Source organism: Nakamurella sp. GG22, assembly GCF_052976845.2.
Genome location: NZ_JBRIIO020000020.1, coordinates 57,672 through 114,115, shown reverse-complemented (window position 1 = coordinate 114,115; position 56,444 = coordinate 57,672). Strand labels below are relative to the sequence as shown.

Below are 56,444 nucleotides of genomic sequence, written 5' to 3'. Positions count from 1 at the left end.
TGTCGGTTCGTCCGTCCACTGTCATCAGAAGGTCGGGCCGCCGGGCGTCGAGCGGGCACACTGACCGCCATGGCGGCACAGGACCCGGCAGCCGGGGTGAGCGGCACTGCGGACGGTGCCGGCGTACGCCCTGCGTTCGTGCTGCACGACCACCGGCGTCCACGGCCTCACTTCGATCTCCGGCTCGAGGAGAACGGGGTGCTGAGGTCGTGGGCGGTGCCCCGGGGACTGCCGACCGATCCGGCCGAGAACCGGCTCGCCGTCGAGGTTGCCGACCACGACCTCGACCACCTGACGTACACCGACGCCGACAAATCCATCGCCGACATCGGCTGGTGGCAGGAGCACGACCGCACGGAGCGCCGGTTCGTGTTCACCCTGCACGGCCGGCAGGGTGCGCGCCGTTACGCGCTGATCCGGACGTCCCGCGATTGGCTGCTGCACCTGGTCAAGGACCAGTAGAACCCGACCGATCAGCTGAGCAGGTTCTTCAGAAACCTTGCCAGGTCTTGGATCTCGTTCATCGACACGCTGTGCCCCATGCCCGGGTAGCTGTGTTCCTCCAGCGCGGTGTGCGTCCTCAGGTAGGTCAGCGCCCAGCGGTTCGCGACCGACGGGATGATCGGGTCGGCGGGGTCGTATCCGACGAACGCAGGCACACCGGTACCGGTGGCGGCGGAGACCGCCAGGTGAGGATCCCCGGGATGGTCGTCGTCGAACATGAACCCGCTCAGCCCGACCAGACCGGTCACCAGGTCGGGATGACGGCGCAGCACCGTGATCGCGGTGCACATCCCCTGCGAGAAGCCCAGCACGACAGCCTTTCCGGTGTAACGCCGGACGACGGCGGCCACCCGGTCCGCGGTGTCGCCGATGGCGGCCGTGGTCGGCTGCACCATGACGGATCCGGGGAACCAGGAGTAGCCGCGGGACCGGGCGGGCGCCGGATACGAACCGCGGACGGCGATGACGCGCGCGGTGACGCCGGGTAGGAACATCCGCATCGCCGGGACCAGGGAGATCAGGTCCTTTTCGTTGGAGCCGTAGCCGTGCAGCAGCACCAGCGTCGGAACGGCCCTGCCGTCGGAGGACGGGGGGCCCAACCAGGCGATCTCGTGGTGGGGCAGCGCATCTGTGCGGGTGTCGCTCGACATGCCCGCCACAGTAAGCGTCCCCGGGTGCGCACCTGCTCCGTTCCAGCAGCCGCGCGCTGTGCCCGCCGCTCTGGTTGGCCCGCCGGGACCGGGGAACCTGACCGGTCATGATGGCCGCCAGCACCGCCGAGCCGTACGTCCCTGCCGTTACCGATCTGCCCTCGCTCGCCGAGGCTGCACGCGGCTGCCGCGGCTGCGAGCTGTTCGAGAACGCGACGCAGACCGTCTTCGGGGCCGGCTCGGCCGGGGCGAGGGCCATGTTCGTCGGCGAGCAGCCGGGCGACCTGGAGGATCGGGCGGGTGCGCCGTTCGTCGGCCCCGCCGGGCAGTTGCTCGACCGCGCGCTGACCGAGGCCGGCATCGATCGATCGGCCGCGTACGTCACCAACGCGGTCAAACACTTCAGATTCAAGAGCACCGCGGGCGGGCAACGCCGGATCCACGAGAAACCCGCGGCGCGTCATGTTTCCGCCTGCGAGCCGTGGCTGACCGCGGAATTGACCGCCGTTCAACCGGAGATCGTGGTGGCCCTGGGAGCAACGGCGGCGCAGGCATTGTTCGGGTCCGCGTTCCGGGTCACGAAGCAACGCGGCGAGCTCCTGGACTGGCCGCCTGCGGCGGGCCCGTACTCGGCCAGTGCGGTGCCGGTGACCGCGGCGATCGCCACGATCCACCCGTCGGCGGTGCTCAGGTCCCGTACAGCGGAGGAGCGCGACACCGCCTTCGCCGGTCTCGTGCTCGATCTCCGAGTGGTGGCTGCCGCGCTGCGTTGACCAACAATGGTTCGGGTCACCGAACGACATCGCGGGACAGCGGTGCACGTCACGGCCTGCTCACGGCCGGCCCCGGGCGCGGAATGAGACCGCGACGGCGAGTCGATGGATGATGAACCCCGACAAGGGCGCGCACCCTCGGGTGTCGACGGCGGGCCGAACCGCCGGAAGTGGGCCCTGGGGGTGAGGGGCAGATGGAGCTGGACGAGGCACAGGCGGATCGGGTCGCAGGAGTGCTGGTCGGGACAGCGGCCGGCGACGCGCTCGGCGCCGGTTACGAGTTCACCACGCCCGGTCCGGCCACCGAGATCGACATGATCGGCGGCGGGCCGTTCGGCTTCGCGCCGGGGGAATGGACCGACGACACCTCGATGGCCGTGGCCGTCGCCAGGGTGACGGCGGAGGGCCGGGACCTGCGGACCGCCGACGGGCTGGACGCGGTGGCGGCCGGATTCCTCGAGTGGTTCAACGGTGGCCCGAAGGACGTCGGGTCACAAACCCGGATGGTGCTGTCGGCCCGCGACCGGACCGCTGCGGCGATGACCGCTTCAGCGGGATCGATCGTCGGCAGGACCGGCGGCAACGGTTCGCTGATGCGGACTGCCGCCGTCGGGATCGCGTATCTCGACGAGGCCGCTGCCTGCGTCGATGCGGCCCTGCGGGTCAGCGAGCTCACGCACGCCGACGAGCGCGCGGGGCAGGCCTGCCAGTTGTGGTCGTACGCGATCCGGCACGCGGCGCTCACCGGCTCCTTCGACGGTGTCCGCGGGTACCTGGACGTCGCGGCTCCGGAGGCTGCCGACTTCTGGGGGCAACGGCTGGACGAGGCCGAATCGGGGGAGCCCGCCCACTTCAGCAACAACGGCTGGGTGGTGCATGCCCTGCAGACCGCGTGGTGGGCCATCAGCAACACCGAGCAGAACCGTGACCAGTTCCCCCGGGCGGTGGAACTGGCCGTCCGGGCCGGCAACGACACCGACACCACGGCGGCCATCGCGGGAGGGTTGCTCGGGGCGCGCTGGGGACTGTCGGCGGTGCCGCAGCGCTGGGTGGGCATGCTGCACGGCTGGCCCGGTCTGCGGGCGGGCGACCTCGTCGCCCTGGCGCAGCGGACCGCGGGGCTCGCGACCAGCTGAGGCTGGCCGGTACCGCGGCGCCGCTACCAGCTGAGCGCGGCGGGCACGAGCTGAACACCCGCCCGTGCGTGACGGAGCGGCCACCGATCCTGCCGTGCTGCTCGATGCGCCCGATCAGGGAACGTCTAGCCGGTCGGTCTCCCGGTAGTGGATCAGCTCCCCGGCCTCGCCAGGGGCGGCGCCTTCCACCGGGACGAACAGGGTCACCGCCAGTGCCGGCACCCCGGACGGCGACATGATGGCCGTGACCTTCGGGTTGGCGAAGGCGGTGGAGCCGCCGTGGGTGCTGACCGGGACCGGCGAGACGGCGCCCCTGTCGTCTTCGAGGTAGATCCGCCAACTGCTGAAATCGTTCTTGCGGTGCTGCACCTCGTAGACCGTCTGCACGGCGCCGTCCACCCGCACAGCGTCGCGACCGCCGATGTTGCCGCGAACCCGGCGGTATGCGGCGGTCGCGGCCGCTGCGATCCGCTGATCCCGTGCCGTGTCGGCGACCGCGTTCCAGCGATCGAACCCGGACAGCACGCCGCCGGCCTGACGGTCGACATCGCAGCGGCGCTGGTAGTGGAAACCCACCTCGATGACCGAGTCGTCGATTCCTGATCCCCACTCGACGGAGCTGACGTGCGGCGTTCCCTCGTTGCAGGCCGACAACGTGCGCTGGACGGTGCGGTCGCGGTCGGACTCGCCGGCCAGAAGGGCGTCGAGGTCGGGGTAGTGCCGAAACCGGAGCATCCCGCCGGAGCCCCGCTGGGTGTTGAACTCCACCGCGGTGAGGTATCCGCCGGAGGGCAGTGCGCGGATCGTCGGCTGGGTGGCCTGTCCGTCGAGGCAGGTGACCAGCGTCCAGGTGAGCACGTCGTCGCTCACCGCCAGGTTGACCGTGTCGCCGGTGTGATAGACGCCCAGGTAACCGCCGGCGGGACCATCGATGATCTTCAGCGTGTCCATGCTGTTGCCGACGTTGTCCCGGGTGCCGTAACGACACCCGCTGGACTTGACGACGTCTCCGATGAGCTCGGCGGCAGTCAGCCCTCCACCTTCCAACCCGGGTAGGCATGCCGGATACGCCGGGCGAAGAACGCCCCGAGGCTGCTGGCCTTCATCAGCTCGCGGTAGATGCGTCGCGGAACCGCATACCGGTAAACCCCGCCCGCACGGAACTGGATCTCCAACTGGTTCGTCGCCGGATCGAAACCTATCGATTCCAGGCTGGTCGAATCCACGCGTTGTCGCCGCATGTGTTTCTCGTACTCCGCCTGCGCCGCCAACTCAACGACCACCGCGATCGGCGTGTCGTTCCACCCCGCCGATGTCCACGGTCGGCCACGGGTCGTCCGGCGGACGGGTCGCCGTCCTCTCCCGTGGGATCGGCGGCAAGAGAATGCGCTCGGTCCAGGAGGTGATCCGCCCGTCGTCGTAGGTCTCGGGCAAGGACAGCTCGACGTGGAAGAACTCCTCGTCGGTGGCGAACAGCAGCAGCCAGGTGCGAATACCGCCGATCGGCGAACCTGTCTCGGCCCGCGCCGCCTGGAGGAGCAAGCCGAAGTCGAAGGTCAGCTGATTGTTGGCGTTCACCGCCTGCTCTGTTGCGTATCCACGGGGATGCCGCGGCGCGGCGACCGCATCCGGTCGACCCGTCTGATCGTCACCGGTGGCGACAACGATGGCGAACTCGCCGGAGGGGTGGATCGTCCGGGCGAGGTTGCGCGGGTTGTCGAAGGACCATCCCGCAGGCACGAGCTCCTCGCGGAGATAGCGCGTGGTCCTCGCCCACCTCAGCAACCCGTGCAGGATCGGCGGGTCCAACGGGCTCCAGTCGTCGCCGGCGGCGTCGGCGCGCCGGAGCGAACGCGTGACGGCCTCGATCGAGATGCCCAACCGGGACAGCCGTTCCGGGCCGGACACACCTGGTGCACGCTTGCTCGATACTCCCGAAACCTGCTGGGTCGAAAGACGCTGGATCGATACATGCTGTGTCATCGAAAACCCTCCCTGGCCGGCCGCCCGAAGGATGGGCTCTGGCCGTCATCCGCAGCATGGCATCGGGGTACGACAGTCCTCGCTGCGTCGTGGATCGCCCGATCGTGGCGCAAGCGGGTGGCCGTCCGAGCTCGTCTGAGGGACTCGTCAACAAACCGGTGTTGCGGGCCGTGACAATCGACCCGATCAGGGGGGCGCTTCGACCCTGCGTTTTGGGTGATGTGCCGGTTATAGTCATTTCTGTTGGCAGGTCATCACCTTTGGGGGACCTGCCGACATCCTTTTTTTCGACATCGTTGTCGGAAAAAAACCGCGAGTTCTTGGTACGAGAACGAGGGTGATCCGCATGGACACGGCAACGTCGCCACGGTCCACCACGATGCGCCACACGCGCGTCCAACCCGCCTGGCCGTGGGACTGGGAGAACCGTCCCACAAAGGACCAGTGCGATCATCTCTGGGAAATCGTCGTCATGGAACGGCTGTTCAACCCGCACGAAAAAGTCGCCCGGTGTGTCGAATGCCACACGCCGCGGTGCGGTTACGCGGAGGACCCGCGGCCCTGCCAATTGCGGCGTCACCACGCCGGGGAGCACCAGCCCTCACTCGCGGGCTGAAGGATCTGGCCGATCGGGCCGGGCCAGGCTCGATCGGACCTACCGGCCCCAGCAGGGGGTCGGCTCCGAACCCCTGCTGGGTCAGCCGGTCGGGCCAGGTCAGCCGGTTGTCGGGCCGGCCAGCCGAGCGTCGACCGTCCTTTCGGCTCCATCCAGTTCGTTCGCACCATCGCCGTCCGCGGGCGACATCCGTCGCAGCGCAGGACCGATCGCCAGGGTGATGATCGCCGCGACGATGACGCCGCCGAACATCACCGACGTCATCGCGAGAGCCGACCCACCGGGGAACAGACCGGTCAGCGGCGCCACCGTGGCGCCCACCCCGAACTGGAACGCGCCGAGTAATGCGGCGGCGCTCCCGGCACGGTGCGCGTTGGCTTCCAGGGCGATCATCGGAACGGCGGGCAGCAGCAGGCCGGTCATCAGCAGTGTCACGATCAGCAGGGCGATGAGCGGCCAGATCCCGAGGCCGAGCAGGGACACCACCACCAGTGATCCGGTGGTGACAAGCGAGGCCAGCACGGCACTGCGCAGGATCTGCGCCGGGGTCAGCCGGCCGAGCAGGGCACCGTTCAGCTGGGTGCCCGCCGTGACGGCCAGCGCGCCGGTCGCGAAGATCACCGCGAATTGCTGGGCCGAGAGCCCGAAGCCTTCCTGGAACACGAAGGTCGCGGAGGAGACGTAGGTGAACAGCGCGGCCATCGAGAAGCCGCTCAGCAGAGCAAGTCCCATGAAAACCGGGTCACCCAGCAGGGACCAGTAGGACCGGCCGGCCGCCGTGACGCCGCCGGAGCGCCGCAGCTTCGCGGGGAGCGATTCCGACAGCAGGAAGAACGCCAGCACGAGCAGCACCACGCCGAAGACGGCCAGTGCGACGAACATCAGCCGCCAGGAGCCGAACCGCAGGAACTGCGCGCCGATCAGCGGAGCGACGCAGGGCGCGACGCCCACCACCAGCATCAGCCGGGCCAGTGCCCTGCCGACCTGGATGCCTTCGAAGCGATCCCGGACGATGGCCATTGAGAGCACCATCCCGGCAGATGCGGCCAGTCCCTGGACGAACCGCAGTGCGGCCAACGCCTCGACGGAGGTCACGAACACGATGCCGACGGACGCGACGATGTACAGCACCAGTCCGCCGAGCAGCGGCTTGCGCCGGCCGATCGCGTCGGAGATGGAGCCGAGCAGGAGCTGACCGACCGCGAGGCCGGCCAGCGTCGCGGTGATCGTCAGCTGAACGGCCGCCGGTTGGGTGCCCAGCTCGGTGGTGATCTCGGGGAAGGCCGCCAGGTACAGGTCGATCGTCAGCGGTCCGATCGCCGTCAATGCGCCCAGCATCAGGATGAGGCCGGCCCCAATGCGGGCGCGCCCGTTCGGCGGCGTGGCCGCGGGCGACGCCGCACGCGCTGTGTCGGCTCCGGTCGCGCCGCGGGTGCGCAGGGACAAACTCATGAAAGAACCTCTCGGGGACTGTGAATCACCGCTGGGACACAACGCTGCGGACGCAACGATGGGACGCAACGATTCGTCTGGCTGGCGGGCACCCGGGGCGCTCGCCGCCGGTACCCGAAGATCCTCGGCCGCACTGCCGCTTCTTGGGCCAACGCGCCTCGACGCACAGCTGATTCCCGAATCACCGAATCGATTCGATTTTTCTTCTGGGCCTATCGAGGCCGCAGTGCCAGATGCCAGGTCAGCGCTGGCGGGCGGGCTCCCGAGCGGGCCGGTTGCCCTTGACCCGGGCGTAGATCACCGTGCCGACCAGGAACAACCCGCTCAGGATCAACACGATCGCCGTCAGCATGTTGAGGAACGGCAGATCGACCCCGATCACGCCCAGCACCCCGACCGCGATCAGAGCCAGCGCGCAGCACAGTGCAAGGGCCGCACGCCACTTGCTGCGCGCCACCTCCTCGACACCCTGCTGAGCCTTGTCCTTGGCGTAGTCCAACGGCTTCTTCGCCCAGGAGAAGCGGGTGGCGAGGACCGCCAGGCCCGCGGCGACGAGCACGAAGCCCGGTCCGGGGAGCACGAGTAGCGCGATCCCGGCCAGCAGCAGAACAAACCCCAGCACCGCGGTGACGACCGTCTTCATCTCTGGTTCCCTCCGTGACGCGCCGGTGATCCGGTAGCGCCCAACCCTGTGAGTGCCCGAACGTTGTGATGCGCCCGGACTTGTGATTGAACTGTCGGGCCCCGGTTGCATCGGACGGGACGTCTCGTGTCCGGGGCCTGCCGATCAGTGCCCAGAGCGGTTGCGGCTCAACCAGTCAATGACCGGGCGCGGTCCAGGATGGCGGCGGCCACCTGCTCGGGGCGGGTCTCCGGCAACCAGTGCCCGGCCTTGAGCGGCTCGAACCGGTAGTCGCCCGTCACGTGACCGCGCGTCGCCTCCGCGGCGTACCGGCCGAGTGCGAAGTCCCGGGTTCCCCAGACGAAGGTCGTCGGAACGGAGATGTCCGGCACCGGCGACCGCAGCGCATACGGCAGGGCCCGGTACCAGTTCAGCGCACCGGTCAGCGCGCCTTCCCCGGTCATCGACGCGGCGTAGCGCGCGGCCGCGGCCGCCGGCAGGCCGCTGTCCTGCAGGGTCTTGGGCATGTTCCGGGCGAGCAGCATCTCGGGTAGGAACGGCAGCTGGACTGCGGCCATGTACCAGGACCGCAGCGCCTGGTTGCTGTGCCACATCGCGGTCGTCATCGCCGCCGGGTGGGGCGTGGACAGCACGGTCAGGGTGCGAACCCGATCCGGATGCAGGCCGGCCACGCCCCACGCGACGGCTCCGCCCCAGTCGTGTCCGACCAGGTGCACGTCCGAGGCGCCGGCCGCGTCGACGAGCGCCAGCACGTCGGCGACCAGCTCCTCCATGCGGTAGTCGTGCCGCCGGGACGGGCGCACGGTCGCTGCGTACCCCCGTTGCGTCGGCACCAGCGTCCTGAACCCGGCGGTGACGAGCGCCGGCACCACCTCGTCGTAGCTCGAGGCGTCCTGCGGAAAGCCGTGCAGCAGGACGATCGTCGGTCCGTCTGCGGCCCCGCGGTCGAGCACCGGGAAGACGAGGCCGTGACGGCTGAACTGATCCATGCCGCGGATCGTAGACATCGAGCAGGTGGCGGCCGGGCCCCGGCTCGACGCGGCCGCTGTTTGTCGGCCCGGGGTGTGGGTAATAGCGCAGCAGAACTCAGTCGACCGGATCGTCGGCGATCGCCGGCGATTCACGCGAAGTGATGCCGCCCGCGGGCGGAAAGCGAGCGACATCATGGGCAGTGCCACCGCCGAGCGGTCCCGGACCCGGCCGTCACGGGCGCCGATGATCGAGCTGTCGCTGCCGCCGCACCGGGCGCCGTTCGACCCCGCGGGTGGAGCGCTGCGATCCAGGACGGTGCTCGTCGTCGCCCCCGGCCACGCGGTCTGGGCGCCGCTCACCGCCGGGTTGCTCAGCTCGGGCGTCGGGCGGGTGCTCCGGGCGGAGTCCCTTGCCGCGGTCGATCAGATCCTCCGCCAGGAACCGGCCGGTGACCTCGCGCTCGTCAGCATGTCGCTGCGCGGCAAGCACGACCGGGTGATCCGCCGGCTGCGGGCGGCAGGCTGGCGGCGTGTGCTGCCGATGACGTCGGCCGATTCGGACCCGGTGCGGGCGGCGCTGCTCGCGGACGCACACGGAACTCTCGGCGCACCGGCTGACCCCGAACATGCCCGCCGGGAGCACGGCGTCTCCCGCAAGCAGGTCGTCATCCTGCGGCAGGTGGCGTCGGGGAGACCGGTCAAGAAGATCGGCAAGGACCTCGGCATGTCGGTGTCGGCGGTGAAGGCGCAGATCGCGAGGATCGCCGAGAAGCTCGGCAGCGACGACCTGGTGGGTGCGGGCCTGCGCGCCGGGCTGATCACCTGATCCGGCCGCCGTCAGCGCGGGGGTGTGGCGCGTTCGCATACGTGCCGTTGTTCACGTGATCGCCGGATACGGAAAGGTGGTGCCGTGGATGCGGAACGAGCTGAGCAGTCCGCTCGGCTGTTCGGCTTGCTCGCTCTCCTGGTGCACCGGACATCCCAGGACGCATCAGCACTTCTTCGCCGAGAAGGCCTGAACCCGGCCCAATTTCAGTGCTGCTGGCGATCCGCGATCGTCCCGGGAGTGCGCAACGGGAAATCGGCGAACGGTTCGGGGTGACCGGCGGCAACGTCTCGATGCTCGTTTCCAAGCTGACGTGGGCGGGATGGGTGCGCAGGGAAGCCAGCGGCGCTGCGAACCGGATCTGGCTCACCGATGTGGGTGCGGAGCTGGTAGCACTGTTGGAACCGCAGCAGCAGGAGTTTCTGCTCGACCGTTACCGTGCCCTGTCCGCCGACGAACTGGGTGAGATGCACCGGTTGGCCGACCGGACTTTCAAGGGGCTGCCACCTCCTAGTTGAGCGCTTAACATCGAGCCTGTGTTGAGCGCTGAACAATCTGGTTGCTGGTGATGCACGCCGTTGCGGCCCTCGCGCTGATACCGCTGGTGGCGTCCTGGCTGCCGACGTCCCGACGGTCGGTCATCGGGTCACGTCCCAGCTCGCTGGTCGCCGGTCCGGGTCCGTCCGGTGGCGTCGGGTGAAAAGCCGATGGCGTCTGCTGAAGTAGCCGACTCGACGCGTCAGGAGGCCTGGCTCAACAAGTCGTGATCGATGACCAGGGACAGGCTCAACGTCCGGTAACCCTGTTCGTCGAACAGGACGACCACGCGTTCCGGATGTTCGAACCGGATGACCGTGCCGACCCCGAACTCTCGGTGCGCGACCCGCTCTCCGACTGCGAACGGTGATGTTGCGTTCGTCTCCTCGGTCGTCGTCGACAGGCCCGCATCGCAGTTGTCGCAATTGCCGCAGGGCTCGATCGGATCGTCACCGAAGTAGGACAGCACCAACTGTCGCCGGCAGGTGGTCGCCTCGGCGTAGCCGCGCATCATCTCCAACCGGGTGGCATCGAAAGCTTCTCGCCGTTCGGCGACATCGCGGGCGGCTCGCACGACGTCGTCGGAGTCGGACCAGTCCAGCGCGCCGACCCGGCCGCGCCGGTCGAGTGCGACGGCCCCGACCTGCTCGAGCAGGTTGACAGCGGACGTGACTCGTCGGCGGCCCACGTCCATCCGGGCGCCGATTTCCGGGGCGCGAAAGTCGCCGGGGCGTGCTGCGGCGAACTCGTAGACCTCCCGCACCCGCTGCTCGTCGAAGCCGCCAGCGGCGAAGAACCGGCGGAGCCCCAGGTCCTCCGGCCGGTAGAACAGCACGACAGACGCCGGTTCGCCGTCCCGTCCGGCGCGCCCGATCTCCTGGTAATACGCGTCCAATGATTCCGCGACGGTGGCGTGCAGGACGAACCGGACGTCAGCTTTGTCGATGCCCATACCGAAAGCGGTTGTGGCCACGAGCACGTCGAGGTCCCCGCCCAGAAACGCATCCTGCACGGCCGATCGTTCCGCGGCGCGCAGACCGGCGTGATAAGCGCCCGCGCGGATGTTCCGACCGGCCATACCGGCGGCCAGCTCCTCGGTCTCCCGGCGTTTGCCGACGTAGACGATGCCCGGCCCCTCCAACTCGACCGCGGTGTCCACCACCGCGTCGAGTTTGTCGTCCTCGGCAAGAAAAGTCCGGACGGCGAGATGCAGGTTGGGCCGATCGAAACCGGCAACCAGCACAGCGGGGTCCCGCATGCGGAGCTGGTCGATGATGTCGACCCGCACCGGCGGAGCGGCGGTTGCCGTCAGGGCCAGCACCGGAGGGTGACCCAGCTCGTCGACGATGGGACCGAGGCGGCGGTAGTCCGGACGGAAATCGTTGCCCCAGGACACCACGCAGTGCGCTTCGTCGAGACCACGAGCCCCGGGCCGGCGACCCGAAGCTCCGCCACCAGATCGGGATTCGCCAGTTGTTCCGGAGCGAGGAACAGGAAGTCCAGCGATCCGGCTGTCAGTCGTTCGATGATGTCGTTGCGCTCGCCGGCGCCGAGCGTGCTGTTCAACGTCGCGACCTTCGGAGAGCCGGAGGTTGATGTGCGGCGGGCGATCGCCGATTGCAGATGTTCACTCTGGTCTCGCTGCAGTGCGATCAGGGGGCTGACGACGACGGTCGTGCCGCCGATCAGCCGCCCGGCGAGCTGGTAGATGGCCGACTTGCCCGCGCCGGTCGGCATCACCACCAGTGTGTCCGTACCGGCGACCACCCGGGTGATCGCGTCGACCTGCGCCCGTCGCAGCTCGGGCCAGCCGAAGACCTCCCTGGCGACGCGTTTCGCGCGGGCGGCAACGGTGGCTGCCATCAGGCGACCGCTACCGGGCCGGCATCGCGGCCGTCACGACGAGGCCGCCAACAGGTCCACCGTCCGCTGCACGTCGGCACCGGCGACCCTGCGCGCGCGGATGGCTCGGGGCAGGTCGCGGGCCGCCGCATACAGACCCCGCCGCGCAGCGCGCCCGGCGCGCAGCGCACTCCACGCTCGTCGGCCGACCCGCGGCGCGGACAACCGCATCACCGCCGTCAGGATTCCCGAGCGGGTGACGGCAGCGACCCGCTTGTCGGGCGAGTGACGGCGCGGCGACGGGTGGTGGTGCACCAACAGGGCGTCGGCGTACACCATGCGCCAGCCGGCTTCGGCCAGATCGAGCGCGACCCGCTCCTCCTCGCCCGGGAATCGCACGACCTCGTCGAAGCCGCCGACGGCCAGGAAGGCGGAGCGACGGACCACCGCGGCGCATGCGACGAAACCGAGCAGCGACGGCAGCGGTGAACCGTTCGGACGCGGAAGCGGCGATTCGGCCATCGCGGCACAGACCGGGTCGAGCCGGTTCTCCGGTCCCACATGGATTCTCGCGTTGACGACAGCGACATCGGGTTCGGCGTCGAAGATCTCGACGGCGGCGGCCAATGACCCCGGTGCCCACCAGGAATCGTCGTCGGCGAACGCCACGAACTCGCTGCCGGCCCTGCGGGCGCCGATGGTCCGGGCGAAGGCCCCTGCGTTGTACTCCAGCGGCACCGTGTCCACCTGCGGGAAATCCTCCCGGACGGCGGTGACACTGCCGTCTGTGGAGGCATTGTCGACGAAGATCACCTCGGCGCGGTGGCGGCCGAGGCTGGTCAGCAACTCGTCGCGGCGGTCCCGACTCATCACCACCACGCTGACCCGTTCGTTCTCGATGGCCGGACCGCCCGTTGTCGCAGTCCGGTCGTCCAGTTGGATATCGCTCGTCATGCCGCTCCCTCGTTCGCTCCGCCCGGCTGTTGATACCCGCCGCGGCCCGGTCTCAACCCCTGATCCGGCAGCGGGCCGGGGGAGCGCCTACCGTCGCCGGTGTGAAGCTGCCTTCAGCAGGCGCAGAGTTCCTGCGGACCGCGCTGCCCGGTACCAGGGTGGTCGCGCGCCACCGGATCGAGGGTGGCTTCACCGACGCGCTGGGGTACCTCCGGTCATGCAACGAGGACAGTTGCGTCATCGAGACCCGTCGCCGGGGGCCGGTGACCGTTCGTTTCGCAGACGTCGTTGCCGCCAAGCAGGTCCCGGAGCCGCCGCCGCGGCGGTGATGCCCTCAGCCGGCCGGCCGTCAGCCAACCCACCAGGGCCGCAATGGCACCTCGGCATCGCCGTGGTGCGCCGGCTTCACGGCGAGCACCTGATGCAGTTGGATCCCGTTGCGCTCGAAACTCAAGCGCGATCCGCCCATGTACAGGCCCCACACCCGTGCGGTGCCCTCGCCGACCTCGCCCACGCACTCGTCCCAGTTCTCCCGAAGGTTGGCGCACCAGTCCCGGAGGGTGAGAGCGTAGTGCTCACGCAGGTCCTCGGAATGCCTGACGTCGAAACCCACGTCCTGCATGGTGGTGATGATGCGGCCGGATCCGGTGAGCTCGCCGTCCGGGAAGACGTAACGGTCGATGAACGCCTCTGGCTTCACCCGGCTGATGTTGTCCGGGCGGGTGATCGAGTGATTCAGCAGCCGACCCCCGGGCCGCAGCCTGTCGCGCAGCGAACGGAAGTATGCGGGGTACTTCTTCACCCCGATGTGCTCGGTCAGCCCGATCGAGGAGATGGCGTCGAACCCGGTCTCCGGGACGTCCCGGTAGTCGAGGTAGCGGATCTCGGCCAGATGCTGGAGACCCTCGTTGACGATCGCCTTCTGACCCCACTCGGCCTGCTGGCGGGACAGGGTGACGCCGAGCGCCTGCACTCCGTGCCGGGCGGCGTGCCGCACGATGCCACCCCAGCCGCAACCGACATCGAGCAGTCGCTGCCCGGGTTGCAGCCCGAGCTTGTCGAACACCAGCGCGTGCTTGGCCTCCTGGGCCTGCTCCAGCGTCGCGTCGGCGGTCGGGAACACCGCGCAGGTGTACGCCATCGACGGTCCGAGAACCATCTCGTAGAACCGGTTGGAGACGTCGTAGTGCTTGCTGATCGCGGACGAATCGCGCTTCTTGGTATGGCCGAGGCCCTGGGCCAGGCGCAGCCAGCGAGGCGTCGCCTCCTGCGGTGGCGGCGGAACGGGGATGAACGTCCGCGGCCCGAGACCGCTTACAATGTCCCTGATCTCGAGCGGACTCGGCCGGCGCAGGTGCAACCCGTCGTCCATCAGCTTCAGTAGCTCGTACGGGTCGGCCGGATGCGTCCCCAGGAAGTCGATGTCGCCGCTGACGTAGGCGCGAACCAGACCGAGATCGCCGGGCGCGGTCAACACGTACGTCAGCGCGCGCCTGTTGTTGATCTTCAATCCGGGCCCGTCGGCGGGTCCAGCGGTACTGCCGTCGAACGCGGTGACCCGGAACGGCAGCGGCCCCGCCGAGACGGCGGCGGCGAGGTCGCCGACAGATGTCCGGCCGTTCTTCTGCGGCCGCCGGGGAGTCGAGGACACCGAGGCTCTGAAAGTTGTCATTTCCGACGCACCGCCTTGTCGTAGAGATGGAGCAAACGCGATTGAGGGTCGTAAACGGCCTTCAACCGCGCGTAGGCCTCGCCGCCGTAGTGGGCGGCGAATTCCTCGCGCGAGTAGTAAGCATCCGAATACAGCGACTTCTGTCCACCGCATTCCTGGACGCGCCGCTCGATGAGCCGGGTCGTCGCACCCTCGGGCCCGCCCGGTGTGGTCGGCACCGTGGACCAGAAACCGACGTTGACGTAGGTCTTCTCCGTCGCGATCGGGTACAGCGGCCAGGTGACGTCGCGGTCGCCCCGTGGATCCGGCGGCAGTCGCAGCGGGCACAGCCAGACCGGCTCGATGGGAATGGTGTCGAGGAACCAATCGACGAACTCCGCGGTCCGTTCCACCGGAACCTCGATGTCCTGGACCACCCGCTCCAGCGGCGGCCGGCCGTGCAACGCTTCCAGCCGGTCGCCTATGCCGAATCTGCGGTCGAGCGCCACCAGCTTCCAGTAGAACGAACTCCTGCGCAGCCGCCTGGGCCACAATCGCCGCACCAACGGCTGTTGCGCGCCGAAAGCCCTGGAGCACCAGAACCAGTCGGTGTCCCACCGCCACAGGTAGTCGGAAACCGTCAACCGGTCCGTCTCCCGTTCGCGGATGGAGCGGTAATAGATCTGCCGCCGCGTGTAGTCGCTGGTCGGTCCCGGCTCATCGGTGAGAGTGCCGAGCGTCAGGTAACTCTCGCCGTGGTTGAAGACGACGCCGTCGAGATAGTCGACTGTCACGCCGTTGTGCTCGTGACTGTCGACGATCGCAATCACCGCCGCCTGCAGGTCGGTGACGCTCCCGAACCGGATGTGCCGCAGTGCGACGAACGGCTTCACCCGCTCCAGCCGCACCCGGAGCCGGGTGGCATAGCCGAGAGTCCCGTAGGAGTTGGGGAATCCGTAATAGAGATCGGCGTGTTCGGCGGGACTGACGGTCAGGATCTCGCCGGTCCCGGTGAGCACATCCATCTCGACAATGCCGTCGTGCGGCAGGCCATTGCGGAAGGATGTCGACTCGATGCCGAGGCCGGTGGCCGCGCCGCCGACGGTGATCGTCTTGAGCTGCGGCACGACCAGCGGCGCCAGCCCGAACGGGAGCGTGGCCGCCACCAATTGTTCGTAGGTACAGACCCCGCCGACGTCGGCCGTCAGACCTTCCGGGTCGATCGCGATGACACCGCCCAGCCCGCTGACGTCCAGACCTGGAACGGTGCTGGGTTGCCTGCTACGAAAGAGGTTGGACGTCCGCTTGGCGAGCCGGACCGTGGCCGCCGGCGGAATGGCGCGGTAGCTGGCCAGAAGCCTTTCCAGCGTCGCCTGGTAAGTGACAGCGGCAGCGGCCGTGAAGACCGGTTTCGGGTCCTGCACGGCACGCTTGCGGGTGGGTATTTCCACCATGCAATGAAGCTAGACCCGCGCTGCGGTCGGTCGCTGGCAGGAGCCTGCCGATACGCCCGTCAGAGTGACGAAAACCACATCCCTCGGGGACCGGATCAATCCCGATCACCGGCGGTCAACCGTTCGACCACATGCTCCGGGGCGGGCGCATGCCGCAGGTACTGCCGGCTGAAGGTGCCCGTTCCGTGCGCGATCGATCTGAGGTCGACGGCGTACCGGAGGAATTCGACCTCCGGCACCTCGGCCAGCACCGCCGATCGGCCCGTCCCTGCCGGCTCGGTTCCGCGTACCCGGCCGCGCCTGGAGGCGAGGTCGGCGAGAACCGCACCGACGTAGTCGTCGTCCACGGTGATCGTCACCGAATCCATTGGCTCCAGCACCTGCACACCGGCGGCGTGCGATGCCTCCTTCAGGGCGAGGGAACCGGCCAGTTGGAAGGCGGCGTCGGAGGAGTCGACGCTGTGTGCCTTGCCGCCCACCAGGATCACCCGCAGGTCGACCATCGGGTGGCCGTTCACGCCGCGTTCGAGCTGGGTCCGGATGCCCTTCTCGACGCTCGGGATGAACTGCCGCGGGACCGCGCCACCGACCACCCGGTCGACGAACTCGAAGCCGCCGCCCTGGGGGAGCGGCTCGATCTCGATCTGCGCCACCGCGTACTGGCCGTGGCCACCGGACTGCTTGACGTGCCGGCCGAGGCCCGCCCCGGCCGCGCGGACGGTCTCCCGCACCGCCACCCGCACCGGTTCGACCACGACCTCGATACCGGCCCGCCCACGGAGCCGGTCCAGCAGGACCTCCAACTGCTGTTCGCCCATGGTCCACATGAGCAATTGCTCGGTCGCCGGGTTGACCTCGACCCGGACGGTGGGATCCTCTGCCTGCAACCTCGCCAGGCCCTGGACGAGCTTGTCCTCCTCGCTCGACGACCGCGCCGAGATCGCCACCGGTAGCAGTGGTTCGGGCATCGTCCAGGGGGAGAGCACCGCAGGGTCGGCGGGGTCGGACAGGGTGTCCCCGGTCTCGGCATGGGAAAGCCTTGCCACCGCGACGATGTCGCCGGCCACTGCCTGCGGGATCGGGGTCAGCGTTGAGCCCACCGGACGCGAGATGGCGCCGGCGCGTTCGTCGAGATCGTGCTCGCTGTGCCACGTCTCGTCCTCCGGGTGACCGGAGAAACGCGCGAAATGGCCGCTGACGTGGACCGGCACATCCGGCCGCAGGGTGCCGGAAAAGATCCTGACGATGGACACCCGGCCGACGTACGGGTCGGTCGTCGTCTTGACCACCTCGGCGACCAGCGGCCCGTCCTTGCTGCCGGTCAGCGCCTCCCTGGCCTTGCCGGCCGGCGTGTACACCGGCGGCAGGACGTGCTCGACCGGTGAGGGGAAGCCGCGGCTGATCACCTCCAGCAGTTCCGGAACGCCGAGCCCGGTGGTCGGTACGCAGGGCAGCACCGGGTGGAAGGCACCACGGGCGACCGCCGTCTCGAGATCGTCGACAACGGTGTCGAAGTCGACCTGCTCGCCGCCCAGGTAGCGATCGAGGAGGCTGTCGTCCTCGGACTCGGTGATGACCGCCTCGATCACCGCGTCCCGCTGAGCCCCGATCGCCGCCTGCTCGTCCTCGTTCGCCGGCCGGGTCGACCTGGTGCCGCTCGAGCTGTCATAGACGGTCCGGGTCAACAGGCCGATCAGCGCCGACGGTGGTCCGGCTTCGCCGCCGCCGATCGGCAGGAACAGCGGATGGACGCCCTCCCCGAACACCAGTTGGCAGTTCTCCAGCACGGCCGCGAAGTCCCCGCGTGGTTGATCCAGATGCGTCACGACCACCGCCCGCGGCATCCCGACGTCCGCGCATTCCTGCCACAGGATCCTGGTGGCGCCGTCGATCACCCCACCGTCGGCGGCCGTCTCCGAGGCGGAGATGACGAACAGTGCGGCGTCCGCCGCGCGCAGCCCGGCGCGCAGCTCACCGACGAAATCCGCGTGGCCGGGGGTGTCCACCAGGTTCAACCGGACGGTTCTGCGGCCCGCCGCCGGCAGCGGTATGTCCTCGGCCGGTTCGACCACGGTGCTGGCGACGGCAAGCGAGACCGAACGGCCGGTCCGCCGTTCGACGTCCTCGAAATCGCAGACGGTGCTGCCGTTCTCGATCGATCCCGCACGGGCGACGGCGCCGGTGGCCGCCAGGATCGCCTCGACGAGCATCGTCTTGCCGGCGCCACCCGGCCCGATGAGGACGACGTTGCGGACCTCCTCGGCGGAACCGCCGCCGACCGGCTGACGGGCGTTCTCGTTCATTCCGGTCGACCGATGACGGCGGCGGATGTGGTCATTTCCCTGTCACCCCTTCGCACCGCCTGACCATAATCCCGGGAGCGATTTGTCGCTGTGCGGGAGCGGATCTGTTAGGCGTCGGCCTTGTCCTGGGCGACGATTCGGCCCCTGATGTGCGGCGGCAGGACAGCGGCGGCCTCCGGCAGCAGGGCGGCGAGCAGGTCAACGCCCGCACCCTCCGGCACGTCGGTCACCGCGTAGTGCTGCGATCCGGCCGCCGTCGTCGCGGTCACGGTGAGCAGGCCACTGCGCCGCTGGAACACCGACTGCCGAATCGTCACGCCGATGACGCCGGGGACGGAGAGCACGACGCGTCGCCGCAGCAGTGAACCCCACCGGCTGATCAGCGCGTTGCCGGACACCGTATGGCCGAGGTTGCGGTACCTGTCTGCCGCGAGCAGCGCGGCGACCGGTAGCGCCAGCAGCGAAGCGACCGCCAGCCACGGCGACGTGTCAAACCGCCAGGTGATCAGCCCGATGACGACGACCAGCGCCAGTGCCGCGCCCAGCGCCCTGGTGTACCGACGGCGCCGGGCGGCCGGACCGTGCTGCCGCAGCGGTGGGTCCTCCGCCGCTCCCGCACCGAGCACGGCTGCCTCCACCCCCAACACCGTCCGCAGTGGAGCGGGCGGCACGAGCAGTGCCCTGACCCGGTCGGATCCGCGTTCCCGCAGCCCGGTTGCGATCGCCTGCAGTCGGGCGCCGCCGACGGCGCGCAGCAGCAGGGGCTCGCTGCGCTCGACACCGTGCAGCCGGCGTTCCTCGATGCTGGTCGCCCTGGTGGTCAGCAGTCCGCGGGTGACCTGAAGGGTGCCCCGCGCGTGCCGCACCAATCGGTATCCCCAGAACGACAGCAGATAACCGGCCAGCGAGAGTAGGGTGACGGCCAGCACGACAACCGCGACGCCCTGCAGGATGTCGATCCAGAGCGGGGTGGACCGGAGGTGGCCCAGTGCGTTCTGGACGATGGCGAACTGCGTCGGGTTGAGGCTGGCCTCGTTGAGCAGGCGCCAACCCAGACCGATCAGGAACGCGGCCGTGATGACGCCCGACAGGGTGGCCGGCGCGTACAGCACCCACCGCGGGTTCAGCCGGGCGAGTTCGGTTTCCTCCGGGTCCGGCTGCCGTGGGGCAGGAAAGATCTTCTGCCGCTGCACGTTCTGGAGCTCGGTCGGAGGTCGGTCGTTCGGCTGCTCGTTCGGCTGGTGGCCTGCTTCCGTTGTCCCGGTGTCCGGTGCGGTGCCCGCGCCCGGGTGCCCGCGGTGCAGCAACTCGGCACGCAGCGGGCCGGCCGCCGCGGCCGGCAGCCCGTCGAGGGCGAGTTCCTGCGCGCCCTGATGTGACGTGCCGGTGCCGATCTGCACCTTGACCAGCCGCAGCACGCGCTGTAACGGGTGGGCGCTGACATCCACCGTGCGCACCCGGTCGCGGGGGACCGTCAGGTGCTTGCGCTGGATGAGGCCTCTTTTCACTTCGACGACGGTCGGGGTGATGCGGTACCGCGTGGTGAGCCATCGGCTGATGCCGAGCGCGACCACCGCCGCCGTCCCGATCAGCCCCCAGGGGGGTCCGGATTCACCCGCCCGGCCGACGAAGAGCAGCACGAGCAGCATGGGGATGAACCTGATGATCTCCCGCAGCGGTTCGACAATCAGCATCCCCGGCGCGAGGCGTCGCCAGGGTTGCTCGGTGGTGACGGCCGGGTTGTCGGGTGCTGGGTGATCGGGTGCCGGGTGATCGGGTGCCGGGTGATCGATCGCCGGGTGATCGGTCGCGGCCTTGTCGAGCCGCGGGTTGGTCACCGCATCCTCGAGCCGGGGGTCCGTCACGTCGCATCGTCCCCGGACAGCGGCGCGGCGGCGGTGACGTCCGCGGCGAACTGCTCGGCGATGTGCTGGTCGAGGCCGTCGATCTCCAACGGGCCGGCCGCCGAGGCGGTCGTCACGGTGACCTTCGACAGCCCGAACATCCGGCCGATCGGCCCGCGCTCGGTGTCGACCGTCTGGATCCGGGTGACCGGGGCGATGCGCCATTCCTGGGTGAGCCAGCCGGTCCGGGTGTAGACCGCGTCGGCCGTCAGCTCCCAGCGGTGCACCCGGTACCTCCAGCGGGGCATGACGATGAGGTGCACGGCGGCCAGCAGCACCGTCGCGGCCAGCACCTGGGCGTGCCATGGCGGGATCGGCCAGTCGAACACCCAGGCGATCACCTCGAAGACCACCAGGAGCAGCCAGCCGGCCAGTGCCCGGCTGAACCAATACCAGACCGCCTTGGGCGACACCTGGTGCGCCGGTGGGCGCAGCAGCGCGCGGTGCTCGATGCCGCCGGGCAGTGTCATGGCTTCATCGTCCCCCGCGGTCGGCTCGTGCGGCGCCGGGTTCGTCACCGCCCGCCCAGCGCTCGGTTCCCTGTCGTCATGCGTCAGGTCGATCGGCCGCGGCGCGCCGCGAACAGGCCGAGACCGAGTCCGATGACGACCATGACGGGCCCGATCACCGCCCAGGTCCGCTCGCCGGTCATCCCGCTGCCGCCGACGATTCCCAGGCCCTGCAGGGTGAACAACCCGCCGAGGACGATGAGCACTGCCGCGATGACCCACAAGAGGTTCTTCATCTGCCGCTCCAGGTGTCGGGTCCTCCCCGATGGTTGCACGCTGGTGGCACGGCTCGGATCCTGCCGGGTGCGGGTCGGGGTGGTCGGGGCGCGGGTTGGGGTGGTCGCGGAACGTCGGGTCGCATAGAGCACCTCGACGTTCCGCAGTGGCCGTGGAGGTGTGCGACGCCGCAGCACGTGGGCGGCGCCCGGGCGGTACGGTCCGCGTCACGCCCGCCTCGCACGACATGAGGACGGCCGAATGTGTGACGAGAGAGGAAGCGCCGTGCCGGACTTCGACCATGTGCTGACCACCACCCGCGCCGTCCGCCGCCGGCTGGATCTGGAGCGCCCGGTCGAGCCCGCCGTGATCACCGAGTGTCTGCGGCTCGCCGCACAGGCGCCGACCGGCGGTAATGCCCAGGGCTGGCGCTTCATGGTCGTCACCGACCCGGACCTTCGCTCGGGCGTTGCCGAGTACTACCGCAAGGGCGCCGCTGACTATCTGGCCGCCGGGGTGGCCCGGGCGAAGACAGACTCACAGCGGCGCGTGGCGCAATCGTCGGTCCACCTGATGGAAAACCTGCACCGCGTTCCGGTGCACGTCATCCCGTGCATGAAGGGCCGGCCGCCGGAGGGGGAGAGTCAGGCCGGTTACTACGGGTCGATCCTGCCAGCCGTGTGGAGCTTTGCGCTGGCGCTGCGCTCTCGTGGTCTCGGTTCCGTCTGGACAACGCTGCATCTCGCCCACGAGCGAGAGGTCGGCGAGCTGCTCGGGATCCCACCGAACGTCACCCAGGTCGCGCTGCTGCCAGTGGCCTACACCATCGGGACGGACTTCAAGCCGGCGTCCAGGTTGCCGATCGAGCGCTTCACCTATTGGAACCGGTACGGCCAGACCGAGCAGTGATTCGCCCCCGGCCGGAGCCGCGATCTGTCGGCGGGCCGGCGGGCGGCGGCCGCTCGCGGTGCCGACGGCGCGCGGCTGACGAAATGGCAACAAAACTGCGCGCCACACCGGCGCGCCTGCGGGGTGTCGCGCAGACCCCGACCTACTTTCAATCCCAGCACTACCTGACATAACTATAACTGTCCGGTTGAGGTTGAGACTTCGACACGCCGGGCGGTTGACCACAGATTCGTGCGGTTCCGCACGGATCAGCAGGACCGGATCGAGCAGAAAGGCTCAGGCGAATGACGCCACCGCACAACTACCTGGCCGTCATCAAGGTCGTCGGCATCGGCGGCGGTGGTGTGAACGCCATCAACCGGATGATCGAGGTCGGCCTGCGTGGGGTCGAGTTCATCGCGATCAACACCGATGCACAGGCCCTGCTGATGAGCGACGCCGACGTCAAGCTCGACGTCGGCCGCGAGATGACCCGCGGACTCGGTGCCGGGGCCAACCCGGACGTCGGCCGGAAGGCCGCCGAGGATCACCGCGAGGAGATCGAGGAGGTGCTGAAGGGTGCCGACATGGTCTTCGTCACCGCCGGGGAAGGCGGTGGAACCGGGACCGGCGGCGCACCGGTGGTCGCCTCGATCGCCCGCAAGCTGGGCGCACTGACCATCGGTGTCGTCACCCGGCCGTTCGCCTTCGAAGGTCGCCGCCGCGGCGGCCAGGCGGAGAGCGGCATCAAGGAACTGCGCAACGAGTGCGACACCCTCATCGTCATCCCGAACGACCGGCTGCTGCAACTGGGCGACAGCGGTGTCTCGCTGATGGACGCCTTCCGGTCCGCCGACGAGGTGCTGCTCAACGGTGTCCAGGGCATCACCGACCTGATCACCACCCCTGGCCTGATCAACGTCGACTTTGCGGACGTCAAGTCCGTGATGGCCGGCGCCGGCACCGCCCTGATGGGCATCGGTTCCGCCCGCGGCGAGGGACGCGCGATCCAGGCCGCGCAGAAGGCCATCAACTCGCCGTTGCTCGAGGCATCGATGGACGGCGCGCACGGCGTGCTGCTGTCCATCGCCGGTGGCTCGGACCTCGGACTGTTCGAGATCAACGAGGCGGCGTCACTGGTCCAGGAAGCGGCACACGAGGACGCGAACATCATCTTCGGCACCGTCATCGACGACTCGCTGGGCGACGAGGTGCGGGTGACCGTCATCGCCGCCGGGTTCGACTCCACGCCGTCGGTGCTGCCGCCGAGCATCGACCAGCGGGCCCGTGCGGCCGCCGAACGTGGCACCAACGGTGCGACGAACGGCTTCTCGCAGCAGCAGCCTGCCGCTCGTCCCGCTCAGCCGCAGTACGCGGCGGCGCCCGCTCCCGCGCCCCGTCCGCCGGTTCCCGCGTACCAGCAGCAGGCACCGGTCAACCAGTACGGGTCGGCACCGGCGTACCAGGGTGTCCCGGCGCGCAATCCGCGGCAGGCCGACCTGGACGATGACGACGTCGATGTGCCGTCGTTCATGAAGCGCTGACGCCGCACGAAGGTCGGATAGTTTGAACCGCATGACGTCCGGAACGCCTGCCACAGTGGGTGTTCCGGGCGTTCGGCGTCTGATGACCACCCGCAGCGGTGATGAGGCGGGCGGTGGCGTGTCGATGCCCCCGTACGACAGCTTCAACCTCGGCGGAGGGGTCGGCGACGACCCAGCCGCGGTGACGGCAAACCGGGAGCGGCTCGCCGCAGCCGCCGGGCTGCCGGCGGACCGGATCGTCTGGATGCGTCAGGTGCACGGCGCCACGGTGACCACGGTGACGCTGCGGCACGGGCGTCCCGGCCCCGATCCGCTGCCGGACACCGACGGGATCGTCACGGCAGACCGCGGTGTCGGGCTGGCGGTGCTGGTCGCGGATTGCGTGCCGATCCTCGCCGCCGATCCGGTCGCCGGCGTCATCGCCGCTGTGCATGCCGGACGGCGCGGCGCGGCGGACGGGATCGCGGTCCGTGCGGTGCAACAGATGATCACGCTCGGCGCCGCTCCGGAGCGGATCGACGTACTGCTCGGGCCGGCGATCTGCGGCGCCTGCTACGAGGTGCCGCGCGACATGAGGGATGAGGTGGACGCTGCGTTACCCGGTTCCGCCTGCGTCACCGAGCGAGGTACGCCCGGGCTCGACCTGCGCGCAGGGCTCGCCGCCCAACTGCGCGAGAACGGTGTCGCCGCAGTGGTTGTCGACCCGCGATGCACCGCGACAGATCAGGACCTGTTCAGCCATCGGCGCGGCGCACCGACCGGCCGGCTCGCAGGATTGATCTGGATGCCCGACCCTGCAGCGCCCAGCGTGCAGCGCACGGCGTGAACCGCGGCAGACCCGTGACCCAACCGGGTGTGTCGCACCGCTGTCGCCTCCACGGCGGGCGATAGCCTGACCGTCAGGCGTGGAAAACGGTTCGCACGGCATGTGTTTGCGCGGGAGCCATCGCACGTGACCTGTAGTGAACGAGCTTGTAGCGAATGACGGCGGAAGGATCAGGACGACAATGGGATCATGGCGCAAGGTGGGGGCCTTTCTCGGACTCGTCCCTGACGAGGGGCGTCGCGACGAGTACGGCGACGAGTACCACGACGCCGACGGGTATCGCGACGACTACGCCCGGGACCCGCGGTCGGCCGAGTACGCCGATGACGACTACGCCGGCGATCCGCACGGCAGCCACCCGGACAGCCCCCATGACCCGTACCAGCCGAAGGGACCGCGCTCCATGTCGACCGGTTATCAGGACGAGCAGTTGACCCACGGGGCGCTCGCCGTTCAGCCGCGGCCGGACCTGCGCCGCGACGCCGAGTCGACCGGAGCGATCCGGCCGGTCACCGTGAAGCTCACCGGCTTCAGCGAGGCCAGGGTGATCGGCGAGAAGTTCCGAGAGGGCAAGCCGGTGATCCTGGACATGACCGACATGGACGACGCCGGTGCGCGTCGACTCGTCGATTTCGCCGCCGGTCTCGCGTTCGCGCTGCGTGGCTCGATCGACAAGGTCACCACCAAGGTCTTCATGCTGCTCCCGCCGGACACCGACATGGCCGACATGCCGTCCTATGAGCCCGCTCACGCCGGCTTCCAGGGCGGGTTCGCCGAGCCGGCCGGTCGTGAGCGCGCTGCCTACGCCAACGCCCGCGTCGGTCGCTGACCTCGTTCTCTGACAACGCGCAGCACCCCACGGTGCTGCGCGTTGTCGGCTTCCCGGGACGATCGCAAACGGATGGTGGTTCCCGACCGTCCGCCGATCAGGTAAAAGTGGAGTGGTGAATATTCTCTGGCAGGTGGTCTACCTGCTGCTCTGGCTGTTCCGGCTGGCGCTGCTGGGCAGGATCGTGATCGAGTTCGTGAGGGTGTTCGCCCGGACCTGGCGCCCTGCGGGCACTCCCGCTGTGGCCATGGAACTGCTCTATTCGAGCACCGACCCGCCGGTCAAGCTGTTCCGGAAGATCATCCCGACCGTCAAACTCGGCGGCGTCGGCTTCGACCTCAGCATCGTCGTCCTGCTGATCCTGGTCTACGTCCTCATGGAGGTCGTCGCCCGGCTTGCCGTCGCGGCGCTCTAAGATGCCGTGGGTCCGGACGTCCGGATGCAGTTGTACTGAGTGAAGATCCAATGAGGAGTTGTCAATGCCGCTCACCCCAGCCGACGTGCACAACGTCGCGTTCAAGAAGCCCTCGATCGGCAAGCGAGGATATGACGAGGACGAGGTCGACGCCTTCCTCGACGTCGTCGAGGCGGAGCTGAGCAGGCTCATCGAGGAGAACAACGCCCTCAAGTCCGGCGAGGGGGCAGCCGCCGCCAGCGCCGCGGCGCCCAAGCTGGAAAAGGCCCCCGCCGAGGCCGCCCCCGCCGGTAGCGGCCACACCCAGGCCGCCAGGTTGCTCGCGCTCGCGCAGGAGACCGCCGACAAGCTGACCGAGGAGGCCCGCACCGAGTCCGAGAAGGTGCTGGCGGACGCGAAGTCGCAGTCCGAGGCGCTGCTCAGTGACGCCACCACCAGGGCCGAGGCCGCCGAGCGGGAGAGCCGGACCAAGGCGGAAGCGCTCGACGCCGAGGCGAAGGCCCGTTACGACGAGGTGCTCGGCAAGCTCGCCGGCGAACGTGTCGGGCTGGAGAAGAAGATCGCCGATCTGCGCAGCTACGAGCGGGAGTACCGCGGGCGGTTGAAGTCCTGGATCAGCGAGCAGCTGGCTCAACTGGACGGCGAGAGCACCAAGGAGCAGGCCGCCCCGGTGCTGACCAGCCCGGGGGAGTAAGCGAGATCCGTCCGGCGGGACGAAATCGGTTCCGCCGGACGTTACGCTTGTGCAAGCACGTGGCGACGACCCGGCCATCACCGGCGAGCCATTCGGAAGAACGGGACCACCGGGCAGCCGGGGTCCTCACTAGAACCGAACGGGACCGGCCCGTCACAGCCGGACGAAGAGCGGTCGGAGCCACCATCGGTGGCACCGGCAAGCGGGGTGGTACCGCGGGAGACGGCCGACACCGGTCGCATCTCGTCCCTGCAGGGCACGTGACTGCAGCGACGAGGAGTACCCGTGAGCGAGACCACCGACAACCTGTCGACCACCGGCACAACGACCGCTGCCTCCGCCACCGGCGGGTACCCCCGGGCGGGGAGCGACACGGTCACCGGGCACCCGGATTTCCCCTCGCTCGAGCGCGAGGTGTTGGCGTTCTGGGAGAAGGACCGCACCTTCGTCGCGTCCGTCGAGCAGCGGCCGGCCGGTGACAACGGGTCCAATGAGTACGTCTTTTACGACGGGCCGCCGTTTGCCAATGGCCTGCCGCACTACGGCCACCTGCTGACCGGCTACGTCAAGGACGTCGTGCCGCGGTACCAGACGATGCGCGGCCGACGCGTCGAGCGCCGGTTCGGCTGGGACACCCACGGTCTGCCGGCCGAGGTCGAGGCCGAGCGGCAGCTGGGCATCAAGCACAAGTCGGAGATCGTCGCGTACGGCATCGAGGCGTTCAACGACGCGTGCCGGAACTCGGTGCTCCGGTACACCCACGAATGGGAGGAGTACGTCACCCGGCAGGCCCGCTGGGTGGACTTCGAGCACGACTACAAGACCCTCGACACGGACTACATGGAGTCCGTGATGTGGGCCTTCAAGACCCTGTGGGACAAGGGCCTGATCTACGAGGGCTACCGGGTGCTCTGGTACTGCACCCGCTGCGAAACCCCGCTGTCCTCCACCGAAACCAAGATGGACGACACCTACCGGTCCCGGCAGGACCCGGCCGTGACGGTGTCACTGCGGTTGCGCTCCGCCGATCCACTGCTGGACGGCGTCAACGCGCTGGTCTGGACGACGACGCCGTGGACGCTGCCGTCCAACCTGGCCGCCGCGGTCAATCCCGACGTCGACTACGTCGTGGTGGAGTCGTCCGGTCCGTTCGCCGGCCGGTACCTGCTCGCTGCCGCCCGGGTCGGCGGCTACGCCCGTGAACTCGGCGAGGATCCCGAGGTGCTGGCGACCTTCACCGGCGCGCAACTGGTGGGCACCAGGTACACCCCGCCCTTCGACTTCTTCGTGGGCAGGGAGCGGGCGCACCAGATCCTCGCCGCCGACTACGTCACCACCGAGGACGGCACCGGCGTCGTGCACATCGCACCGGCCTTCGGTGAGGAGGACAAGGCCGTCACCGACGCCGCCGGCATCGAGGTCGTCAACCCGGTCGACGGGCAGGGCAAGTTCACCTCGCTGGTGCCGCCGTACGAGGGAATGCACGTGTTCGACGCGAACGTGCCGATCATCGCGGACCTCAAGGAGGACGGGCTGCTGCTCCGCAGGGACAGCTACGAGCACCCGTACCCGCACTGCTGGCGATGCGACACCCCGCTGATCCAGCGCGCGGTCTCGTCCTGGTTCGTCGCCGTGACGCAGTTCCGGGACCGGATGATCGAGCTGAACAAGGACATCACCTGGGTGCCCGCGCACATCAAGGACGGCCAGTTCGGGAAGTGGCTGGAAGGTGCCCGGGACTGGTCGATCTCCCGGAACCGGTTCTGGGGCTCACCGATCCCGGTGTGGACCTCGGACGATCCGGCGTACCCGCGGGTCGATGTGTACGGCTCGCTGGACGAGCTGGAACGCGACTTCGGGGTCCGCCCGGACGATTTGCACCGGCCCTTCATCGACGAGCTGACCCGGCCCAACCCGGACGATCCGACCGGGCGCTCGCACATGCGCCGGGTGCCGGAGGTGCTGGACTGCTGGTTCGAGTCGGGCTCGATGCCGTATGCGCAGGTGCACTACCCGTTCGAGAACGCGGAGTGGTTCGAGGACCACTACCCCGGCGACTTCATCGTCGAATACAACGGGCAGACCCGCGGCTGGTTCTACACGATGCACGTGCTGGCGACCGCGCTGTTCGACCGGCGGGCGTTCAACACCTGCATGGCGCACGGCATCGTGCTGGGCGACGACGGGCAGAAGATGTCCAAGTCCCGTCGGAACTACCCCGACGTCGGGCAGGTCTTCGAGCGCGACGGATCCGACGCGATGCGCTGGTTCCTGATGTCCTCGCCGATCCTGCGCGGGGCCGACCTCATCGTCACCGAGGCCGGCATCCGGGAGAGTGTCCGGCAGGCCGTGCTGCCGCTGTGGAACGCCTGGTACTTCCTCGCGCTCTATGCGGGCGCATCGGATCGGGTGGGGGTCTGGCGCACGGACTCGGCCGACGTGCTGGACCGCTACGTGCTGTCCAAGACCGCCGAACTGGCCTCGGACGTCACGGCGGCGCTGGATGTGTACGACATCGCCGGTGCCTGCGCGTCGGTGCGGCTGTACCTGGAGGGCCTGACCAACTGGTACATCCGCCGTTCCCGGCAACGGTTCTGGGACGGCGACGGGGATGCGATCGACACCCTGCACACCGTGCTGGAGGTGCTCAGCCGGGTGCTGGCGCCGTTGCTGCCGCTGACCACCGAGGTGATCTGGCGCGGGCTGACGGGGGACCGGTCGGTGCACCTGGCCGATTGGCCTGCGCCCGACACCCTGCCCGCCGACGCGGATCTGGTGGCCGCGATGGACGAGATCCGGGAAGTGGCCTCGGTGGCGCTGTCGGTGCGCAAAACCGCCGGCCTCCGGGTGCGGCAACCGCTCGCGTCGCTGACCGTGGCCACCCGGAACGCGGACCGCTTGCGGCCCTTCGTGTCCCTGGTGTCCGACGAGGTCAACGTCCGGTCTGTGGAGCTCACAGAGCTGGCCGACCACGACGAGCGGGTATCCCGCCGGCTGTCGGTCAACGCGCGTGCCGCCGGTCCCCGGCTGGGCCGTGACGTGCAGAAGGTGATCAAGGCGTCCAAGGCGGGCGACTGGACGGTGGCGGATGACGGCTCGGTGGTCTGCGGAGGCGTGCCGCTCGCGGACGGCGAGTACGAGCTGGAACTGGTCGCCGCCGGATCGTCGTCCGACGCGGTCGGGCTGCTCCGGTCCGGCGGGTTCGTCGTGCTGGACACGGTTCTCGACGACGACCTGCTGGCCCAGGGCGCGGTAAACGACCTGCTCCGCCAGGTCCAGCAGGCCCGCAAGGACGCGGGGCTCGACGTCTCGGACCGGATGGAGCTGACGCTGGCCGTGCCGGACGAGCTGTGGGCGGCCGTCGAGGAGCGGCTGGACACGGTCAAAGCGGAGACGCTGGCGCTATCGGTGACCCGCGCGCCGTCCGCCGACGGCTCGGTGGGTGTGACGGTGGCCCGCGCCTGACGCCCGCTTGCTGGGCCCCATGATCACCGCGGATCTGGTCAGGCGAACGGGTCGATGACGCGGATGCCGTCGAACCGACGGAAGCCGCGGTCGCGGGTGTAGATCGTCGCGACGCCGTGTGCCGCCATCATCGCCACGATGGCAGCGTCGGGAACGTCGTTGCCCGCGATCGGTGCGCCGATGCGCAGGGACCGGTAGGTCGGCCAGAATTGGTCGCCCTCACCGACCACCCGGATGCTGGGTGACGCCAGCAGCGCCTCGATTCCTCGACCTGCCGATTCAGGACTCATCGGCGTGGCGAAGATGCGCGGATGCGTGACGATCCGCAGGTAGGACAGCAGCACTGGCCAGAACAGGGTGGACAGCCCCGGTCCGGCCAGCAGGGTGTTGACGAGATCCCGCGCCCGCGGATGCTCCGGCGCCTCGGTGTTCGAGGCATAGACGAGCACGTTGGCGTCGACCGTGCTCGACATCAGGCGTCGTCCAATGCGGCCCACAGCGCGTTCTTGTCGTCGATGTCGATCCTGGCGCCGAGCGCGGCCTCGGGCCAGCTCAGGGCACTCCGATCCCGGGGCACCGACTCCGCCAGCGCTGCGGCAAGCAATTCCGACACCAGAGCCCCCAGGGTCTTGCGCTCGACCGCCTGACGCCGCTTCAGTTCCGCGAACACAACCGGGTCGATGTCGATGGTGGTTCGCATGCATCTGATGCTACACATGAGTGCATCTGATGCACGCGATGATCATGCGGCCCAGCACAGCTTCTCGCGCGTGTCATCGGCGAGTCGTGTGCTGGGCCGCATGATCATCGGGCCGTCCGGACCCGCAGCTCGGTCAGCGGCCGGTGCGCACCCGGCCCGCCGCGGCAACCAGGTTCGTCAGGCTGGCCAGCGTCTCGGGGTACCCACGGGTCTTGAGCCCGCAGTCCGGGTTCACCCACAGCCGCTCGGCGGGGAACCTCGACACAGCGGCACGCAACCGGTCCTCGATCTCGCGCTCCGACGGCACCCGTTGCGAGTGGATGTCCCACACCCCTGGCCCGACCTCGTTCGGGTAGCCGGCACTGCTGAGGTCAGCGGTGATCGTCATGTCCGAGCGGGCCGCCTCGAGACTGATGACGTCGGCATCCATCTCGATGATGGCCGGCAGTATCTCGCCGAATTCGGCGTAGCACATGTGGGTGTGGACCTGGGTGTCGTCCCGTACCGCCGCGGTCGCCAGCCGGAACGCCCTGGTCGCCCACTCGAGGTACGCGGGCCGGTCGGCGCTGCGCAACGGCAATGTCTCGCGCAGCGCGGGTTCGTCGACCTGGATCACCGCGATTCCGGCGCTCTCCAGGTCGATGACCTCGTCGCGCAGGGCCAGTGCCACCTGGGTGGCGGTGTCGGCCAGCGGCTGGTCGTCGCGGACGAACGACCAGGCGAGCATCGTCACCGGTCCGGTGAGCATCCCCTTGAGCGGTCGGTCGGTCAGGCTCTGCGCGTATTTCGCCCACTCGACCGTCATCGGCTGCGGACGCTCGACGTCACCGACGATGATCGGCGGCCGGACATAGCGGGTGCCATAGGACTGCACCCAGCCGTGGTCGGTCGCGAGGAATCCGGTCAGCTGCTCGGCGAAGTACTGGACCATGTCGTTGCGTTCCGGCTCGCCGTGCACCAGCACGTCCAGGCCCAGGGACTCCTGGGTTCTGATCACGGACCTGATCTCATCGCGCATCGCCGACCGGTAGCCATCCTGGTCGAGTCGACCGGCCCGCAGCGCGGCCCTTGCCTGGCGCAGCTGGCTGGTCTGCGGGAAGGAACCGATCGTCGTCGTCGGGAGCTCGGGTAGCGCGAGCCGGCCGGCCTGAGCGAGATGGCGTGCGGGGTAGGGACTCTGCCGTGCGAGGTCCGTGTCGGTGACCGCCGCGACGCGGGACCGCACCGATTCGTTGCGGACGATGGCCGAGTGGGAGCGCGATTCGAGACCGGCCATGTTCACCCGCAGCTCACCCGCGATCGCGTCCCGGCCGTCGGCCAGCCCACGGGCCAGCACACTGAGCTCCACGAGCTTCTGCCGCGCGAAGGCGAACCAGCGGGCCACCTGCGGGTCGAGGCCGCGTTCGGCGGCCAGGTCGACCGGCACGTGCAGCAGCGAGCACGACGCCGCGACGTCCACCGTGCCGGCCAGGCCGAGCAGGGTGCCGAGCGTTCCGAGTGCACCGGCGAGGTCGGTGCGCCAGATGTTCCGCCCGTCGACGACCCCAGCCACCAGTCGTTTGCCAGGCAATCCGCCGATTGCCGCCAGCGCCGGGAGATTGGCGGCGGCTCGTCCGGTGAAGTCCATCGCGAGACCTTCGACATCAGAGCGGGCGAGCACCGGTAGTGCGTCGCCGAGCCGGTCGAAGTAGGACGCCACCAGGATCTTCGGCCGGTCCGCGGATCGGGTCAGCTCCCGGTAGGCATGTTCGACCGCGTCCAGCACCGCTCGAGGTTGGTCGAGGACGAGCGCGGGCTCGTCCAACTGGACCCAGTCCGCCCCTGCCGCGCGGAGCAGCCGCAGCAGTTCCACGTACAGCGGCAGGACCCGGTCCAGCGCGCCGAGCGGCGAGAAGTCCTGCGGCGCGCCGGGTTCCGGCTTGGACAGCAGCAGGAACGTCACCGGCCCGACGATCACCGGCCGGGTGGTGGCATCATCCTCCGCTGCCTCCGCCAAGTCGACCAACGGCTTGGCCGGATCGAGCACGAACTCCGTCTCCGGACCGAGCTCCGGAACCAGGTAGTGGTAGTTGGTGTCGAACCACTTCGTCATCTCCAGCGGAGCCGCATCCGCGGTGCCGCGCGCCATGGCGAAATAGCGATCCAGCCGTCCCTGGACGGAGTCCACCGCGGGCACCGCCGAGCGGTGCCTGGCCGGGATGGCCCCGAGCATCCATGCGGTGTCCAGCACGTGGTCGTAGAACGAGAAGTCGTTGCCCGGCAGTTCGTCCAGACCGCCGTCGCGCAGTTCGGCCCGCCGCCGGCGGCGAAGGTCAGCCGCAGCGCCGAGCAGTTCGTCGGCGGTGCTCCGACCGGCCCAGTACGACTCGATCGCCTTCTTCAGGTCCCGGTCGGCGCCCTGCCGTGGGTAGCCGTACACCGTGGCGACCGGCCGGTGACGGCGGTCGGGGGAAGCGGATTCGGTCATGGAACTCTCCTTCGCGAGTTCTCGGGTGACGACGAGAGGGGAGCGCGACGGGCAGGTTCCGGGCAGCACACCGCGGGACGAGCACCGGCGAGGACCCACCCACGAGGTCGGATGCCACCGCCCCGTGGTCACGGGACGGGCGGCCGGCAGGTCTTCGGACTCGCGGGCACGGCCGGCACTAATGCCGACCACCTACCGGCCGTCGCTTCCCGGACCTGTGATGCGTCCAGTGCTGATGACGGCTGTCGTTCCCACTCACCGCTGCGGGGCAGTCCCGGATTTCCACCGGGTTCCCTCTTGCCTCGACCGGCTCACCGTTCCCGGTGCACCGGCCGAACCAGCTGCACGGCCACCCTAGCGCGGCTGCCTCCGCAGAAGTTGATCATGCGGCCCAGCACAGCTTCTCGCGCGTGTCGTCGGCGAGTCGGGTGCTGGGCCGCATGATCATCGGGGGGAGGGTCCGCGCGGGGGAGGATCTGCGGGGGGGCCGCGCGGGGGAGGGGCGGGACGGGTCAGCGCGCCGCGCCGGCGGCCGCCGGAACCCGCTCGTGCGCCGGCTCGGGCGTCGGCGGTTCGTGCCCGTCCACGTCGAGCCGCGGCAGGATCCGGTCCAGCCAGGACGGCAGCCACCAGTTGGCGCGGCCCAGCAGGGTCATGGTGGCGGGCACCAGCACCATCCGGACGACGGTGGCATCGATTAGCACGGCGACCGCCATTCCGACGCCCATCATCTTGACCGTCGGGTCGGCGTCCAGGGCGAAGCCGATGAACACCGCGACCATGATGGCGGCCGCGCTGGTGATGACCCGGCCGGTGGAGGCCAGCCCCGCACGACGCTGCGCCGAGGATCCCCGGTGGCCAGGTAGTCCTCGCGGATCCTGGACAGCAGGAACACCTGGTAGTCCATGGAAAGCCCGAACAGGATGGCGAACATCAGGATCGGAACCCAGCTCGACACCGGTCCGGCATGCGGCAACCCGAGAAGTTCGGCGCCCCAGCCCCATTGGAAGACCACGACCATCACGCCGTAGGCCGCGGCGACCGACAGCAGGTTCAGCACAGCGGCTTTGAGCGGGACGACGACCGAGCGGAACACCGCGGCCATCAGCAGCACGGAGACGCCGACGACGAAGGCGATCACCACCCACAGCCGATCCGCCAGTCGTTCCGCGATGTCGGCCAGCGTGGGAGTGAGCCCGGTGATCATCACGCCGTCCGGCAACTCGCTCCGCAGTCGCTGCAGGAGAACGGTGGTCGCCTGGTCCTGAGGCCCGGTGGTGGGTTGCACGACAAGAACGGCGCCGGTGCCCGCCTGATTGATCACCGGCGGCGTGACGCCGGCGACCCCGGCATCACCGCGGATCTGGCCCACCAGTCCCGTCAACTCGGTGGCCGGCACCCGGCTCAGATCCACGGCCAGCACGAACGGGCCGTTCGCCCCGGGACCGAACTCCTGCGCCACGAGGTCGTACGCCACCCGGGTGGTGTTCGACTCGGGTCGGCTGCCGGCGTCCTGCGGCCAGGTGCGCAGACCGAGAACCGGTGCGGCGAGCAGGATCAGCAGACTCAAAGCGGCCAGGGCCCACGGCCACGGTCGTCGGCCGATCCGCTCGGCCCACCGGGCCGTCACGGTGGATGTGGCCGAGGGCGCGTCGATCGCTCCAGGCACGGGCACGGACACCCCGGAAGCGGTCAGCCGACGACGCTCGGACCGCCGCAGCGCCCGGGTTCCGACGAGCCCGCAGAGCGCCGGTACCAGCGTCACCGATGTCGCCATGACGGATACCACCACCAGCAGCGTGGCCACCCCCATTGACGTGTACGACGGCAGGTCGGCCAACCGCAGGCCGAGCAGCGACACCAGGACGGTGATCCCCGCGAACAGCACCGAGACACCCGCGGTGGCATTGGCTCTCGCCGCGGCCTCGGTCACCGGCAGGCCGCGTCGCAGGCCCTCAACGTAACGGGTGACCAGTAGCAGCGCGTAGTCGATGCCGACCCCGATGCCGACCATCGTCGCGACTGTCGGCGCGGTGGTGCTGACCTCGGTGACGGCAGCCAGCAACGCGATCAGCGACGTTCCGATGCCCAGTCCGACCAGCGCCACCGCGAGCGGCAGACCGGCGGCGATGACGGATCCGAAGGCGATCACCAGGATGACCAGCGCCACGACGATCCCGACGAGCTCGGCGACACCACCCGGCGGAGCGAAGTTCTCCGGTACCTGCCCGCCCAGCCCGACCCGAAAACCGCTGTCCTGCAGGGGCTGTGTCGCGGCAGTCAGTGCGTCAACGGCCTCCGAGCCCTTGAACGAGGTGACCGGGACGTCGTAGCGCACGCCTACCAGCGCCGTGTCCGCGTCGGCCGACAGCCGCATGGGTTCCACCACGGTGACGTGCGGCAGCGTCGACAGTCGACCGCTCAGCGCCTCGATGTCCGAGGTTGGCAGTGCGCCGGTGTCGCTGCGCACCAGCACCCTGGCGTCGGCACCGTAGGCTCCCTGGAAATTGGCGTCCAGGAAGTCGCTGCCCGCCTGCGCGGGCGAACCGGCGACCCGGTAGTCATCGCGGGGCTCGCCGCCCAGCGTCATCGACAGCGTGAGGGCAATGGCCAAGACCGCCAGCCAGCCCCCGATGACGCGCCATGGTCGGGCGGCGGCTGCGCGCCCGATCCGGTACAGCAATCCACTCATCGGTCCTCCTCGGATGCGCCGACCGCCCGGATGGGCATCGGTCGTTCGCGAGGAGAATCCCGCGGTCCCCTTGACAAGCCCTTGTCGCGCACTTGCCGTCCACCTGCAGCCCGGCGACACCGACGGCGGGATCTCGATGCGCGATTCGAGATGGCGAGAATCGACGTTCGTGGGACCGGAAAGCGGCGAATATCGCCATCTGGATTCGGCGATACTGCGGTGACGAGCGTTGCGCAAACTATCGACGCGCTGACAACCCGCTGTCATCGGCCAACTCGGCCAACCGCAGGCCCGCCCGATCGATCCAGGCCTGGTTCCCACATCGCCGCGCGACGTCGAGCGCGACGGCAAAATGCTCCCGTGCCTGGGCGGGTCGTCCCAGCATCGCCGCCAGGTCACCGAGCGCGGTGTCGACCGGTCCGACGGTGAACGACCCGGTACCGGCCCCGCCCACCTGGCCCCGGTAGGTCAACAACCCCTGGTACACCGATTCGCCTTCGACCGGATCGGCCAGTCGCACGGCGATCATCGCCCGCATCGTCAGCACGAGGCACCGGAAGAAGTCGTCTCGAACGGGCCGGATTCGCAGTCGGAGCTCTCGCGCTTCGGCTGTTCGCCCGACCGCGCTGAGCGGCAGGGCCCGTAGGTCGGCGACCATGTCGGTGGCCGTGTCGACACCGCCGACGACGGTTGCCAGCTCGCCTTCCCGCTGCTGGGTGAGGCGCACCGTCAGCAGGGCGAGTGCGGTGATGCCATCGGCGTCCAGGGCGCCGCTGGAACGGAACAATTCATGGGCTCTGAGGTAGCCGCTTTCGGCCTCCTCCAGCCGACCGGTCAGGTGGGCAAGGAAAGCACGGTGGATCTGCACCGCGGACTCGGCCTGCCGCCAGTGATACCGACGGACGATGGCGTCGAGCTGTTCGATCTCCTGTGATATCCCATCGACGTCGAGCACGACGGCGCGATACTGAAGTTCCATGTGATGGCCGAGAAGGGCGAACACGGCCAGCCCCGGATGCTCTCCGATCTCTTGCAGTTCCGCGCCGAGCAGCCGCCTGTGGTCGGGGTTCTCGTCGGCCGCGGTCACCCAGCTCCGGGCATGCAGCGCAAGACCGATCAGCACGGGTTCGCCCAAACCCCTGGCGATCTGCTCGGCCTCCCGTGCTGCGGCCACAGCCCGGTCAACCTGCTCGCCACTGATTTCGGCGACCAGCGCGCACAGCAGCTTGCACCGCACGACGTCGTCCACGACGTCGGTCTCCGACCAGCTCAGGGCCCGCTCGATCAGCGTCGTGATCTCGGTGTCGACCATGCCGTAACGGCGGACGATCCACGGCGTCGGCAGGTCCCACGCCGTGAGCACCCGAACCAGCAGAGCCGGTCGTCCGTCCCGGTCGGCGAGCCGGATCGCCTCCCGGCGGGATTCTGGCGCAGCCATCGAGTCACCACCGGCGATCTGCGAAAGGTTGAGCCGGGCAAGGATTTCCACCCGTTCGCCGACCTCGTCGCTGCCGCCATCCGCTGTCGGGACACGGTCCAGGTCGGCCAGCGCCTGCGCGTACAGCGACGCGGCGGTCTCATGGGCGTAGCGGGACACCGCCTGATCGGCGGCCCGCACCGCGGCGTCGACCGCCGGTCGCGCCGTGGCGGTCGTCCCGGCCTGGTGGAAGTGGTGGGCCAGCGCCGCGAACTCCTCGGGATGCAGCTCCGCCAGCGCCGCGCCGACGCGGGCATGCCAGCGGCTGCGGCGCAATCGGGGCGCATCGTCGTAGAGCGTGTCCCGCACCAGGACGTGGGCGAACCGGACCGCACCCGGCGCCGGCTCGGTGAGCAGCCCCGCGAGCACACCGGCCTCCAGGGCATCGAGCACGGTCTCCTCGTCTGCCTCCGCCGCGCGAACCAGGACGTCGATGTCGACGTCCCGGCCGACGACTGCGGCCAGCCGCAACACCGACACACTGACCTCGGGGAGGCGGGCGAACCTGCGCCGCAACACATCCCGGACGCCTTCGGGGACCTTCGACCGGGCAACCAGGTCACCCTCGCTGCCGAGCAGCCGGGCGCTCTCCGTCAGGTAGAAGGGGTTGCCGCCGGTGCGGTCGATCAGTGCGGACAGTGTCGCCGGGTCCGGTTGGACGCCGACCACCGCGCGAACCAGCCGGGCGGCCTGCGCCGGATCGAAACCGCCGAGCGAGAGACGGGTCGGCGACAGAGCGGCGAGACGGGCAAGGGTGTCCCCGAGTTGGGCCGGCGCGTCCGCGGGCCGGTAGGCGGCGACGAGCAGAAGCGGCCCGGTCGCGCTGGATGCCACCGCTTCCACCAGGGCGAGCGTCTCGGAGTCGGCGCGGTGCAGGTCGTCCAGCAGCACCGCCAGCGGCTGTCCGTGGGATGCCGTCGACACGTAGCTGGTGACCGCTCGGCTCAACAGGAACCGTCCGAACGATGCGTCCGCCTCACGGGGCGCCGCTCCCTCGTCCAGCAGCGGCGCCAGCGCGGCCGTCAACCCACCGGGATCGACGTCCGCCGCCAGATGGCGAAGGGCTTCCACCCATGGCCAGGCCGGCGGCGCACCGGCCGACTCCGGGCACCGACCGACGATCACCCGCCATCGGTCGGCGGCCAGCTCCCGGCCGAACCGATCCGCCAACCGTGACTTGCCGGCCCCTGGTTCGCCGGCGAGCAGCACCACCCGGCTCTCGGATTTCTCGATCGCCTCGGCGGCCACCGAGTGCAGAGTGTTGAGTTCGGTGTCCCGGCCGACGAACTCGACGCGGTCGCGATCATCGGCCGGCCCTGGCCGCGTCGCGCTGGGCGCCGGAGCCTTTGGGCCGCCGCCGTCGACGAGAGCTGGCCGGTCGGCCGGTGAGCGCGTCCGATGTCGCTCCGGAAGGACCAGGCGCTGAGCGAGCACGTCGGCCTCGACCTTCAGCAACGCGGGACCGGGGTCGACGCCCAACTCCTCGGCCAGCCGAGCCCTGGCGCGCCGGAGTGCCTGCAGGGCGTCCGCCTGCCGACCGCCGGCATACAGCCCCATGGCCAGCAGCCGCCAGCCCTCCTCCCGCAGCGGGTGGGCCCTGGTCAGTTCCTCGGCGGCCATCACCGCTTCGTGGGCGTCGCCGGAGCGCAGAACCGCCTCACACCAACGCTCGGTGGCGACGACACGAAGTCCTTCGAGCCGAGCTGCCTCCGGCTCCGCCCAGGGCTCGGCGGCGAACTCCCCGAACGCGTCCCCGCGCCACAGGGCCAGCGCCTCGTCCAGCAGTTCCCGCTCGCTGGCCGTCCCGGGCTGCTCCGCCGCGCTGCGCACCAACGCCTCGAACCGCCAGGCGTCCACCGCGTTGGTGGGCACCCGGATCGCGTAGCCGGGCGGTTCGCTGACCAGCACGGTCGCCGGCGTCCGCGGCGCCCGGTCCGGCTCGAGCGCCCGGCGCAGATGCGAGACGTAAGCCTGCAGGGCGCCGATCGCCTGTGGCGGCGCCTCGCCCTGCCACAGATCCTCGACCAACCGGTCCACCGAGACCACCTGGCCACGGGCGACGAGCAGCAGCGCGAGCACGCTGCGTTGACGGGGTCCGCCGAGGTCGGCGGGCACGGGGTCGGCCGGCGCGGGGCTCGCTGGCACGGGGCTCGCTGGCACGGGGCTCGCCGACGCGGGGCCCGCAAGCACGGAATTGGCCGACATGGGGTCGCCGTCACCGGCGGACAGGGTCGCCCCAAGTGCGCCGAGAACGGTCAACCGCAGCATGACCGCAGAGCGTATCGCCCGAATCGGGCAGAGCCTCAAGTCTTTTGCAAGTGCCTCGTCAGCGAGGTCGGCGACGGTATCGGCATCGGACACCAGCACACCCGCCGGGAATCCGCCCGTTCACTCGAGGAGGACCTCATGACGTTCGCGATCGGCACGGCACGCCCGGACACCTGGGAGATGGTGTTCGCCCACAACAGCTTTCGCCGGCATCTCGGCGCGCTACCCGACCTCATCCGGAACGTGCCCGATGGTGACGTGCAGCGTGCGGGCACCGTCGTCGAGTTTCTCGACGAACTCGTCAAAGGTCTCCACCACCACCATGAGGCAGAGGACGAGTTGATGTGGCCGCTGCTGCTGGAGCGGGCGCCGATGGACAGCGTGATGATCCTGCGGATGGAGGAGCAGCACGAGCGGATCGGCGAGCTCTACCAGCGGGCCGCCGGCCTCGCCGCGGATTTCGCCGCGGCCGCCGACCCGGTCCACCGCGCCGAACTCGCCGATACCGTCGCGGACCTGGTCGAGGTGCTCGGCGTCCATCTGCAGGAGGAGGAGGCCGAGATCCTGCCGCTGGTGGAGCGGGTCATGACGGTGCCCGAGTGGGAGGCGGTGGGGGAGCGCGCGCGGGGCTCCATGCCCAAGGAGCGGCAACTGGTCTTCCTGGGCTTCCTGCTGGATGCGAACCCGCCCGAACTGAATCGGGCGTTTCTGGGTCGCCTGCCGTTGCCGGCCCGGGCCGCCTGGAAGGTGCTGGGCCGCCGGGCTTTCGCGAAGGAGTACCGGCGTATCTACCTGGCGGACCCCGCGCGCTGAGGCCTCGAACCGGTGGTGATCATGCGGCCCAGCACGGCTTCTCGCGCGTGTCGTCGGCGAGTCGCGTGCCGGGCTGCATGATCAACGCAACCGGCGCGCGGGACGCGAACGGCGCGCGGTCAGGTCAGCCGATCCGCCAACGCGGCCAGCGTCTCGGAACAACCGGCATCCACCCGGACGGTCGCAAGCGGATCCCCACGCGTGACGCCGCGGTTGACGATCACGATCGGGATGCCGCGGCGGGCGGCGTGCCGGACGAACCGCAGGCCGGACATGACTGTCAGCGAGGAGCCGGCGACGAGCATCGCCTCCGCATCGTCGACGGTCCCGAAGGCAACCTCCACCCGGTCGCGGGGGACGTTCTCGCCGAAGAACACCACATGGGGTTTCAGCACCCCGCGACAGCTCCGGCAGTCCGCGAGCCGAAAGTCGCCGGTGTCCTCCAGGTCGACGTCGCCGTCGGGTGCGGTGCCGACGTCGACCTGCCGGCCGAAGTCCGGGTTGAGCTCGGTGAGGCGTTCATGCAGCTCCACCCGGGGACTGATCTCCCGGCAGCCCAGACACAGCACCTCGTCGATCCGGCCGTGCAGGTCGATGACGGGCCGGGCGCCCGCCTCGCCGTGCAGGCCGTCGACGTTCTGGGTGATCACCGTGCCGACGGCACCGCAGCGCTGCAGTGTCGCGACTGCCCGGTGGCCGGGGTTGGGGCGGGCCGTCCCCATCCGCTGCCAGCCGAGATGGCTGCGCGCCCAATACCTCTGCTGTGCCCGCGGACCGGAGACGAACTCCTGGTACGTCATCGGCGAGCGGGGTGGACTGTCCGGACCGCGGTAGTCGGGAATCCCGGAATCGGTGCTCAGGCCGGCCCCGGTCAGCGCGACGATCCGCTTGCCGGCGAGCAGTTCGGCCGCCCGGCCGGCAGATCCGAGCGGTGCACTGGGGCAGCCGGTGCGCGGAGTGGCGGCGATCGGGGTGGCGGCGATCGGGGTGGCGGCGATCGGGGTGGCGGCGATCGCCTGGGCGGCGACGGGGTGGGCCGCGATGGGGTGGGCCGAGGTCACATTCCGAGGGTACGGACCCGCAGCTCCGACGAGCCAGCACCAACGTGCTCAGCCCTCTTCGACCACGCTGTCGTCCAGGTCCGGCGGCTTGACGGCGCCGTCCGGCGCCTTCCGATGCTGGCCGAGGCCTAACAGCGGGAACAGCAGCACGGACAGCATTCCCGCCCCGACCAGTGAGGCGGCGGTGGCCGCGGCCAGGTCGCCGCTGTCCACCCCGATCGCGGTCACCGCGACGATGATCGGTAGCCCGGTGGCGGTGAACAGGACGATGGCGCGCTTGTCCGCGGCAGCCGAACCCCGCGGGGCCGTCAGCAGTCCCGACACACCGCGGATGACCAGCAGCAGGATGACGAACACCGGCAGCAACAGCAGCGCCGAGGTGCTCGCCAGCAACGCGTCGAGGTCGAACGTCACCCCCGTGTTGATGAAGAACACCGGCACCAGGAAGCCGAAGCCGACGGCCTCGAGCTTGGCGTCGACGATCTCGGCGTCGGCCGGCGTCGCACCCGAGAGCAGCAGCTTGGTGATCACCCCGGCGGCGAAGGCGCCGAGCAGCATGTCCAGGTCGAGGTAGATGCTCAGGGCCACCAGACTGAGCATCAACAGGATCACCAGCCGGACCGCGAACTGTCCGCTGGTCCGCAGGCTGGCCGTGATGAGGGCCTGCAGGCGGGGATGCGCGCCGCGGCCGGCGAGGTAGATCGCGACGGCCGTCACGCCGACGAATCCGATCAGGACGACGGCTGCGATGCCGGGATCACGCCCGGACAGGAACAGCGAGATCGCGATCAGCGGACCGAACTCGCCTACCGCGCCGATGGCGATCACAGCGCCGCCGAAGGGCGTCTGGAGCTCTCCGGCGTCCCGCAGGATCGGCATCAGGGTGCCCAGCGCCGTGCTGGTCAGGGCGACACCGATGAAGACCCCGGCAGCCGCGGTCGGCGCCAGCAGGACACCGACGGCCACACCGACTACCAGCGAGATCACCCAGCCGAGGATCGAACGGTTCAGCGGCCGTCCCTTGATCCGGCGGAAGTCGATCTCGTTGCCGGCCAGGAAGAACAACATCGCCAGGCCCAGATCCGCCAACTGGTTGGTGAACTCGGTGGGCTCCACCCAGCCGATGAACGACGGGCCGATCAGGATGCCGAGCACGATCTCGAAGACGACCAGCGGGATCCGGACGAAGCGGGCGAGCGACGCGGACAGGAGTGGCGCGAGCACGGCGGCCGCGGGTATCGCCACGAGCGTCGAAATGGTCACCGGGTTCACGCGACCTCCGCAGTGCCGACGGGTCCCCGCGTCTCACCCGCGGTTTGTCCGGATGATCATGCCTCAGCGGACCCGGTCGGAGGTCCCTTTTCGGCTGATCTCAGTCCCGTCGAACCAGGTCAGGCGGCGGGGCGGACGTGGATGCCGTGCGCGATGTCGGCCGTCAACTCGGTGCTGCGGGTGCCGTCCAGGGCGACCATCGCGTTGCCGCGAACGGAGAACTCGAGCACCGCACCGGGAACCACGCCGCCGCGGTGCAGCCGGTCCATCACGGTGGGCTGGTTCTGGACGATCTCGATGATGCGGCGCACCTCGTACCGGCCACCCCGGCCGGCGGCCACATCGGCACCGATCAGATCAAGGTGGGTTTCCTGGACACCCTGCGCCGGGTCGCCCAGGTGGTCGAGGCCGGGAATCGGGTTGCCGTACGGCGAGGTCTGCGGGTGCCCGAGGAGGGCGATCAGCCGCTGCTCGACCTGTTCGCTCATCACGTGTTCCCAGCGGCACGCCTCGACGTGCACGTCCTGCCATTCGAGCCCGATGACGTCGAGCAGCAGTCGCTCGGCGAGCCGGTGCTTGCGCATGACGGAGATGGCGCGGTCGCGTCCCAGGTCGGTCAGTTCGAGGTGGCGGTCGTCGGAGACGACAAGCAGGCCGTCCCGCTGCATCCGGGCGACGGTCTGGCTGACTGTCGGGCCACTCTGATTCAGCCGCTCGGCGATGCGGGCCCGGAGCGGGACGATGCCTTCCTCTTCGAGTTCGAAGATCGTACGCAGGTACATCTCGGTCGTATCGATCAGGTCGTTCACGCTGGCGGTCCCCTTCTCGGCCATGCTGATACTACCGGGCGGGCGCCCGGGGACCGCTCCGCCGGAGCCGCCCTGCCCGAACCGGAGGGGGCACCGGAGAATGCGCAGGATGTCCGACACGAACCCGCTGATCTCCGCCGACGAGCTGGCCGCCCGGCTCGCCGGAGGGCGCGACCCGGCCCCGGATGGCCCGGCGCGTCGTCCATTGCTGCTCGATGTCCGGTGGACGCTGGCCGGCAGCGACCGGGACGCCTACCGCCGTGCGCACCTTCCCGGTGCGGTCTTCGTAGACCTGGATCGAGAGCTCGCCGGCCCTCCCGGCGCGGGTGGCCGGCACCCGCTGCCCGAGCCGGCCGATCTGCAGCGGGTCTGGCGGGCCGCCGGGATCAGCGACGGCTCGACGGTCGTCGCCTATGACGGCGGAAACGGGCTGGCCGCCGCCCGCGCGTGGTGGCTGCTGCGCTGGTCGGGGCTGCGGACGGTGAGCGTCCTCGACGGTGGCCTGCCGGCCTGGACCGCGGACCCCGCCCGGCCGGTGGAGGTCGGCGACGGTCGGGCGCCGGCGCCGGGATCGATCACTGTGGCGCCCGGCGGCATGCCGGTGGTCGAGGTGGATGACGCGGCGGATCTGGCGACGTCGGGCGACGGCGTGCTGGTCGACGCCAGAGCGGCCGAGCGTTTCCGCGGTGAGGTGGAGCCGGTGGACCCGGTCGCGGGCCACATCCCCGGATCGGTGAACCTCCCGGTGACCGGGCTGCTCGGCCCGGACGGCAGGTACCGGCCAGCACCGGAGATCGCCCAGGAGTTCGCGGCGATCGGGATCACCGGATCCGAGACGAGCACTGCGGGACCGCACCGTGCCGCCGCGTCCTGCGGGTCCGGCGTGACGGCCTGCCAGCTGATCCTGGCCGGCGAGCTCGCCGGGCTCCACCTCGCCCTGTACCCGGGTTCATACTCGCAGTGGTGCGCGCTGGGACGTCCGGTGGCGACAGGCGGCTGAGCGTCGCGGAAACGGAGATCGCATGCGGGCCATACAGATCCAACAGTTCGGCGGCCCGGAGGTCCTCCAGGTCCGGGAACTGCCGGATGCCGCGCCCGGACCACAGGACGTCGTGCTCGCGGTCGAGGCGGCCGGCGTCAACCGGGCGGACATCCTGGTCCGAACCGGCCGCTACCACCGGGCCGGGCAGCCCCCGCTGATCCTCGGGGTGGAGGCCGCGGGCACCGTGCTCGCGGTCGGTTCGGACGTCGGCGACATTGCGGTCGGCCAACGGGTGGTCGCGCTGGGCGAGACGAATGCCCCCGGTTTCTACGCCGACCGCGCGGTCGTCATCGCCCGCAAGGTCGTGGCGATCCCCGATGCCGTCGACCTGCGGGCGGCCGCTGCGTTGCCGACCGCCTGGTTGTCGGCCTGGTACTGCCTGCACCGGCTGGCGGAGATCCGCGCCGGTGAGGTCGTCTTCGTCCCCGCGGCGGCCAGCGGGGTCGGGAGTGCCGCCGTCCGGATCGCCCTGGACGCCGGGACGACCGTCATCGCCACCGCCGGATCGGCCGAGAAGGTCGCCTGGGTCTCCGAACTCGGAGCGCAGCACGTCCTGGACAGCTCGACCGCGACCGGCGACACCCTGACCTCCCAGGTCGCCGAATTGACGGGCGGCAAGGGGGTTGACGCCGTCCTCGATCTCGTCGGCGGGCCGGTCTTCGCCGACGCTCTGCGGGTGACCGGCTACGGCGGCCGGGTGGTCGCGATGGCGAACGTGGCGCTCGCCCCGAGCACCGTCGACACCAGGGACTTCTACCCGAAGAACGGCCGGATCTTCGGCTTCCAGATCAACGCCCTCATCGAGCACGGGTACGACCCGCGGCCTGACCTCGCCGAATTGCTGTCCGCGGTGGCGGCCGGGCGGTTCACCGTCGACATCGACGCCGTCTTCCCGTTGGACCGGGCGGCGGACGCCCACCGGCATCTGGAGCGGCGGGCCAATCGCGGCAAGGTGCTGCTCGGTGCTGATGCGGCCTGACGGAAACTGACGGGCGGCCGGCAGTCGCCGAGGGGTCCGAAACACGGTTGCGTGCACCGTGTGGAGCGGTCGGCGGGGTTGGCACTAGCCTGAGCCGATGACGGCGCCGTTGGTGGTCTGGGACCCGCGCATGCTGGGCTACGACCTCGGTGGAGACCATCCGCTGCACCCGCTGCGCTGGGAACTGACCTGGGCCCTGGCCGGCGAACTCGGCGTCCTGGACCACTACCAGGTGGTTTCGCCGGAGCCGGCGGACGACGAGACCCTCGGCCGCATCCACACTCCCGCCTACATCGCCGCCGTCCGGGATGCCTCCGAGCACGGCGCACTCGGCGCGTTGCAGCACGGCCTGGGCACCGACGACAACCCCGTGTTCATCGGGATGCACGAGAATGCGGCGCTGATCGCGGGGGGCTCCATCGCGGCGGCCAGGGCCATCGCGCACGGCGAGGTGCAGCGCGCGGTGAACTTCTGCGGTGGCCTGCATCACGCCATGCCGGATTACGCCTCGGGCTTCTGTGTCTACAACGACGTGGCGCTGGCCATCCAGGCGCTGCTCGATTCCGGAGTCCGCCGGGTCGCCTACGTCGATGTCGACGCCCACCACGGCGACGGTGTGCAGGCGGCGTTCTACGACGACCCGAGGGTGCTGACGGTCTCCATCCACGAGACGCCGCTCTCGCTGTTCCCGGGAACCGGTTTCCCGGCGGAGGTCGGACGGGACGCCGCACAGGGCACGGCCGTCAACATCGCGTTGCCGGCCGGGACAACGGACCCGCAGTGGCTCAGGGCTTTTCACGCCGTGGTGCCCGCGATGGTGCGGGCATTCGGGCCGGAGGTGCTGGTCACCCAGCACGGCACCGACACCCATCGGGAGGACCCGCTGGCGAACCTGCGGCTCACCATCGACGGCCAGCGGACGTCCTACCTTGCGCTGCGCGACATCGCCGAATCGGTGACCGGCGGCCGCTGGCTGGCGTTGGGCGGCGGTGGCTACGCGCCGGTGCGGGTGGTGCCGCGGGCCTGGACGCACATGATGGCCATCGTCTCCGGGCACGACCTCGACCCGGCGACGGCGATGCCGCCGAACTGGCTGGCCGAGGCCGGCACCGCGCGCCCGGACGTCGAACTGCCGACCGTGATGAACGAGGGCACCACCGGTCTGGTGGCCTACGACAAGTGGGACGGCACCGACGGCATGACGGTGGACCGGGCCATCGGCGACACCCGCTCCGAGCTCTATCCGCTGCACGGACTCGATCCGCACGATCCGCGTGACTGACCCGCAGGCGGTCTCGCTCACGGCGGTCGCGACCCAGGTGCAGGACGCCCCGTACCCGCAGCACTGGGAGGCCGACGTCCTGCTGGCCGACGGCGGGGTGGTGCACCTGCGTCCGTCCGGGCCGGCCGACGCCGCGGAGATCCGCGCGATGCACGGCCGGATGAGTGCGAGAACGCTGTACCTGCGGTACTTCTCCGTGTTCTCCGAGGTCTCCGACGAGCAGGTCTCGCTGTTCACCAGCGTCAACTACTACGACTCGGCCGGCATCGTCGCGGTGCTCGCCGGGCACATCATCGCGGCCGGCACGTACCACCGGAACGAGACCGGTGACACCGAGGCCGCCGAGGTCGCCTTCGTCGTCGAGGACGCACAGCAGCGCCGCGGACTCGGCTCGATCCTGCTCGAGCACCTGGCCGCCGCCGCGCAGGAACGCGGCATCCGCAGATTCACCGCCGAGGTGCTGGGGGAGAACACCTCGATGCTCAGGGTCTTCCTCGACGCCGGGTATTCCGTGCGCCGCGAGTACGACTCCGGGGTGGTCGACCTCGTCTTCGACATCCAGCCGACGGACAAGTCCCGCGAGGTGATGATCGCGCGGGAGCATCGCGCGGAGGCCAGGTCGATCGCCCGGCTGCTGTCGCCGCGGTCGATCGCGGTCATCGGCGCCTCCACCGAACAGACGAAGCTCGGGCACGCGGTCCTGGTCAACCTGCTGACCAGCGATTTCACCGGCCCGGTCTTCCCGGTGCATCCCGAAGTGGGGTCGATCCGCGGCGTCCGCGCGTACCGCTCGGTGATCGACATCCCCGACGACGTCGATCTGGCCATCGTCACGGTGCCGGCCGCGAAGGTCGCCGAGGTCGTCGAGTCGTGCCGGATCAAGGGTGTGCACGGGCTGGTGGTGATGACGGCCGGCTTTGCCGACGAAGGTCCGGAGGGCGCCGAGGCCCAACGGCACCTGGTCACCGTCGCCCGGGCCGCCGGGATGCGGGTGCTCGGCCCGAACTGTCTGGGGCTGGTCAACACCGACCCCACGGTGCGGATGAACGCGACCCTCGCGCCCGTGGTGCCGCCGCCGGGCCGGATCGGCTTCTTCTGCCAGTCCGGGGCGCTGGGCATCGCCATCCTCGCGGACGCCGCGGCGCGTGGGCTGGGGATCTCGACCTTCGTCTCGGCCGGTAACCGGGCCGACGTCTCCGGCAACGACTTCCTGCAGTTCTGGCAGGGCGACGACCGCACCGAGGTCGTGCTGCTGTACCTGGAATCCTTCGGTAATCCGCGGAAGTTCGCCCGGCTGGCAAGGGTTCTCGCCAGGAAGAAGCCGGTGATCGCCGTGAAGTCCGGCCGTCACGCCGCGCTCAGTCCCGGTCTCGCCGCCAGCTCGCAACACGTCTCCGACGCGGCCGTCGGCACTCTCTTCTCCCAGTCCGGGGTGATCAGGACCGACACGCTGACCGCTGCATTCGACGTCGCTCAGCTGCTGTCCACCCAGCAGGTGCCGAAGGGCAACCGGATCGCCATCATCGGCAACTCCAGCGCCCTCGGCATGCTCGCGGTTGACGCCGGGATCGACGAGGGCATGATGATCGTCGACGGCGCCGCCCGCGATCTGGGTGCGGCCGTCAGTGCCAAGGCGCTCGCCGCCGCGGTCAGCGCCGCGGCCGAGCGGGACGACGTCGACGCACTTGTCGTGGTCTACGCGCCGTCCGTCGCCACCCAGGGCCACCGGCACGCGGCCGCGCTGCACGAGGCCGTGATGAAGGCACGGGTGCCGGTGGTGACCACCTTCCTCGCGGTCGACGGGCTCCTGCAGCATCTGGTGGTCCGGTCCGACGACGGCAGCGCGGGACGCGGGACGCTGCCCTCGTTCCGCACACCGGAGCGCGCCGTCGCCGCTCTCGCGCACGCGGTGCGGTACGGCAGCTGGCTGGCCCGGCCGCCCGGCAACGTCCCCGAGCTGCCGGGCATCGACGCCGCGGCCGCGAGAGTGGCGATCAACCGGATGCGTGCGAAGGACGATCGGGAACGCGCCACCACCGACATCGAGGTCGTCTCGCTGCTGCACTGCTACGGCATCGACATCGCCGCGTTCACGGCGATCGGCTCCGTCGACGAGGCACTCGCCGCGGCGGAGGCGATCGGCTACCCGGTCGCGCTCAAGTCGTTCGACCAGGCGCTGCGGCACCGGCTCGACCAGTCCGGCATCCGGCTCGGGGTGGAGTCCCCGGACCAGCTGCGGCGCGAGTACGACAACCTGCTGACCATCGCGGGGCCGTGGCTGTACGTGCAGAAGCAGGTGCCGCGGGAGTACGCGGAGGTGCCGACGGTCTTCCGGATCACCGCTGACCCCTCCTTCGGCGCGTTGATCTCGTTCGGCATCGGCGGGGTCGCCACCGAACTGCTCGACGACCGGGCCTACCGGGCCGTCCCGCTGACCGACGCCGACGCCGCCGACCTGATCGGCGCGCCCCGGGCCGCCCCGCTGCTGAACGGGTATCGGGGAACCCGGGTCGTGCCGCGGGAGCCGCTCATCGACCTCGCTCTGCGGCTGTCGGTGATGGCCGACGATCTGCCCGAGCTGATGCAGTTGCAGTTGCAGCCGGTGCTGGCCGGGCCGGCCGGGGTGATGGTGACCGGTGCGACCGCGCGGATCGGTCCGCCGGCCGCGCAGCCGGACGCCCGCCGCCGATTGCTCTGACCGGCCCGAGGGCGATACCCGGGCGCCCGGTCAGTCCGGTGCGTTGGCCTTCGGCTCCGGTTCGGGCTCATGCGTCCTGGGGCTTCCCGGCGGAACGGTCGGGATCCGGGCGGTCAGGAACAGCGCCCCGATGGCGATCAGTCCGACCAGCGCAAACGCGACCTGCAATGCCTCGAGCCGCGCCTCGGCGTTGATCTCGGTGATGGTATCGATCTCCGGTTGGCTGACGCCGGCATTCGCCAGTCCGGCAGCGAGCTGGTCGTCGGAAACGAAAGGCACGCCGCCCACCAGCTCCGTGGAGATCTGCGACTTCAGCGAATCACTGATCTCCGGGCTGCTGGCGACGCCGGTCAGGGCCACACTGCTCAGGGTCGCTATCAGCACCGAGCCGATCAGGGCGGTGCCCATCGAGGCACCGAGGTTGGTGGCGGTGTTCTGCAGCCCACCGACCTCTGCCGTCTCCTTCTGCGACACCGCTGACACCGTGACGGCGCCCAGCTGGGATGCCAGCGCGCCGAGGCCCAGGCCCATCAGCACCATCGGGATGGTGAGCACCGCGGCGTCGGCGTCCGGGTCCATCCCGGCGACCAGGAAGCCGATCCCGACGATCATCAGCAGCAGGCCGAGTCTGACCACCCGTCTCGGGTTCGCCTTGGGCCACAGCTTCGGGACGCCGATCGCGGTGACCAGCAGTGCGATCGACAGCGGGACCAGCCGGACGCCGGTTTCCAGGGCGGTCAGCCCGAGGACCACCGAGAGGAACAGCGGCACCGCGAAGAAAGCGCCGGCCTGGATCATGAACTGGGCGAAGAACATGCTCAGCCCGCCGGTCAGCTGCCGATTCGCGAGCATGCTCGGCCGCACCAGCGGCTCCAGTGCGGCGGGATTCGCGGCGTTGATCGCTTCCAGGCGGGTCTCCCAGCGCAGGAACCCGTAGACGACCAAAAGGCCGCCGGCGATGCACCAGACGGTCAGCGAGACGTTCAGCAACGACGGCGCGCCCGGCTTGGCAATCACCCAGCCCCACTCACTGGAGCGGAGCACCCCGAAAACGAACAGGCCGAGGCCGATGATGGACAGCAGCGACCCGATCAGGTCGACGCGGCCGGGGGTCGGGGCCACGTCGTTCACCTTGCGCAGAACGGCAAGAATGGCGAGCACGAGGACGACCTCGCCGATGAACACGTAGCGCCAGGACGCGTAGGTGGTGACGGCGCCGCCGATCAACGGTCCTGCGGCGACGGCAACGGCTCCCGCCGCGGCGACCATCCCGTAGGCGGCCGACCGCTTGTCGGGCGGAAAGTTCGAGGCGACCAGCGCGACGATCGCCGGCATGATCAAGGCCGCGCCGATTCCCTCCAACAGGGACCAGCCGATCAGCAACACGGCGAGGTTGGGTGCGATCGCGGTGGTGAAGGAACCGACGGCGTAGATGACCAGGCCGATCCCCATCGCCTTGCGCCGTCCCATGATCGTGCCGAGCTTGCCGCCGGTGATCATCAGCGTGGCCATGACCAGCGTGTAGAGGGTGATGGCGGTCTGGATGCCGGTGATGGTGGTGCCGAGGTCGGCGGCAACGGTCGTCATCGACACGTTCATCACCGAGCTGTCCAGCGTCATCAGGAACTGACCGCTGGCCAGCACCAGCAGCACCAGTCCGGCGCCGGACTTCTGGGTCGCCGTGGGGGACGGAGAGGTAGCCACGGGAGGATCTTCGCAGAACAGGCAGCCGCGGAAGCTATCCGTCCCGGGTGGTTCGCGGATTGCACCGCACAGACGAAAGACCGGGCCCGCCATCGGCAGACCCGGTCTCTCTGGTAACGGCGTGACCAACGGTCCTCGGACCGTGGCCTTACCGTGATGCTGTCAGCTGGCGTACGACCGAAGAACCTCGGACCGATCGCCGACCCGCAGTTTCGCCATCGAGTCGCGCTCGATCTGCCGAACGCGTTCGCGGGAGATGCCGAAGACCCGGCCGATCTCGTCGAGCGTCCGCGGCCGACCGTCATCGAGCCCGTAACGGAGCCGGACGACGGTCTGCTCCCGCTCGTCCAGCGTGCGGAGCACCCGGTTGATGTCGTCGTGCATGAATCCCGCGACGACTGCCGCCTCGGCGGAGGTCGACTCGCTGTCTTCGATGAAGTCGCCCAGCGGGGCTTCCTCGTCGGAACCGACGGGCATGTCCAGGCTGACCGGGTCCCTGGCGTGGTCCAGCAGGTCGGCGATCTTCTCCTCCGGGATGCCGGACTCGTTCGCCAACTCAGCCATTGTCGCGTCCCTGCCCAGTTGCTGGTGCAGTTCCCGCTTCAGCCGGGACAGCTTGTTGACCTGCTCGACCAGGTGGACGGGGAGCCGGATCGTTCTGCCCTGATCCGCCATGCCGCGCGAGATTGCCTGCCGGATCCACCAGGTGGCATAGGTGGAGAACTTGAAACCCTTGGTGTAGTCGAACTTCTCGACGGCCCTGATCAAGCCCAGGTTGCCCTCCTGGATGAGATCCAGCAGCGGCATGCCGCGACCCGTGTAGCGCTTGGCGAGCGAGACAACCAGCCTGAGGTTGGCGACCAGCAGGTGATTGCGGGCCCGTGCGCCATCGCGGACGATCATCTTCAGGTCGATACGGCGCTGCGGAGAGAGCCGCTTTCCGGAATCCAGCATGTGGGTGGCGAAAACGCCGGCCTCGATGCGCTTGGCCAGATCGACCTCCTGCTCGGCGGTCAGCAGTGCGGTCTTGCCGATTCCGTTCAGGTACACCCTGACCAGATCCGCGGACGGACCCTGGGCGTCGAGATCTTCTTCGCGGCTTATTGCGCGGGCCTTGGCAGCGGCCCTGTCGGCAGCGGCCGTGGCAGCAGCGCTCTTATCGGTCGTCGCAAGGGAAGTGGCGGCCATGTCATGCTCCCTTCATCACGTTCAGCGGACCGATCACTGTCGACCCGGCAATTATTCGAACGCCTGTCAGCCCTGTTTTAGTTCCCTGATCCGACGTTCTCAGCGCCTGCGGATGGGGGCCGCCCGACGGAATGATGCTTGCGGATCAGATAAACCCGCGAGGCTGTGGCAGGGGGTGTGCCGACGATGAGAAGTCCATGTGAATGCCTTCACAAGGGGTGACGACGACGCATCCCAACGCCATTTCAAGTGCGCTGCGTAACGGTTATCTGCGCACCGTGAGAAATGCCGATCGGATGCAAACGGAGCCTGCGGTGATCGTCACACCTCGATGAGGAGGGTGAACGGCCCGTCGTTGACGCTCTGCACCGCCATCGTCGCGCCGAAGACGCCGGTTTCGACCTTGGCGCCCCGGCGACGGAGTTCCTCGACGACCTCCACCACCAGCGGCTCGGCGCGGTCCGCGGAGGCCGCATTGCTCCATGACGGCCGTCGGCCCTTGTCCGTCCGGGCGTACAGGGTGAACTGGCTGACCACCAGCAGCGGTGCGCCGGCGGATGCGCAGGATTCGTCACCGCGCAGGATCCGCATCTCGAGCAGTTTCCCCGCGAGGCGCCGCGCGGTGTCGACCGTGTCGGTGTGCGTCACGCCGACCAGCACCAGCAGGCCTTCCCGGTCGATCCGCCCGACCACCGAGCCGTCAACGCTGACATCGGCACTGCTGACCCTGCTGGCAACGGCTCGCACCGCGTCATCGTCGCATCCACCCCCGATCACCGCATGTGGCTGCTCACCGCATGTGGCTGCACATCGCGTTCGGCTGCTCACCGTGCTCGGCCGCCACGGTCGGGTCGGCCTGCGGGCGGTGCCGCGGACGGGCAGGATGTCCCGATGAAACACCAGCACACCGCCGGAACCCACGGCTCGGCAGGTTCCCGGCGCTCCATCGGGTCCGCCGGTTCACTTTTGTCCGTCGGCTCGGCGGGCTCCATCCTGTCCATCGGGTCGTCCGGCTCGATTCTGTCGATCGGCTCGGCCGGCTCGATCCTGTCCATCGGATCCGCGGGTTCGGTGCTGTCCATCGCCTCGGTGATGTCGGCGGCGTCGGTCGCCTCCGCCCTGTCCGTGGGATCCGTGCTGTCCCTGCTCTCGGCGTTCAGTGCCGGGCGCGTGCTCACGGCGGGGGCGCTGGCAGGCGTACTCGCCGGCAAGGTCGCCGCGCACCGGTCCGGCCGGTTGCGGTTGCCGGCCGGCTGACCGTCATTCCACGGGCAGCAGAAGTCCTCTGACCACCGCGACCCGGACGGCCGGCAGTACGGCGTCGGCGAGCGCGTCCGGGGACAGCCCGTGCACCGCCGCCAGCAGGTCGACCTGCAGCTGCAGCGGAACGGTGCCCGTACAGCCGCCCAGCAGCGCCTGCCCCCACTCGTCGAGTTGCAGCGTCGCCCCGGGGCCACCCACCCGTCGCAGCAGCCGCAGGACCGTCGTCCAACCCTCGTGCCCGGCCAGCGAGCGCTGCTCGAGCATCACCTGCGGGGAGAGCGCAAGCCGGCTCGCGAGCAGGTCGGCGTCGGTCCGACCCTCGACCCACGCCCGCCGCCGGAAGAAGCCGTCGATCTCGTCACCGGTGAGGTCCTCGTCAGGCCCGGTGATCTCGTCCATGGTGACAGACGGGTCGTGAGAGTCGTTGCGCTGCAGAGTGATCAGCCCCATGCCGATGCCGGCGACGTTCTCGGCGGCGAAGTAGTCCAGCCAGCGCTCCGCGAGCGCGGTCGCCGCGTCCCGATCAGCACCGGTGCGGTCCGATCCGGCCGACCGGGCGTCCTCACCGGCATCGCTGAGCCACAGCCCGACATACTCCGCCGGGTCGGCCAACTCGCGCTGCACCACCCAGGCGTCGCAACCGGTGCCGGAGACCCAGCCGCCGACCCGGTCGCGCCAGTCCGAGCCGTCCCGGACGATCCAATTGGCCAGCAGCTGCGCGGTACCGCCGGGCCGCAGGTGGGGGGCGATGCCGCCGATCAGCGCACGGCACAGACCGTCCCCGGCGACGCCCGAATCCCGGTAGGAGAACCGCTGCTCGCCGTCGCCGATGACGAACGGCGGGTTGCAGACGATGAGGTCGAATGTGTCCTCGGCCACCGGTTCGAACAGCGAGCCGGCGCGCAGATCCCACTGCTGCCCGTTCAACCGCGCGGTCGCAGCGGCCAAGGCCAGCGCGCGGCGGTTCGTGTCGGTGGCGACCACCTCGCGGGCGTGGCCGGCGAGGTGCAGCGCCTGGATGCCGCTGCCGGTCCCGAGGTCGAGGGCCCGCTGCACGGGTCGCCGGACAACCGCCCGGGCCAAGGTGATCGAGGCGGCGCCGAGGCCGAGCACGTGGTCCTCGCGCACCGGACCGGGCCGGGTGTCCGAGTCCAGGTCGGAGACGAGAAGGTAGTCCTGCGCATCCGCGGAGTAGGGCCGGATGTCCAGAGCGGCGCGGAAGCCGTTTCCGCTGGGCTCCAGCACACCGTTCAGGACGGCGTCCGCGATGCCGGTCCGCCCGAGCGCTGCACCGACGGTGCGCTGATCCTCGGTGGCGCCCAACAGGAACAGCCTGATCAGCGTCGACAGCGCGGAGCCGTCCCTGGTCCCGCGCAGCGCGGGTGCGAGCTCGCCACGGCCCAGCGCCCGGTGGGCACTGCGGCCGAGCAGCTCGGGCACTGCGTCGGCGTCGTAGCCGGCTGCGCGCAGGTCGGCACCGAGCCGGTCGACGACGTTCGGGTCGGAGAACGGGAGAGTCGGGGTCACCGGCCGAAGGGTAGTGCGCGGGGTTGCGCGGCCGGCGCGACCGTCGAGCGAGAAATCAGCGCTGCTGCCGGGCGAACACGGCGCGCACCCGGCGGTCGTCCTTGGCCCGGTACCGCAGGGCGTAATGCCGGCGGCCCGGGTCGGGTTCTGCGTCGGCGCGCACCATGTCTGCCTGCACGCCCTCCGCGCGGACGGCCTGCATCAGGTCCAGCGCGGCATCGGGCTCGTCGACGGGCAGGGACACCGCGCTGCGTCGCCACTGCACCTCGTCGACCGCCCTGGTGATCAGCAGACCGGTCAGCGCGCCGGCCCCGATGCCGGTGGCCAGCCGCCCGGCGGCGGGACGGCGGCCGGACGCGGTCACGGCCAGCGCCGCACCGGCCGCGGCCCCCGGGGCGAGCACGGCCATCCAGCCCGCGGGCGTCAACAACGCTCGGCGGAAGGCGAGCCCGGGCACCCGGAGTCGCCGGTGACTGCGGATCGACACCCTCGTGGAGGTCATGTCTTGCAGAGTAGGACGGTCCGCGCCGATCACCTATGGACCGCACCGGTCGGATCAACGGATCGGGCCACTGTGCCGCCCATGCGGTCGTTTGCTTCCCCGCCGCCCGACCGTGACGACGGGCAGCGGACTGTGCCAGGCTGGCAGCCATGACGGCGGCCGCACTGCACCTGACCGGGGACGAGCGGGCCGATGCCCTGCTGTCCGCGGACCCGAACGCACTGTTGATCGGCATGGTGCTGGATCAGCAGGTCACGATGGAGAAAGCCTTCGCCGGCCCCGCGGTGATCGCCGAACGGATGGGCGGCCGGCTGGACGTGCGCGCCATTGCCGACGCCGATCCGGACAACTTCGCCGCCGTCTGCTCCGAACGCCCTGCGGTGCACCGGTTCCCGGGTGCGATGGCGAAACGGGTCCAAGCCGTCTGCCGGGTGCTGGTGGACTCCTACGACGCCGACGCCGCAAACCTGTGGGGCGATGTGCGGACCGGTGACGAACTGCGGGAGCGGATCGCGTCGCTGCCGGGGTTCGGCGCCCAGAAGGCCGGCATCTTCCTGGCGTTGCTCGGCAAGCAGTACGGGGTGCAGCCGGAGGGCTGGCGTGAAGCCGCCGGAATCTACGGCGAGGACGGAAGTTACCGGTCGGTGGCCGACGTCGTCGACGGGGACTCCCTGGAGAAGGTGCGGGCCAGCAAGAAGGCGGCCAAGGCGGCCGCCAAGCGGACGCCCGCGACGGAATCCGCCTGACCGCGCCGGCGCCGACAACAAAAACGCGGGGCCGCCGCCCGATTTCGGACGTGCCGCGGATATTCCGCCACAACTTGTAGAAGACCTCACAGCACATCGCCCCCGACGCCTTGTCCGGCGGCGTAGCGTGGCCTTTGGTGCGTTGGCCGGTGGCTGGCTTCGCCCCCCAGAAGGTATCGACAACGCGCGGTATCGACCCACCGCCGGCGCACGGAATCGGGGAATTGCAATGACGTCTTTCTCGGCGGATCCATCGGCCGGTGGTGCTGCCGCCGGCACCGGTTCATCGCCCCGGCGCACCCAGGCCACCGTCATCACCCGGGCGGAGCCGTCCTACGACGAGCAGCTGCGCTCCCGCCGTAAGCGCTA

General features: G+C 69.8%; 50 protein-coding genes, 1 pseudogene and 1 riboswitch (1 of these 52 only partly in view). Of the genes and pseudogenes, 22 read left to right on the top strand and 29 right to left on the bottom strand.

Features of this window, described 5'->3' with window-relative positions; all coding sequences use genetic code 11:
• Positions 1–69 precede the first annotated feature (69 nt).
• Positions 70–462: a DNA polymerase ligase N-terminal domain-containing protein gene (locus ACVBEQ_RS19315; protein ID WP_447154926.1), complete on the top strand. Its 393-nt coding sequence runs from the start codon at positions 70–72 to the stop codon at positions 460–462.
• Positions 463–473: 11 nt separating this feature from the next.
• Here ACVBEQ_RS19315 and ACVBEQ_RS19310 read toward each other — a convergent pair whose 3' ends face one another.
• Positions 474–1,154 carry an alpha/beta hydrolase gene (locus ACVBEQ_RS19310; protein WP_447154925.1) on the bottom strand — a complete coding sequence of 227 codons (681 nt, stop codon included), beginning with the start codon at positions 1,152–1,154 and terminating at the stop codon, positions 474–476.
• Between the two features lie 107 nt (positions 1,155–1,261).
• On the opposite strand from ACVBEQ_RS19310, the gene ACVBEQ_RS19305 reads away from it, so the two are divergent.
• Positions 1,262–1,927: a UdgX family uracil-DNA binding protein gene (locus ACVBEQ_RS19305; RefSeq protein WP_447154924.1), complete on the top strand. Its 666-nt coding sequence runs from the start codon at positions 1,262–1,264 to the stop codon at positions 1,925–1,927.
• 194 nt (positions 1,928–2,121) lie between these two features.
• Positions 2,122–3,063, top strand: a complete 942-nt coding sequence (locus tag ACVBEQ_RS19300; RefSeq protein WP_447154923.1) for an ADP-ribosylglycohydrolase family protein — start codon at positions 2,122–2,124, stop codon at positions 3,061–3,063.
• Between the two features lie 114 nt (positions 3,064–3,177).
• On the opposite strand, the gene ACVBEQ_RS19295 is transcribed toward ACVBEQ_RS19300, so the two are convergent.
• The 6 genes from ACVBEQ_RS19295 to ACVBEQ_RS19270 all read right to left on the bottom strand — a co-directional run bounded on the left by ACVBEQ_RS19295 (position 3,178) and on the right by ACVBEQ_RS19270 (position 8,746).
• Positions 3,178–4,110, bottom strand: a complete 933-nt coding sequence (locus ACVBEQ_RS19295) for a hypothetical protein (protein WP_473163191.1) — start codon at positions 4,108–4,110, stop codon at positions 3,178–3,180.
• Complete coding sequence (locus ACVBEQ_RS19290) at positions 4,092–4,346, bottom strand: KTSC domain-containing protein (RefSeq protein WP_447154921.1); 255 nt, start codon at positions 4,344–4,346, stop codon at positions 4,092–4,094. The genes ACVBEQ_RS19295 and ACVBEQ_RS19290 overlap by 19 nt, the downstream gene beginning before the upstream one ends.
• Positions 4,336–5,046 carry a hypothetical protein gene (locus ACVBEQ_RS19285; RefSeq protein WP_447154920.1) on the bottom strand — a complete coding sequence of 237 codons (711 nt, stop codon included), beginning with the start codon at positions 5,044–5,046 and terminating at the stop codon, positions 4,336–4,338. The genes ACVBEQ_RS19290 and ACVBEQ_RS19285 overlap by 11 nt, the downstream gene beginning before the upstream one ends.
• A 715-nt stretch (positions 5,047–5,761) precedes the next feature.
• A complete protein-coding gene (locus ACVBEQ_RS19280) occupies positions 5,762–7,114 on the bottom strand; it encodes a multidrug effflux MFS transporter (RefSeq protein ID WP_447154919.1) in 1,353 nt (450 codons plus the stop codon).
• Positions 7,115–7,355: 241 nt separating this feature from the next.
• On the bottom strand, positions 7,356–7,757 hold the full coding sequence (locus tag ACVBEQ_RS19275) for a PGPGW domain-containing protein (RefSeq protein ID WP_447154918.1): 402 nt from the start codon (positions 7,755–7,757) through the stop codon (positions 7,356–7,358).
• A gap of 167 nt (positions 7,758–7,924) precedes the next feature.
• Entirely contained in the window at positions 7,925–8,746 is an 822-nt protein-coding gene (locus ACVBEQ_RS19270) for an alpha/beta fold hydrolase (RefSeq protein WP_447154917.1), read from the bottom strand.
• On the opposite strand from ACVBEQ_RS19270, the gene ACVBEQ_RS19265 reads away from it, so the two are divergent.
• The 3 genes from ACVBEQ_RS19265 (at position 8,745) to ACVBEQ_RS19255 (ending at position 10,254) form a co-directional block, all read left to right on the top strand.
• Positions 8,745–9,554 (top strand): helix-turn-helix transcriptional regulator, encoded by an 810-nt coding sequence (locus tag ACVBEQ_RS19265; RefSeq protein WP_473163190.1) that lies wholly within the window; start codon positions 8,745–8,747, stop codon positions 9,552–9,554. The genes ACVBEQ_RS19270 and ACVBEQ_RS19265 overlap by 2 nt on opposite strands.
• A 209-nt stretch (positions 9,555–9,763) precedes the next feature.
• On the top strand, positions 9,764–10,072 hold the full coding sequence (locus tag ACVBEQ_RS19260) for a MarR family winged helix-turn-helix transcriptional regulator (protein ID WP_447154915.1): 309 nt from the start codon (positions 9,764–9,766) through the stop codon (positions 10,070–10,072).
• Positions 10,073–10,122: 50 nt separating this feature from the next.
• Positions 10,123–10,254, top strand: coding sequence for a hypothetical protein (locus ACVBEQ_RS19255; protein WP_447154914.1), 132 nt, complete (start codon positions 10,123–10,125; stop codon positions 10,252–10,254).
• A 39-nt stretch (positions 10,255–10,293) separates the two neighbouring features.
• On the opposite strand, the gene ACVBEQ_RS19250 is transcribed toward ACVBEQ_RS19255, so the two are convergent.
• From ACVBEQ_RS19250 to ACVBEQ_RS19240, 3 genes are read right to left on the bottom strand one after another with little or no spacing between them, the layout of a single operon-like run.
• Entirely contained in the window at positions 10,294–11,490 is a 1,197-nt protein-coding gene (locus ACVBEQ_RS19250; protein WP_447154913.1) for a helicase-related protein, read from the bottom strand.
• Complete coding sequence (locus tag ACVBEQ_RS19245; RefSeq protein WP_447154912.1) at positions 11,400–11,954, bottom strand: DEAD/DEAH box helicase; 555 nt, start codon at positions 11,952–11,954, stop codon at positions 11,400–11,402. The genes ACVBEQ_RS19250 and ACVBEQ_RS19245 overlap by 91 nt, the downstream gene beginning before the upstream one ends.
• A gap of 33 nt (positions 11,955–11,987) precedes the next feature.
• Positions 11,988–12,887, bottom strand: coding sequence for a glycosyltransferase family 2 protein (locus ACVBEQ_RS19240; protein ID WP_447154911.1), 900 nt, complete (start codon positions 12,885–12,887; stop codon positions 11,988–11,990).
• A 101-nt stretch (positions 12,888–12,988) separates the two neighbouring features.
• On the opposite strand from ACVBEQ_RS19240, the gene ACVBEQ_RS19235 reads away from it, so the two are divergent.
• Positions 12,989–13,216: a putative acetyltransferase gene (locus ACVBEQ_RS19235; RefSeq protein WP_447154910.1), complete on the top strand. Its 228-nt coding sequence runs from the start codon at positions 12,989–12,991 to the stop codon at positions 13,214–13,216.
• A 20-nt stretch (positions 13,217–13,236) separates the two neighbouring features.
• Here ACVBEQ_RS19235 and ACVBEQ_RS19230 read toward each other — a convergent pair whose 3' ends face one another.
• From ACVBEQ_RS19230 to ACVBEQ_RS19205, 6 genes are all read right to left on the bottom strand, one after another.
• Positions 13,237–14,559: a class I SAM-dependent methyltransferase gene (locus ACVBEQ_RS19230; RefSeq protein ID WP_447154909.1), complete on the bottom strand. Its 1,323-nt coding sequence runs from the start codon at positions 14,557–14,559 to the stop codon at positions 13,237–13,239.
• Positions 14,556–15,992, bottom strand: a complete 1,437-nt coding sequence (locus ACVBEQ_RS19225; RefSeq protein WP_447154908.1) for an FAD-binding oxidoreductase — start codon at positions 15,990–15,992, stop codon at positions 14,556–14,558. Before ACVBEQ_RS19225 ends, ACVBEQ_RS19230 begins: the two co-directional genes overlap by 4 nt.
• A 95-nt stretch (positions 15,993–16,087) precedes the next feature.
• Positions 16,088–18,295 (bottom strand): elongation factor G-like protein EF-G2, encoded by a 2,208-nt coding sequence (locus ACVBEQ_RS19220; RefSeq protein WP_447154907.1) that lies wholly within the window; start codon positions 18,293–18,295, stop codon positions 16,088–16,090.
• A 107-nt stretch (positions 18,296–18,402) separates the two neighbouring features.
• Positions 18,403–20,160, bottom strand: a complete 1,758-nt coding sequence (locus ACVBEQ_RS19215; RefSeq protein ID WP_447154906.1) for a PH domain-containing protein — start codon at positions 20,158–20,160, stop codon at positions 18,403–18,405.
• Positions 20,157–20,669 (bottom strand): PH domain-containing protein, encoded by a 513-nt coding sequence (locus tag ACVBEQ_RS19210; RefSeq protein WP_447154905.1) that lies wholly within the window; start codon positions 20,667–20,669, stop codon positions 20,157–20,159. The genes ACVBEQ_RS19215 and ACVBEQ_RS19210 overlap by 4 nt, the downstream gene beginning before the upstream one ends.
• Before the next feature lie 83 nt (positions 20,670–20,752).
• A complete protein-coding gene (locus ACVBEQ_RS19205; protein WP_447154904.1) occupies positions 20,753–20,944 on the bottom strand; it encodes a hypothetical protein in 192 nt (63 codons plus the stop codon).
• Between the two features lie 241 nt (positions 20,945–21,185).
• Here ACVBEQ_RS19205 and ACVBEQ_RS19200 point away from each other — a divergent pair, with 241 nt between their 5' ends.
• From ACVBEQ_RS19200 to ileS, 7 genes are all read left to right on the top strand, one after another.
• Complete coding sequence (locus tag ACVBEQ_RS19200; RefSeq protein WP_447154903.1) at positions 21,186–21,833, top strand: nitroreductase family protein; 648 nt, start codon at positions 21,186–21,188, stop codon at positions 21,831–21,833.
• Positions 21,834–22,117: 284 nt separating this feature from the next.
• Positions 22,118–23,356 (top strand): cell division protein FtsZ, encoded by a 1,239-nt coding sequence (gene ftsZ, locus ACVBEQ_RS19195; protein ID WP_447154902.1) that lies wholly within the window; start codon positions 22,118–22,120, stop codon positions 23,354–23,356.
• Between the two features lie 82 nt (positions 23,357–23,438).
• Complete coding sequence (pgeF, locus tag ACVBEQ_RS19190) at positions 23,439–24,182, top strand: peptidoglycan editing factor PgeF (RefSeq protein ID WP_447154901.1); 744 nt, start codon at positions 23,439–23,441, stop codon at positions 24,180–24,182.
• A gap of 181 nt (positions 24,183–24,363) precedes the next feature.
• Positions 24,364–25,011, top strand: coding sequence for a cell division protein SepF (locus ACVBEQ_RS19185; protein ID WP_447154900.1), 648 nt, complete (start codon positions 24,364–24,366; stop codon positions 25,009–25,011).
• 115 nt (positions 25,012–25,126) lie between these two features.
• Positions 25,127–25,426 carry a YggT family protein gene (locus tag ACVBEQ_RS19180; RefSeq protein WP_447154899.1) on the top strand — a complete coding sequence of 100 codons (300 nt, stop codon included), beginning with the start codon at positions 25,127–25,129 and terminating at the stop codon, positions 25,424–25,426.
• A 64-nt stretch (positions 25,427–25,490) separates the two neighbouring features.
• Complete coding sequence (locus ACVBEQ_RS19175) at positions 25,491–26,120, top strand: DivIVA domain-containing protein (RefSeq protein WP_447154898.1); 630 nt, start codon at positions 25,491–25,493, stop codon at positions 26,118–26,120.
• Between the two features lie 306 nt (positions 26,121–26,426).
• Positions 26,427–29,585 (top strand): isoleucine--tRNA ligase, encoded by a 3,159-nt coding sequence (ileS, locus tag ACVBEQ_RS19170; protein ID WP_447154935.1) that lies wholly within the window; start codon positions 26,427–26,429, stop codon positions 29,583–29,585.
• Positions 29,586–29,623: 38 nt separating this feature from the next.
• Here ileS and ACVBEQ_RS19165 read toward each other — a convergent pair whose 3' ends face one another.
• The 5 genes and pseudogenes from ACVBEQ_RS19165 to ACVBEQ_RS19145 form a co-directional block, all read right to left on the bottom strand.
• Complete coding sequence (locus ACVBEQ_RS19165) at positions 29,624–30,058, bottom strand: TA system VapC family ribonuclease toxin (protein ID WP_447154897.1); 435 nt, start codon at positions 30,056–30,058, stop codon at positions 29,624–29,626.
• Positions 30,058–30,285: an antitoxin gene (locus ACVBEQ_RS19160; RefSeq protein ID WP_447154896.1), complete on the bottom strand. Its 228-nt coding sequence runs from the start codon at positions 30,283–30,285 to the stop codon at positions 30,058–30,060. The genes ACVBEQ_RS19165 and ACVBEQ_RS19160 overlap by 1 nt, the downstream gene beginning before the upstream one ends.
• A 133-nt stretch (positions 30,286–30,418) precedes the next feature.
• Positions 30,419–32,752 (bottom strand): 5-methyltetrahydropteroyltriglutamate--homocysteine S-methyltransferase, encoded by a 2,334-nt coding sequence (gene metE, locus ACVBEQ_RS19155; protein WP_447154895.1) that lies wholly within the window; start codon positions 32,750–32,752, stop codon positions 30,419–30,421.
• A gap of 128 nt (positions 32,753–32,880) precedes the next feature.
• Positions 32,881–33,078: riboswitch (cobalamin riboswitch) on the bottom strand.
• Positions 33,079–33,264: 186 nt separating this feature from the next.
• Positions 33,265–35,444 (bottom strand): annotated as a pseudogene (locus ACVBEQ_RS19150) (MMPL family transporter).
• Positions 35,445–35,682: 238 nt separating this feature from the next.
• Positions 35,683–39,189, bottom strand: a complete 3,507-nt coding sequence (locus ACVBEQ_RS19145; protein ID WP_447154894.1) for a BTAD domain-containing putative transcriptional regulator — start codon at positions 39,187–39,189, stop codon at positions 35,683–35,685.
• A 138-nt stretch (positions 39,190–39,327) separates the two neighbouring features.
• Between ACVBEQ_RS19145 and ACVBEQ_RS19140 the strand changes: the two genes are divergently transcribed.
• Positions 39,328–40,002, top strand: a complete 675-nt coding sequence (locus ACVBEQ_RS19140) for a hemerythrin domain-containing protein (protein WP_447154893.1) — start codon at positions 39,328–39,330, stop codon at positions 40,000–40,002.
• A gap of 119 nt (positions 40,003–40,121) precedes the next feature.
• Here the strand turns inward: ACVBEQ_RS19140 and ACVBEQ_RS19135 are convergent, their stop codons facing one another.
• The 3 genes from ACVBEQ_RS19135 to ACVBEQ_RS19125 all read right to left on the bottom strand — a co-directional run bounded on the left by ACVBEQ_RS19135 (position 40,122) and on the right by ACVBEQ_RS19125 (position 43,144).
• Positions 40,122–40,970, bottom strand: a complete 849-nt coding sequence (locus ACVBEQ_RS19135) for an NAD-dependent protein deacetylase (RefSeq protein ID WP_447154934.1) — start codon at positions 40,968–40,970, stop codon at positions 40,122–40,124.
• Positions 40,971–41,111: 141 nt separating this feature from the next.
• Entirely contained in the window at positions 41,112–42,326 is a 1,215-nt protein-coding gene (locus ACVBEQ_RS19130; RefSeq protein WP_447154892.1) for a cation:proton antiporter, read from the bottom strand.
• Positions 42,327–42,454: 128 nt separating this feature from the next.
• Complete coding sequence (locus tag ACVBEQ_RS19125) at positions 42,455–43,144, bottom strand: iron-dependent transcriptional repressor DtxR (protein ID WP_447154933.1); 690 nt, start codon at positions 43,142–43,144, stop codon at positions 42,455–42,457.
• A 109-nt stretch (positions 43,145–43,253) separates the two neighbouring features.
• Between ACVBEQ_RS19125 and ACVBEQ_RS19120 the strand changes: the two genes are divergently transcribed.
• From ACVBEQ_RS19120 to ACVBEQ_RS19105, 4 genes are all read left to right on the top strand, one after another.
• Positions 43,254–44,144 carry a sulfurtransferase gene (locus ACVBEQ_RS19120; RefSeq protein ID WP_447154891.1) on the top strand — a complete coding sequence of 297 codons (891 nt, stop codon included), beginning with the start codon at positions 43,254–43,256 and terminating at the stop codon, positions 44,142–44,144.
• Positions 44,145–44,166: 22 nt separating this feature from the next.
• The gene (locus ACVBEQ_RS19115) at positions 44,167–45,165 is read left to right on the top strand and encodes a quinone oxidoreductase family protein (RefSeq protein ID WP_447154890.1); all 999 of its coding nucleotides are present in this window, start codon (positions 44,167–44,169) and stop codon (positions 45,163–45,165) included.
• A 97-nt stretch (positions 45,166–45,262) separates the two neighbouring features.
• A complete protein-coding gene (locus tag ACVBEQ_RS19110) occupies positions 45,263–46,447 on the top strand; it encodes an acetoin utilization protein AcuC (RefSeq protein ID WP_447154889.1) in 1,185 nt (394 codons plus the stop codon).
• Entirely contained in the window at positions 46,440–49,145 is a 2,706-nt protein-coding gene (locus ACVBEQ_RS19105; RefSeq protein ID WP_447154888.1) for a bifunctional acetate--CoA ligase family protein/GNAT family N-acetyltransferase, read from the top strand. Before ACVBEQ_RS19110 ends, ACVBEQ_RS19105 begins: the two co-directional genes overlap by 8 nt.
• Before the next feature lie 30 nt (positions 49,146–49,175).
• On the opposite strand, the gene ACVBEQ_RS19100 is transcribed toward ACVBEQ_RS19105, so the two are convergent.
• The 3 genes from ACVBEQ_RS19100 to dtd form a co-directional block, all read right to left on the bottom strand.
• Positions 49,176–50,765: an MFS transporter gene (locus ACVBEQ_RS19100; RefSeq protein WP_447154932.1), complete on the bottom strand. Its 1,590-nt coding sequence runs from the start codon at positions 50,763–50,765 to the stop codon at positions 49,176–49,178.
• 246 nt (positions 50,766–51,011) lie between these two features.
• Positions 51,012–52,037 carry a sigma-70 family RNA polymerase sigma factor gene (locus ACVBEQ_RS19095; RefSeq protein ID WP_447154887.1) on the bottom strand — a complete coding sequence of 342 codons (1,026 nt, stop codon included), beginning with the start codon at positions 52,035–52,037 and terminating at the stop codon, positions 51,012–51,014.
• A 321-nt stretch (positions 52,038–52,358) separates the two neighbouring features.
• On the bottom strand, positions 52,359–52,784 hold the full coding sequence (gene dtd, locus ACVBEQ_RS19090) for a D-aminoacyl-tRNA deacylase (RefSeq protein WP_447154886.1): 426 nt from the start codon (positions 52,782–52,784) through the stop codon (positions 52,359–52,361).
• A 144-nt stretch (positions 52,785–52,928) separates the two neighbouring features.
• Between dtd and ACVBEQ_RS19085 the strand changes: the two genes are divergently transcribed.
• Positions 52,929–53,294: a hypothetical protein gene (locus ACVBEQ_RS19085; RefSeq protein ID WP_447154885.1), complete on the top strand. Its 366-nt coding sequence runs from the start codon at positions 52,929–52,931 to the stop codon at positions 53,292–53,294.
• 3 nt (positions 53,295–53,297) lie between these two features.
• Here ACVBEQ_RS19085 and ACVBEQ_RS19080 read toward each other — a convergent pair whose 3' ends face one another.
• Together ACVBEQ_RS19080 and ACVBEQ_RS19075 are read right to left on the bottom strand one after the other, a co-directional pair.
• Positions 53,298–54,827, bottom strand: a complete 1,530-nt coding sequence (locus tag ACVBEQ_RS19080; RefSeq protein WP_447154884.1) for a DUF7782 domain-containing protein — start codon at positions 54,825–54,827, stop codon at positions 53,298–53,300.
• 55 nt (positions 54,828–54,882) lie between these two features.
• A complete protein-coding gene (locus ACVBEQ_RS19075; RefSeq protein WP_447154883.1) occupies positions 54,883–55,329 on the bottom strand; it encodes a hypothetical protein in 447 nt (148 codons plus the stop codon).
• A gap of 149 nt (positions 55,330–55,478) precedes the next feature.
• On the opposite strand from ACVBEQ_RS19075, the gene ACVBEQ_RS19070 reads away from it, so the two are divergent.
• Together ACVBEQ_RS19070 and ACVBEQ_RS19065 are read left to right on the top strand one after the other, a co-directional pair.
• Positions 55,479–56,075 carry an HhH-GPD-type base excision DNA repair protein gene (locus ACVBEQ_RS19070; protein ID WP_447154882.1) on the top strand — a complete coding sequence of 199 codons (597 nt, stop codon included), beginning with the start codon at positions 55,479–55,481 and terminating at the stop codon, positions 56,073–56,075.
• Between the two features lie 229 nt (positions 56,076–56,304).
• A protein-coding gene (locus tag ACVBEQ_RS19065; RefSeq protein ID WP_447154881.1) for a DUF3099 domain-containing protein crosses the window boundary here: on the top strand, positions 56,305–56,444 show its beginning. It continues 283 nt past the right edge of the window; 140 of the gene's 423 nt are visible here — the first part of the coding sequence; the start codon lies at positions 56,305–56,307; its stop codon lies off the right edge, out of view.

Coding starts and splice junctions, on each gene's coding strand:
- ACVBEQ_RS19315 (WP_447154926.1), top strand. CDS start 70: ATGGCGGCACAGGACCCGGCAGCCGGGGTGAGCGGCACTGCGGACGGT.
- ACVBEQ_RS19310 (WP_447154925.1), bottom strand. CDS start 1,154: ATGTCGAGCGACACCCGCACAGATGCGCTGCCCCACCACGAGATCGCC.
- ACVBEQ_RS19305 (WP_447154924.1), top strand. CDS start 1,262: ATGATGGCCGCCAGCACCGCCGAGCCGTACGTCCCTGCCGTTACCGAT.
- ACVBEQ_RS19300 (WP_447154923.1), top strand. CDS start 2,122: ATGGAGCTGGACGAGGCACAGGCGGATCGGGTCGCAGGAGTGCTGGTC.
- ACVBEQ_RS19285 (WP_447154920.1), bottom strand. CDS start 5,046: ATGACACAGCATGTATCGATCCAGCGTCTTTCGACCCAGCAGGTTTCG.
- ACVBEQ_RS19280 (WP_447154919.1), bottom strand. CDS start 7,114: ATGAGTTTGTCCCTGCGCACCCGCGGCGCGACCGGAGCCGACACAGCG.
- ACVBEQ_RS19275 (WP_447154918.1), bottom strand. CDS start 7,757: ATGAAGACGGTCGTCACCGCGGTGCTGGGGTTTGTTCTGCTGCTGGCC.
- ACVBEQ_RS19265 (WP_473163190.1), top strand. CDS start 8,745: ATGCCGCGGATCGTAGACATCGAGCAGGTGGCGGCCGGGCCCCGGCTC.
- ACVBEQ_RS19270 (WP_447154917.1), bottom strand. CDS start 8,746: ATGGATCAGTTCAGCCGTCACGGCCTCGTCTTCCCGGTGCTCGACCGC.
- ACVBEQ_RS19255 (WP_447154914.1), top strand. CDS start 10,123: ATGCACGCCGTTGCGGCCCTCGCGCTGATACCGCTGGTGGCGTCCTGG.
- ACVBEQ_RS19245 (WP_447154912.1), bottom strand. CDS start 11,954: ATGGCAGCCACCGTTGCCGCCCGCGCGAAACGCGTCGCCAGGGAGGTC.
- ACVBEQ_RS19240 (WP_447154911.1), bottom strand. CDS start 12,887: ATGACGAGCGATATCCAACTGGACGACCGGACTGCGACAACGGGCGGT.
- ACVBEQ_RS19230 (WP_447154909.1), bottom strand. CDS start 14,559: ATGACAACTTTCAGAGCCTCGGTGTCCTCGACTCCCCGGCGGCCGCAG.
- ACVBEQ_RS19225 (WP_447154908.1), bottom strand. CDS start 15,992: ATGGTGGAAATACCCACCCGCAAGCGTGCCGTGCAGGACCCGAAACCG.
- ACVBEQ_RS19220 (WP_447154907.1), bottom strand. CDS start 18,295: ATGAACGAGAACGCCCGTCAGCCGGTCGGCGGCGGTTCCGCCGAGGAG.
- ACVBEQ_RS19210 (WP_447154905.1), bottom strand. CDS start 20,669: ATGACACTGCCCGGCGGCATCGAGCACCGCGCGCTGCTGCGCCCACCG.
- ACVBEQ_RS19205 (WP_447154904.1), bottom strand. CDS start 20,944: ATGAAGAACCTCTTGTGGGTCATCGCGGCAGTGCTCATCGTCCTCGGC.
- ACVBEQ_RS19200 (WP_447154903.1), top strand. CDS start 21,186: ATGTGTGACGAGAGAGGAAGCGCCGTGCCGGACTTCGACCATGTGCTG.
- ftsZ (WP_447154902.1), top strand. CDS start 22,118: ATGACGCCACCGCACAACTACCTGGCCGTCATCAAGGTCGTCGGCATC.
- pgeF (WP_447154901.1), top strand. CDS start 23,439: ATGACCACCCGCAGCGGTGATGAGGCGGGCGGTGGCGTGTCGATGCCC.
- ACVBEQ_RS19185 (WP_447154900.1), top strand. CDS start 24,364: ATGGGATCATGGCGCAAGGTGGGGGCCTTTCTCGGACTCGTCCCTGAC.
- ACVBEQ_RS19175 (WP_447154898.1), top strand. CDS start 25,491: ATGCCGCTCACCCCAGCCGACGTGCACAACGTCGCGTTCAAGAAGCCC.
- ACVBEQ_RS19165 (WP_447154897.1), bottom strand. CDS start 30,058: ATGTCGAGCACGGTCGACGCCAACGTGCTCGTCTATGCCTCGAACACC.
- ACVBEQ_RS19160 (WP_447154896.1), bottom strand. CDS start 30,285: ATGCGAACCACCATCGACATCGACCCGGTTGTGTTCGCGGAACTGAAG.
- metE (WP_447154895.1), bottom strand. CDS start 32,752: ATGACCGAATCCGCTTCCCCCGACCGCCGTCACCGGCCGGTCGCCACG.
- ACVBEQ_RS19145 (WP_447154894.1), bottom strand. CDS start 39,189: ATGCTGCGGTTGACCGTTCTCGGCGCACTTGGGGCGACCCTGTCCGCC.
- ACVBEQ_RS19140 (WP_447154893.1), top strand. CDS start 39,328: ATGACGTTCGCGATCGGCACGGCACGCCCGGACACCTGGGAGATGGTG.
- ACVBEQ_RS19120 (WP_447154891.1), top strand. CDS start 43,254: ATGTCCGACACGAACCCGCTGATCTCCGCCGACGAGCTGGCCGCCCGG.
- ACVBEQ_RS19115 (WP_447154890.1), top strand. CDS start 44,167: ATGCGGGCCATACAGATCCAACAGTTCGGCGGCCCGGAGGTCCTCCAG.
- ACVBEQ_RS19110 (WP_447154889.1), top strand. CDS start 45,263: ATGACGGCGCCGTTGGTGGTCTGGGACCCGCGCATGCTGGGCTACGAC.
- ACVBEQ_RS19100 (WP_447154932.1), bottom strand. CDS start 50,765: ATGACGCTGGACAGCTCGGTGATGAACGTGTCGATGACGACCGTTGCC.
- ACVBEQ_RS19095 (WP_447154887.1), bottom strand. CDS start 52,037: ATGGCCGCCACTTCCCTTGCGACGACCGATAAGAGCGCTGCTGCCACG.
- ACVBEQ_RS19085 (WP_447154885.1), top strand. CDS start 52,929: ATGAAACACCAGCACACCGCCGGAACCCACGGCTCGGCAGGTTCCCGG.
- ACVBEQ_RS19075 (WP_447154883.1), bottom strand. CDS start 55,329: ATGACCTCCACGAGGGTGTCGATCCGCAGTCACCGGCGACTCCGGGTG.
- ACVBEQ_RS19070 (WP_447154882.1), top strand. CDS start 55,479: ATGACGGCGGCCGCACTGCACCTGACCGGGGACGAGCGGGCCGATGCC.